The following is a 56,727-nucleotide window of genomic DNA, read 5'->3' as shown; positions in this document are numbered from 1 at the left end:
GTGCCGATCCAGTCGACGAGTGCGGCCGCAAGCAGCCAAGGAAGGAACGCACCGGCGCGTGGCGGAGCCGTCATCGGCTGAGCCCTACCTGTACACGGTGACGTGGTCGACTGTGATGCCGCGTTCGGCGAGAAGTTCCTCGACATCCCGGTACGACAGGGCGAACCGGAGGTACCAGCGGACTCCGAGCACGATCACCTCCGGTGGGACCGGAAGCCGGTGAACTCCGAGGTCGGCACCACAGGACGGACACGGTCTCGCCGCATCATCCGATCATGCCCGACACCCGACCTTCGTCATATGCGACAGTGCCCCATGTCCAGCCCTGGGCCGGCGATGTAGCCATCCAGCGAGATGGCCAGGGCATGAACCCGCAGCTATCGAGGGGTGGCGGCCGACCGTGAACGAGGAGGCAGCGGCGCACGGTGAGCTGGTGGACGACGTCCGGCTTGGCGTTCCGCTGTTCACGACCGCCGACGTCGCCCGGCAGGTCCTGCTCGACCACACGGTCCTGGTGCACCACGCTCGACGCCTACGCAGGGCTCACCGGGCGGGCGGAAGAGTCGGCCACGGCCCGGTCCGGCCGGGGCTCGTCACCACGCTGCCTGTACAGTTGCCCGCCGATCCCTCGGTTCCGTTCGTGGGCCTGGTCGAGGCGCTGGTCCTCGCCGCGTTCTGCCAGGCTCCGATGCCCCGGCAGCAGATCGAGTTCACCCTGCTCGTGCTGCGCGGTGGCGCGCCCGTCGCGGCGGTGCTGAGCCGGTACCGCGCCGGCGAATCCGTGGCTGATCTCGCCCACGACTTCGATGTCCCAGCCGCCGAGATCAGCGACGCGGCAGTCGTCGACGCCCACAGGGCATCCTGATCATCGCAGCTACACTGGATCTATGTCAATTTTGCCGGAACTGCACGGCTCATTGCTGATACGCACGGATTTTTCTGATGACGACGTCTGGGAAGCGGTCTGCGCGGCGAGCGTCACGACCTCGCCCGAGGGGTTCGAGGCACACCTGCTCTTCATCAGTGACCCGGCGTTCGCGGATCTGACCGTCGAGCAGGTCATGGCACTACCGGGCGCACGACACTACAACGCTCTATTCATCGTCGATCACGTCACGATTTCTGATCGGGAGACGCCGATCCTAGCAGTTGATCTGAATCGCGAACCTGGGCGCACCCTTCGAGTGATACCGGCCAAGATGCAGAGTGTAGAGAACAACCTCTGGGTAACCAACATGGATTTCTCTGAGTTTGTCGACGCAGCTGACCCGGATGGAGTCTTTCGCGGCTTCGCTGGCACCCGTTGACGGCCACGCACCGCGCTGCACAGAACTACAGCAACAGTGAGCTTCGATAGTGTCAACTCGGGATCGCGCATGGCTGCGCGGCGCGGACGCGCCGCCGGCGGATGATCGCACTCCGTACACCATGTTCAACACCTACGGTCCCGGAGACGGAGACGGTACTGAACTAGCCCTGACCGAGTCGCCTAGTTGACGGTCGGGGTTGCAGTCGGGCTCGCGTTGGGATCCTGGTCGGGCTCGCCGATAGGTTTGGGCGGTCCTTCATGGCGCGATTTGGCCGGCGCTACGTCGCCGACCACCCCGCGATCTGATGGCCTTCCTCGCGGACGCTCACCGCAACAGAGGCGTGCTTCCCCGGTCCGCCGCCGCCTACCTGATCGGCCACCTCAAGCTTCAACACCTCGCCGTCCGGCGGAAGAGTTCCCGCATTATCGCAACGGCGTCCTCGATGGCGGCCAATGCTTCCTCACGCCGACCAAGATTGGAAAGTTGGGTGGACAGGTTGTTCAGAGACCTAGCGAGGTCGGGGCGGAACGCCTCGGACCGACCCGCCGCCAGATCACGGTAGACCGCTGCGACGCTGACCCGGCCGCAGTTGCGTCGACTGCTGGCCAAGGCCGGCCGGCAACGCAACATCGACACCTGGGTCGTGCGGCTGCACGCGCTGTTCCGGGTCGAGCAGCTGCGCCAGCCGCCGCAGGTGGAAGCCGCCTTCGGCGAGCAGGCCCGGGCGCTGCTCCTGCAACTCGACGCCGCCTGCCGCGCCATCGAGCAGCTGGCCGAGGCGACCGCGACAGCGTTCGCCCAACATCAGGACGCGAAGATTCTGACCGGCTTTCCCGGCGTCGGTGGGCTCACCGCCGCACGCGTCCTGGCCGAGATCGGGGCGCCACAGTTGACAGTCCTCTGACGAAACTTCACGGGGATCTGCCGGGGGCACGCTTGAGGCGGCGGCGCGGAGACGAGCAAGCTTGTCCTGACCATCCTGGGGCGGCAAAGGAGCCGGCAGAGGCATGAGATTTCTCTTCGTCACCGCTGGCAGTCCAGCGACCGTGTTTGCTCTCACTCCCTTGGCGACGGCGGCGCGCAACGCCGGGCACGAGGTCTTCATGGCCGCCAGCGAGGAGCTGGTGCCTGCGATAGCCGGAAACGGGATTCCTCCGGTCAGCATCACGCCCGCGTCGATTCGGGACTTCATCTTCACGGACGCCGCCGGCGGGGCGGTCGCGGTACCGGACGATTCCCGGTCGGTCATGCTGCACGTGGGGCGCTCATTCGCGCGGATGGCCGAGGCCGGCCTGGAGGCGCTGTTCACGTTGGTCCGTGATTGGCGGCCGGATCTGGTGGTCGGCGGATCAGCGGCGTACGGCGCCGGCCTGGTCGCCGCGCATCTTGGCGTCCCATACATCCGGCACGCCTGGGACACCGTGGACACCACCCTCATGGACGAAGGCGCGGCCGAGATCCTTACGCCGCGGCTGTCGAAGCTGGGGCTGGACGATCTGCCGTCCCCGGATCTGCTCGTCGACATCTGCCCACCCGGCCTGCGGGCCGAACATGCACCGGCGACGCAGCCGATGCGCTGGATCCCCGGTAATCAGCAAAGGCGCCTCGAACCGTGGATGTACACCCGGGACGCCTCCGTCCGTAGGGCGCTCGTCACGGGTGGCACCCGGTCGTTCATGCCGGATAAGATGGCTTTCCTCCGTCGCCTGAGCGAGGCGCTTTCCACGCTGAACGTCGAGGTACTGATAGCGGCACCCGATGGGGTCGCGCAAGGGCTGCGCGCCGCGCTCGGCAACGTCCGCGTCGGCTGGATTCCTCTGGACGTCGCGGCGCCGACCTGCGACGTGATAATCCACCACGGTGGCGGAGTCACCTCCATGACCGCCATCAATGCGGGGATACGCCAGCTCATCGCACCAAGCGACGCCTATCTGCGGGCGGTGGCCCAGCCCATCGCCGACTTCGGCGCCGGTATCGTGCTCGAACCTGGCCAGGATTCAGCCGAGCATGTCGTGCAGGCATGCCGAGAGCTGCTCGCCGACTCGGCGTACGAACGTCGCTCGCGGATTCTCGCCACGGAGATCGCCTCGTTGCCGGCGCCCGCCGAGGTGGTCGGGCGGCTCGAGCAGTTGGAGCGGGAGCCCACCCGCTGAGCGTTCGGCGTTCCCCGCGGTCCGTCCGCCGCGCCGCGGCGTAGCGAGTCAGCTGGCTGGACAACGAGGAGGTTTTCCATGAAGACGTGCCCGTGCCAGCACCATGTCGCCCGCCGGGAGGCGGGATGACACAAAACCGCCGGCGCGAGTTTCATCGGTCTGCTGAACCTCCGTATGCTCGTCAACCACGGACGGTCACGGGCCGGCCTGGGCACCCCACTCCGCCGGTCCGACCGCGCCTCGTGACAGAGCGTGTGCCACGGGGCGTCAACCCGTTCGTGCGGACCGAGAGGCTCGATGCCTTTCGGAAGGGGCGCGCATGACCCGGCGCGTCATGGTCCTAGGTGGCACCGGGTTCCTAGGCTGGCATGTCTGTTCCACGTTCCGCGCCGCCGGCTACGGCGTTGTCTGCGTCTCCAGACGAGGAGGGTGGCCCGGGCCCGCCGACAGCGGCCTGTCGGCCCTGCGCCTCGATCTCGACACGGCGGGGGACGAGTTCGACCGGCTGCTCGCCGCCACGGCGCCCGATGTGGTGGTGAACGCGGCGGGCGTGGTGTGGCGGAGCACGCGCGCCGCCGAGAACCGGATGTGGGCCCTGCACGCTCACTTCGTAGACCAGCTGGTCAGCGCGGTCGCCGCGCTGCCCGGCACCACCCGCCTCATCCAACTGGGCAGCGCTCATGAATACGGGCCGAGCACGCCCGGCACGAGTACCACCGAGGACGAGTCGCCTTCCCCGCGCTCGGTGTACGGAAGCACCAAGCTCGCCGGGACGAGAGCCGTGCTGCGGGCCGCTCGCGCCAGGGAGATTCAGGCCATGGTGCTGCGGGTCGCCAACGTGATCGGGCCCGGCGCCCCCCGGGCGAGCCTGGTCGGCGCCGTCGCGCACCGGCTCACCGGTCCCTCGGAGGCACCGGAGCGCGAAGGCGAGCCCGTCGAGCTGTCACTCGCCCCGCTGCGGGACTGGCGTGACTTCGTCGATGTCCGGGATGTCTCTGCCGCCGTGGTCGCGGCGGCCGATCCGGCGCGCGACGTCACCGGGCACATCATCAACATCGCTCGGGGCGAGGCGGTGCCCGTACGCCGGCTGGTCGAGACTCTGATCTCTCTCTCGGAGCGGCCCGTACGGCTCGTCGAACAGCAGTCGCCGGGACCGGACCGGACCGGCCGTGCCGATCTTGGGTGGCAGCAGCTGGACGTGTCGCGTGCGCAGCGGCTCCTCGCCTGGCGGCCCGCCGTGAGCCTGGAGGCATCGTTGGCGGACCTGCTCGAGTCCACGCGCGAGGGAGTTCCCGCGGGCAGTCCCAGGGGGGTGAACCGGCGGACGTCGTACTTCCCGCCAGGCCGAGCATGACGGTGACCACCCCCGAGCCACGAGCATGACCGACCCCCGACAGGCAGGTCCCACCATGCGCGTCCTGATGATGACCACACCCGTTCCCACCCATTTCACGTCACTGGTGCCGCTGGCCTGGGGGCTGCGGGCCGCCGGCCACGAGGTGATCGTCGCCGCGCAGCCTGACGTCGTGCCGACGGCGCGTTCCGCCGGTCTGGTCGCCGCGAGCGTGGGCGAGAAATTCGACATCATCGCCTACCTGCGCTCCAAGCTGCCGGATGACAAGCGACCGCTGGAGGCGTGGCCCAGGCCCGCCGCGGACCAGATGGGGTTCTTCGGCCGGGTGTGGATGAACCACGCACGGAGGATGCTTCCCGATTACCTGGACCTGGCACGTGACCTGCGACCTGACCTGATCATCGCGGAGCAGCTGGAGTACGCGTCGCTGCTCCTGGGCGGCATCCTCGGCAGGCCGGTCATCCACCACCGCTGGGGCGTCGACGGCATCTCGGACCTGGCCTTGCGTGACGCCCGTCTCGAACTCGCCGACCTGGCAGCCGAGTCGGGCCTGCCGGCCCTTCCCAGCCCGGTCCACAAGCTCGATCCCTGCCCACCGTCACTCCAGACGCCCACCGCCGCGGCGGGAACGCCCATCCGCTACGTCCCGTTCAACGGCACCGCGGTCCTGCCGGACTGGGTCCGACGTGGCCGTCTCCGCGACGCCGGCCGACGGGTGGTCATCTCGCTCGGCAGTCTCACTTTCTTCCTCAACGGCGCCGCCTTTGTGCGCAGGCTGCTGTGGGCACTCGACGAAATTCCGGCGATCGAAATGATCATCACCGTCGACCCCGCGTTCCGAGATGCCCTTCACCCGCTGCCGTCGCGGGTCCAGGTCGTCGACCCGACGCCGCTGCATCTCTTCCTGGACACCTGTGACGCGGTCGTCCACCACGGGGGCGCGGGCACGAGCATGACCGCTACCGCCGCCGGCCTGCCTCAGCTCGTCCTCCCTCAGATCGCTGACGCCTTCGACGCGGGGCAACGGCTACAGGACGTCGGGGCCGGCCTTGTCCTCGACCAGGTCGCCACACAAGACGACCCCGGCACGCTCCGCGATGCCGTGGAGGCGCTTCTGTCGAAGCCTGCGTATCGTGAGGCGGCGCTGGAACTGCGCCGGGAGATGGCTGGGATGCCGGACCCGCAGCAGGTCGCGGCCGAGCTCATGAGGGCCGACGTGGGAGCCACGGTGCGCGGCTGAATGCCAACAGGGCATCAAGCCGCCGCTGAATGACAGGATGGACGCATGCGCTGGAAAGTCCATAAAGAGGAGCCGATCTTTACCGATCCTCCGTATCTGGACATCCGGATGGCGGATGTGGAGATCACTGGCGGGCGCCACCTCCAGCATCGGCTGATTCGCACGCCGCCGGGCGCGAGCGCGGTGGTGATGGACGACAGTCAGCGCGTCCTGCTGATCTGGCGGCATCGTTTCATCACGGATCAATGGGGTTGGGAGATCCCGGGAGGCAGGATCGAGAGCGGTGAGACCCCGTTGGAGGCCGCCGCTCGCGAGGTCCTCGAGGAGACCGGGTGGCGGCCCGGCCCCATGCGTCCGTTCCTCTACTCGCAGCCCAGCAACGGGATCAGCGACTCCGAGCTCCATACCGGCATCGCGGTAGGCGCCACCTACGTCGGCGCGCCGGCTGACGAGTGGGAAGCGGAGAAGGTCGAGTGGATGCCGCTCACGCGCATTCCCGACCTGATAGCCAGACGGGAGCTCGTGAGCGGGACAAGCATCGCCGGCCTGCTCTACGCGCTGGTCAGATATCACACCAGCGGGCCTGGCTTCATGTATGAAACCGTCGGAGGCGGCCTCCTCGCCGACGAGGCCGAGTAGACAGCCGCGACGGCTGGCCTGAGGTCTGCCGATCACCGCGCGAACACCCCGGTCCTGCCGCCACCGGTGCATGGCCGTGCTGTGGTCGGTGTCGAGCCTGCCCAGCGTCAGGCCAGCGGAGCACGCAGCTGGTGATCGTCGGCGGCAATCAGCGTGGCACCGCCTCGCGGCGGTCACGGCCCGCGGCGAACGGACCACCATCATCCGGATACCTATGCCCCGGGCGTGGACGCGCCGCTCCCGGACAGCACGCGGCCGTGCCTCCCGCGATCAGACGGACTCAGACTCCGACCGTACGAGGCCTACAGCTCGGGCGGTCGATGACCAGCCGGCATCGACGTTGCCCAGGCCCGGGGCCGAGACAGCCTGGGCAGCGCCTCGGCGACCAGAGCGGACACCCACGCGGCTTGGCGCCAGAGTCGCCGCGGCGGGTCCGGTGTTCGAGCCGGAGCCGCGGGCAGGCTGCCGCCACGCCATGCGCGTGATCGCGGGACCACCGACGAGAAACCATGGTCGACAGGTCGCCCGGCGGAATGTCGACTCGTCCGGCACCCTCGCGATCCCGAGCGGCCCGGCGACCGTCTCGCCGGCGTCCGCGGCCCACTCGCCGATCGCCGTGAACGACCGCGCCCCGGCCAGCACCGCGCACGTCGCCAGCGTCAGCACCGCGGCCAGCCGATGGCGCACCCCCCGGCGTTTCCGCGGGTCAGGGACCCGGGCGGACACCGCCAGCAGTCCCGGCGGCGCGGGAGGGGCTCCGCCTGCGGTCGTGGCGGCAGCCAGCTGATCCAGTACGTGGGCAGGCGACGATAATGGTGCTGCGGGCATGGCACCTCAGGACGATCATGATGGCGTAGGAACCTCCATGATCACCCAGGTGTTGTGCCCGCTTTCACGAGGTCCCGACCCGGCCGGCACAACCCCCGACCAGCCCCACCGGACATCCTCGGCGCTTCCAACGAACCGCTCACCAGCAAACTTGCCGGGACCCCGCGGGCTCTCGGTTCTAAAAATCCGTGATCTTGCGCCGGATGCGGTCGCGACCTGGGATGACGTCCCTATTCCGAAACGGAAGTGAGATGGGCCGCCACCCCGCACAGGAACCATCCTGTGGTCCACATCACGCTTGAGCCGTCCAGACGCCCCCGTGTTAGCCTATATACACTTAGATGCCGAGCAACTACAGCGCAGCCTGCACTACGCACCCGCACCCCGCGCAGCACTCGTTCTAGTTCTACACGCAACTATCTCTCGCGCAGTGGTCGATCTCGGTGTGACCTCGTGGCCGAACCACCTCGCCTGGAGGGAATGTGATAGAACCGATCACGGGTTTTCGCGTAGCGATTCTACGGAAATCCGCTCCGGCCGGTCACGGTCTCCCTTTTCGCCGAAGCGAGGGCGGGCCACGGCGTCCCATTGATTCGAAGGTCCACAAGAGACCGGAACAGGCACTCCGGCGGGCCGTCCCGAGTCGCCGAATCCGACCTTCTCCTCTTTTTGAACTGGAGGCCGATTTTCAGTAGACGCGAGCTCGGATGGAGACCGCTAATGGCCAGGAACCAGGTACATATCAATTTTCTGGGGCCGCTTGAGGTGAGCCTTTTCCTCAGCTCGATGGACGGCGAGGCCGCGCTCATAATAACAGCGACCAAACTCCAGCAGGTCTTGGCGATGCTGGCGGCCAACGCCAACTCGATGGTGAGTATCGAGCAGCTGATCGACGAACTCTGGCCCTACGGGCCACCGAGCACCGTGAAAACCATCGTACAGACGTACGTCTATCAGTTGCGCAAGCTCTTCTCCAACAGCCTCAAGCCCTCACAGGGTGCCGAGCTTCTGGCGACCCGGCCGGGTGGCTACATCCTGGAGATACCCCGGGAGAACGTGGACGTCTTCCGGTTCCAGGACCTCGTGCGGCGCGGTAGGGATGCGCTGCACAGCGGCCAGTCCGCCCGCGCCTCCGACCTGTTGCGCGAGTCGTTGGACCTGTGGCGCGGGCCCGTGCCCGTGGATATCTCCACCGGGCCGTATCTGCATGGACTGTCCGTCTACCTGGACGAGCAGCGGCTAGAGGCGGTGTCGCTGCGCATCGACGCCGACCTGGCGAACAACCGGCACCGTGAGGTCGTAGCCGAACTTCGCTCGTTGGTGGCCACGCACTACCTGCACGAGCTCTTCTACATCCGACTGATGCAGGCTCTGCAACGCTCGGGACGCAGGGGTGACGCGCTCGCCGTGTACCGCAAGCTCTGCCGCATCCTGGACGACGAACTGGGGCTGGAACCGTCGTCGGAGGCGAAGCGGCTCCAGCACGAGATCCTCGCCAGTCACTGAGGCGTATAGCGACCACGGCTCGGACCGGGCGAGCTCCGACACCGATGTGCTGTCGGTCAAAACTGTGATCACAAAACTATGATCAGCTGCCATCGGCCGGCGGCGCACGACGGGTGACGTACTCGGTACGGCCCGTCACGTGACCGCTCGTGCCAGCGGACCGCGCGACCAGCCATCGAGCTGATTTACCGGTCCTTGAGTCAGCCATGAGACCGTGGCCTGAGTGGCCTACGGACCTGTCTCACGCGAATATCGACATGACATGCGAGCTCAGCGACCGACAAGGGAACATGGATGGTATCGCCTAAGTTCAGCGTACTCGTCGTGGAGAACGCTTCGGACGGCACGGTGCCGCTGACTCAACGGCTTCGCCGACAAGGATACGACGTCGAAGCGGTCGACACCGGGAGCGCGGCTATCGCCTCCCATGTTGACACGGACATCATTCTGCTGGATCTCGAGCTTCCCGACCTGGACGGCCTGGAGGTGTGCCGGGCGATTCGGAGCGAGAGCGACGTCCCCCTGATCGCCGTTAGTTCCCGGACCGGAGAGCTTGACCATATCCTCGGCCTGCAGGCCGGGGCGGACGACTATGTCGTGAAGCCCTACGGCTTTCACGAGCTGTTGGCCCGCATGGATGCCGTCATGCGACGGGCACGGCCGCCGGGACCCAGCGCGAAGACTGTATCCCATGGGTCACTGCGAATTGACGCGAACCTGCGCGAGGTGAGTGTCGACGGCCGGCCCATCGAGGTCACCCGGAAGGAGTTCGACCTCCTCTGGCTACTCGCCTCGCATTCCGGCACGGTCGTCCCGAGGAGAAGGCTCATGCGCCAGGTCTGGGGGGACACCTGGTCCCGCCGCACCGTGGACACCCATGTGAACAGTCTCCGGAATAAGCTCGGCGCCAACACATGGATCGTCACGGTGCGCGGGGTGGGCTTCCGCCTCGGCGAGGGCGACTCCTTCGACCAGCGGGCTTCGGGCTGACGTAGGAGACGCTCGTCGACGAATTCCCGGTCCCAAGGCCGTGGTGGTTCCGGGGGCGTCGGGATTCCCGCCGGACAGCCGCGGAGCCACCGGCCGGCCAAAGCAGACATCGATGCGCGGCGGGGCACCCGACCGCGCCCAGAGTGAGGGGATCACGTCGATGGCCACGTTGCTGGTGACCGGAGGGGCCGGCTTCATCGGCTCGAACTTCGTTCGCTACTGGGTCCAAATTCACCCGGACGACTCGGTCGTCGCGCTGGACGCGCTGACCTACGCCGGCCGGCGGGAGAACCTCGCTGACGTCGCCAGGGAAATCGCCTTCGTGCACGCCGACATCCGTGACCAGGCCGCGGTCGTCGATGCGCTGCGGGAACACAGCGTGGACGTCGTGGTCAACTTCGCCGCCGAATCGCACAACAGCCTCGCCATCATCCGTCCGGGCGAGTTCTTCGCCACCAATGTCATGGGCACCCAGGCGCTCCTGGAGGCCGTCCGGACAGTCGGCGTCGCACGCTTCCATCAGATCTCCACCTGTGAGGTCTACGGCGACATGGACCTGGAGGACCCCGGTGCGTTCACCGAGGACTCCCCCTATCTGCCACGCACGCCCTACAACGCGGCGAAGGCCGGTGGCGACCACGTCGTGCGCTCCTACGGTCACACCTACGGCGTACCGGTCACCATCACCAACTGCTCCAACAACTACGGTCCGTACCAGTTTCCCGAGAAGGTCATCCCCCTGTTCATCTCCCGAGCCCTGCGCGGCGAGGTCCTGCCGCTCTACGCCTCCACCCGCAACCGGCGGGAATGGCTCCACGTCCTCGACCATTGCCGGGCCGTCGACGCCGTCCTCACCCGGGGCCGCCTCGGCGAGACCTACCATGTCGGTAGCGGGGTCGAGGCTGACATCGAGACCATCGCCGACACGATCCTGACCGAGCTCGGCCTGCCGTCGGCGCTGAAGACGATCGTCCCCGACCGGCCCTCGCACGACCGCCGGTACCTGCTCGACTCCTCCAAACTGCGCCGCGAGCTCGGTTGGGAACCCCGGATCTCCTTCGCCGACGGGATGCGCTCGACCATCGGCTGGTACCGCGACAACGAATCCTGGTGGGCTCCGCTCATCGGTGCCTCCCCCGTCATCGAGTCCGCCTGGGCGACCACCGGACAGTAGCCGTGCCGCCGGGACGGAGCAGGCGGGCACGTGGCCGCCGGCCCACACCGGCGTCGTCGACGGCGCGGGCCGGCCAGGCGCGCCGGGCCCGCCGGCGGCGGGCCCGGCCGGCGAGGCCATGTCGTCCGGCGCGCTACTTCTCCCACTCGAAGTAGATGACGGGCGGCTCCCGCCCGGGAATCTGCTGGAGCCGGCCGTGGTCGAGCCCGATGAGCTCACGAATCGCGATCGTCTCCCCTGGCCACTTGGGGTGCGCCAGTTCGTCGAAGGCGACGATGCTCCCAGTGGTGAGATAGGGACGGATCGCCTGGAACGTGGCCAGGGTCGGCGAGTACAGGTCGCAGTCGAAGTACGCCAGCGCGATGACCGTCTCCGGGTTCTCCTCGAGATACCGCGGCACCGTCTCCAGCATGTCGCCCTGGACGACGAAGCTGCGCCGGGTCGAGCCGTAGGGCTCGGACGCCTCGTGCGCCGCCAGGACGTCACGCAGATGGCCGACCTCATCCGTCGGCATGGCGAACCGGCCGACCGCCGCGCTCGGGCTCACCCGGTCCACGTCGGCTATGTCGGGAAAACCGGTGAAGGTATCGAACCCGATCACGCGACGCAACGAGTTGTACGGCTCGTAGATGCTTCGCAGCGTCGTGAACGTTGCCAGATGACGCCCGTGCAGAACCCCGAATTCCATGATCACTCCCGGGACCCTGAGCAGGAGGCGATAGAGAGCGTCCATCGACAGCAGGTCGCTCAGCTGGTGGCGGCGCAGGTAGACCGCCAGGTTGTCGATCAGGTATTCGGGTGGGATGGGCGTCTCCGCCAACAGCTTCGTCAGCCGCTCCCGGGAGTCGCGTTCCTGCTCTGGCTCGTGCGGAACGATCAGGTGGTCCTTGTACTTGGGTTCGGTCACAGGCAGGCATCTCCTTCATCGGAATTCGGAGCGGCGGGCGGGTGTCGCATGACCAGCATTCAGGTGGACCTCGCGCGACCCAGTTGCCCGGCGTGGGCCCATGGCCAACCGCTCGGGCCCAAGCCCACGGTGCGACGGATTCACGGGCACCGGAATACACCCCTGACCGATGCCCCATCACCTTCCAGAAGCTTGCTCGCCGTCCCGCCGGGCCTCAACCGTCCTTGTGGCGGATACCGGTGAATTTTCGTCAGAGAACGGTCAACTCCCGCCGGCGCGTCCCGGCCGCCCGGGCGAGCTCGCTCCCGGCGGTCCGGCCGCGGCCCTGAACGGCGGCGGCCCTGGACGGCGGCGGCCCTGGACGGCGGCGGCCCTGGACGGCGGCAGGCCGCCGGTTCACGCCCGCTCCAAGGTCCCGGTCAGTCCCAGCCACCGCTGGCTGCGGTCCGGGTGACGTAGTCCTCGAAGGGTGTCGGCGGCCGGTCGAGGGCTCGCTCGACGCCGTCGGCGAGAGCGGAGTCGTGGCCGTCGCGGATGGCGGTCAGAACGCTGGTCAGCATGCGTGCGACGTCCGGTGGGACGCCGACGGCGATCTGGCCTTCGATGTAGGCCTCGGGTTCGACGTCCGTGTGCTGGATGGCGCGGCCGGTTGCCTTCGCGATGAGGTCGGTAGCCTCTCCGAAGCTGATCGCGCGAGGGCCCGTGAGCAGGTAGGTCTGCCCGTGGTGACGGTCCTGGGTGAGGGCCTCGGCGGCGATTTCGGCGATGTCCTCGGCGTCGATGAACGGGGTGCGTCCGTCTCCCGTGGGCAGGACGAGGCTCCCGCTGAGGATGCCAGGTCGCCAGGAGTCCTCACTGAAGTTCTGCGCGAACCAGGTTGGCCGTAGGATCGTCCAGCCCACGCCGGAGCCACGCACGGCCGTTTCGGCGGGCTTGAGCGGATGACCGTCGTAGTCCGCGCCACCGGCGGTCAGGAGGACCAGCCGCCGCGCGCCCGCGGCGGTCGCCGCGGTCACGAAGGCGGGGATACGCCGCGAGCCGTCCACACTCGCCGCTCCCAGATCTGGCTCGACGAGATAGACGGCGCTGGCACCGTCGAGCGCGGGCGCCCAGGTCTCGGGCTTCGCCAGGTCGAAGGTGACGTCCGCGCGCGCACGGGCCGCGGTCCGGACCGGCCGGCCGGCGGCTCGCAGCCGCTCCGCGACGCGCCGGCCGGTCTTGCCAGTACCACCGAGGATCAGGTTGTCGTCCATGGCATCCAGGCAACAGCACCGTCCCTGAGCGGATCCATGGGAGAGTGTCGATAAAGCATTTGTCATCGTCTACGCTGGGCGCCGTGGACGTGCTCAGTGATCTGTTACACCGAGCCCGTGTCGGCAACGCACTGGTCCGGCAGTTGATCCAGCGACCGCCCTGGTCGATGACCTACGCCGATCCTGCTCCCCTCACGGTCGTGGCCACCCTCGGCGGCCACGCGTCCATCCGACTCGACGATGTCGCCTGCGCGCCGGTCCAGCTTGCCGCCGGCGACATCGCCCTCATCAGCGGCGGCGGCCGGCACACGATCGCCGACAGCGCCTCGACCCCACCCCAATTCGTGATCCGCCAGGGCAGGAAGTTCCACGCCGACACCGGCGAGGAAACCTCCGCCCACACGAGCCTGGGCCCTCGCACCTACGGCGACGGGCTGCCAGGAGCCACGACCATGCTCCGTGGGGTCTACCTGCTGCGCGCCGGCGCTGGCGACCGGCTTCTCGAGATGCTCCCCCCACTGGCCATCGTTCCCGCGGGCCCGCGTACACGGGCGGCACTGGACCTGCTCACCAACGAGGCCGCCCGCGACGAACCCGGGCAGGACGCCGTCCTCGGCCGGCTGCTGGATCTCGTGCTCGTGATGGCGTTGCGCGCGTGGTGCTCCCGGCCGGGCGCGACACCGCCCGCCTGGTACCGGGCACTGGGCGATCCCGCCATCGGCGGCGCGCTGAACCTCCTGCACACGGACCCCGCCCACCGCTGGACGGTCGCCGAGATAGCCACCAGAAGCGGCATGTCCCGGGCCGCCTTCGCCGCGCGCTTCACCGACCATGTCGGCCAGGCTCCGCTGACCTACCTGACAGCCTGGCGCATGACGCTCGCGGCGGATCTGCTCCATAACACGGACGACACCATCGCGACCATCGCCCGCAACGTCGGCTACCACGACGCGTTCGCCTTCAGCGTGGCGTTCAAACGCGCCCACAGCATCAGTCCCTCAGCCTGGCGTCGCCAGATCTCCTGAGATGCTCAGACCTCGCCGGGGCTGGCCCCGGGAGGGGCATGCACCCGCGGGTCGGAGCTCCTCATGGGCACCGTCACCGAGGTGTCGCGGCTTCGGGACTCGCCTGCCGCCAGGACGGGGTCCGGCACCCGGTAGAGCGCGGATTGAGCGCGGATTGAGAGCGCGAGAATAGCGTTCGCACCGACGCGGCTGTAGCGCAATACGTCGCCTCATGCGCGAGGAATACCGATCTCCAGTGACCGGTGGGCGGCCCGCGGGCGGCGGGCACCCGGGCGAGTGACCTGGCGAACTGCGCCCTGAGCCATCTGTCGATGGCCGTCCACTAGGTGCGATTTTAAGGAGAACCATGCACGGGAACGGCGTCGGCGAGTCTGGCGGCGGTTCGTGAGCCGTCGAGTCGTGATTACCGGAATGGGGGTACGAGCCCCCCAGGCATTGAACACGGCCGCTTTCTGGGATCTGTTGTCCGCCGGCCGGACGGCGACCCGGAGAACCTCCTTCTTCGATCCCTCACCGTACCGGTCGCAGGTCGCCGCGGAAGCGGATTTCGACGCCGTGGCAGAGGGCCTGAGCCCCCGCCAGATCCGGCGGATGGACCGGGCGACCCAGTTCGCGGTGGCCTGTGCCCGCGACGCGGTGGCCGACAGCGGGATCAGTCTCGACACCATGCCGCCGGACCGGATCGGGGTGAGCCTGGGCAGCGCAGTGGCGGCCGCCACCAGTCTCGAGCAGGAGTACCTGGTCCTGTCCGACTCGGGCCGCCGCTGGGTGATGTCGCCGGACCATCTCTCGCCGCACATGTTCGACTACCTGGTCCCGAGCATCATGCCGGCGGAGGTCGCCTGGACTGTCGGGGCGGAGGGGCCGGTCGCGATGGTGTCGGACGGGTGCACGTCCGGTCTCGACTCCGTCGCGCACGCTGCCGCGCTGATATGTGAGGGCAGCGCGGATGTCATGATCGCGGGGGCCTCGGACACTCCGATCACCCCGATCGTGGTTGCCTGCTTCGACGCGATCAAGGCGACCACCAGCCATAACGACGACCCAGCCCGGGCTTCCCGCCCGTTCGACGGCACTCGCGACGGTTTCGTGCTCGCCGAGGGCGCGGCCATGTTCGTGCTGGAGGAGCTGACGGCCGCCCAGCGCCGGGGCGCGCGCGCCTACGCTGAGATCGGCGGCTTCGCCAGCCGGTGCAACGCCTTCCACATGACCGGGCTCAAGGCCGACGGCCGAGAGATGGCCGAGGCGATCCGGGCGGCTCTCGACCAGGCCAGGCTGGACCCGACCGAGGTGGATTATGTCAACGCCCACGGATCGGGCACCCGGCAGAACGATCGACACGAGACCGCGGCGTTCAAACGGAGCCTTGGCGAGCACGCGTACCGGATACCGGTCAGTTCGATCAAGTCGATGGTCGGTCACTCTCTGGGCGCGATCGGCTCGGTCGAGATAGCCGCGTCCTTGCTCGCGATCGAGAACCAGGTCGTGCCACCGACGGCCAATCTGGACGTCGCGGACCCGGAGTGCGACCTCGACTACGTTCCGAAGGACGCGCGCGACCACCGCACCGACACCGTGCTGACCGTTGGCAGCGGCTTTGGCGGCTTTCAGAGCGCGATGGTCCTGACCCGACCGAGGCCGGTGGCCGTATGAGCGTCATCACCGGGCTGGGCGTGGTGGCGCCGAACGGGGTCGACACCAAGGAGTTCTGGGCCGCCACGCTGTCTGGCCGCAGCGGTATCACCGAGCTGGACAGGTTCGACACGTCCGGCTATCCCGCGCGGTTGGCCGGGCTGGTGAACGACATCGACCCGGCCCAGCACGTGCCCGCCAGGCTCAAGCCCCAGACGGACGTGTCCACCCAGCTCGCGCTGATCGCCGCCCAGAGCGCCCTCGAGGATGCCGATGTGGACACCGCCGCGATGACCGATTATCAGATGAGCGTCGTCACCGCGAACGCCTCCGGTGGCTTCGAGTTCACGCACCGGGAGTTCAGGAAGCTGTGGTCCCAGGGCCCGGAGCGAGTGAGCGTGTACGAGTCCTTCGCCTGGTTCTACGCCGTGAACACCGGTCAGATCTCCATCAGGCATGGCATGCGCGGCCCGTCGTGCGCTTTCGTCGCTGAGCAGGCCGGCGGTCTGGACGCGTTGGGACACGCGCGGCGGACCATCCGCGATGGTGTGGCGTTGGTGGTCAGCGGCGGCGTCGACTCCGCGCTGGACCCATGGGGATGGATCTCTCATCTGTCCAGCGGCCGGGTCAGCCTCGATCCCGACCCGACGACCGCCTATCGACCTTTCGACACGCGTGCCACCGGGTATCTGCCCGGTGAAGGCGGCGCCATCTGTGTGTTGGAGGACGCCGCCGCGGCGCGCGCGCGAGGTGCCCGGGTGTACGGCGAGCTTGCCGGCTACGCGGCCACCTTTGACCCGGCGCCCGACGCCGGGCGCCCACCCGCGCTCCGGCGAGCGGCGGAACGGGCGCTCGCCGACGCCGGGATCGGGCCGGCCGAGGTGGACGTGGTGTTCGCCGACGCGGCGGGCGTGCCGGAGCTGGACCGTTCCGAGGCGGAGATGCTGCGGGGCATGTTCGGTGTACGCGGGGTTCCGGTCACCGCGCCCAAGGCGCTGACCGGCCGGCTGTTCTCCGGGGGCGGGGCTCTCGACGTCGTCGCGGCCCTGCTGAGCATTCAGGAGGGCGTGATACCCCCGACCTTCGGGACTGGCTCGGTTCCGGACGAGTACGGAATCGACCTGGTGCTCGGAAAGCCCCGCCGGACCAGCGTACAGAACGCCCTCGTGCTGGCCAGGGGGCGAGGGGGATTCAACGCGGCCATCGTCATCCGCGCCTTCCGATCCTAACCGAAAGCGAGCAGTCATGGGCAGCACGATGAGCATCGACGACCTCCGTGCCATTCTCCTGGCGTGCGCCGGGGATGACGAGTCCGCCGCCGGCCGTGGCGATTTCTCGGACGCCTCCTTCGAAGAGCTCGGATACGACTCGCTCGTCCTTATCGAGATGGCGGCCACCCTCAAGCGGGACCACGGCGTCTCCATCCCGGACGATCGGCTCGTCGTGGCACTCACGCCGCACGAGATGCTCGATCTGATCAACAACCGGATCGAGGCCTAGCGATGGCCACCAGGACAACTCACAGCCGGCTGGTGGCCGCGCCGGCAGACGAGGTCTACCGCCTGGTCGCCGACGTCACGATCTGGCCGGTGATGTTCTCGCCGACCGTGTCCGTCCGACATCTTCACCGGACCGAATGCGAGGAGCGGTTCCAGCTCTGGGCGCTGGTCGCGGGCGGCGTCCAGACCTGGGTCTCCCGCAGGAGCCTCGACCCGGTGGCCCGCCGCGTCACCTTCCAGCAGGAGCGCAGCCATCCGCCGATCAGCGGCATGGCCGGGACGTGGTCGTTCACCCCGGCCTCGGACGGAATGACCGAGGTCGTGCTGGACCACGCGTTCTCGGTCACAGACGACGACGCGCTCCAGCCGATGATCTCGGCGGTGGACCGCAACAGCACCGAGGAGCTGGCCGCGCTCGGCCGAATCGCCGAGCTCGGCCATCCGGTCGACGAGCTGGTCGACACGTTCTCCGACACGGTGGTCGTGGACGGCCCGCTCCCGGACGTCTATGACTTCGTCTACCGCGGTGATCTGTGGCCTGAGCGGCTGCCACACGTCGCCCGGGTCGACCTATCGGAAGACGAGGCAGGCGTCCAGCGCATGGAGATGGAGACGGTGACCGCGGACGGCGCGGCCCACGTCACCAGTTCGATCCGGGTGTGCTCCACGAACTCCAGCATCGTCTACAAGCAGCTCCTGCCGCCGAGGATGCTGCTGGGCCACAGCGGTCAGTGGTCCTTCAGCCGGCGGGAGGACGGCGTCGAGGTGACGGCCACGCACATGGTCGCGATCGATCCCGACGCGGCCCGGTCGGTGATCGGGTCAAACGGCACTCTCGACGATGCCCGGGAGTACGTCCGTGCAGTGCTGGGCGGCAATTCTCGGGCCACGCTGGCCCGCGCGCGCAGCTACGTCGCGGGCCGCGGCTGAGGCGCGGGCCCGCGTTGGCCACGACCGGTCACCCGACGACCCGTACCTGGTCCGTGCCTGTAGCTGGTCCGTGCCTGTAGCTGGTCCGTGCCTGTAGCTGGTCCGTGCCTGTAGCTGGTCCATGCCTGTAGCTGGTCCGTGCCTGTGGACCGCTGGCGCCTGGACCGCCGACGCCCGCCGGCTGGATGCCGGCGGGCGTCAGAACCCGCAAAACCCCACCGTCAGCACGACCCAGGTGGATCCGGGTCCTGGTTCCGCCCAGCGCGGCGCCAGCGCAGGACGAAATACCGTGGCGTCTCGTCGAGGCGTTCCCGCAGGATCAGTTCGTCGTCGTCCAGGTGGGCTTCTCGGACCTGGGTCGTGTCGACGATGTGGGGATGGGAACTGATCTCCACTTCATGGACCAACATTCCGCCGGCCAGCCGCCAGCGCCCGGAGTATCCCATGTAGAACGCGGCCGGACCGGCGGCCTGATGCGGACCGCCGACGGTCCGCATCAGGCCAACCGAGATGTACCCGTCCGCGTCGTAGACCAGCAGGCCGGCGGCTCCAGCGCCGAGTGGTCCCTCGCTGGTGGATCCCTCCGCGCCGAGAAAGTAGTGGGAGGTAAGCCGCCAGGCTCCGGTGAGGTCCGCTACCGACAACATTCACCCTCCCGGGTCGTCCCATGCGGCACATGCGGCAGAGCATCCAGGCGGCAGAGCATCCAGCTGGCAACGGCCGGGAAACGCTCCGCCGGCGACGTTCGCGGTACTTCTACGAGGTCTCGAGATGCTCTGCCACCCAGTCCGCCGCTAGCAGGCTCCAGATACTGATCATGTTTGGGCAGGTATGCCGTTCGCCCTCGTATACGATCAGCTCGTGATCGGTACCCCATATCCGGTCGAGATCAACGAGGTCCGCGACCGGGAAGATGTCGTCGAGCGTTCCGTGGACAGTGAGAACCGGAGCACCGGCCGGGACCGTGACGTCCAGCTCGATCACGTCGAACAACGCCTGCATGTTCACGGGCTCGCCGCAGGCGAACGCGCATCGAAAATCGTCCCGCAGGCGGCGGGGAAGGCCGTCGAAGGGAGCCACGCGCGGGCCTCCGGAGATGTTCACGACGCACCTGAACAGTGAGCCGATCCGCTGGGACATCCGGAGGGCAAGATAGCCGCCGAAACTGATACCAAAGAAGGCGAGGCGGTCGTGGGCAATGCCCGGCTGGAGCCGCAGCCAGGCGACAAGCACCTCCACGACCGTTTCCATCTCGATATGGAGCGGAACCTGGCCGACGTGGATTCCCTGACCTGGCCCGTCGAACAGCAGGGCGGCGATGCCACGCTCGAGATAGGTCTCCGCCAGGGCAAGGACCTCGACCTCGGTCATCGAGTCCAGCCCGTTGGACATGATGATGCAGGGCGCCGGGCCCGACGGCCTACGATGCGCGGGCGGCAGGAACAACCAGTAATGGATCTTGCACGAGCCCGTCTCAGCCAGAGTCAGCTCACCCCGGCGACATTCCAGATGACTGTCCTCCAGGCTGCGCAGGAAACAGTCACGTACCCGTGAGCGCAGGCCGAGTTTGCGGTCCCGATCGCCGAAGTCCATGAACTCGGCCCAGTGATAGCACGCCGCGGCACCGCGCAACGCCCGGCCTCGCCCGGCGGCCGTACGCGCCTCGCGCGAGACGCTCTGGTAGCGGTCCCCCTGAGCGCACCATCGAATCCGCCATTCATCCCAGAACGCCGCCGACCGCAGGTCGATGAGATCGGCGGGAAAATCTCGGGCCACCGCGAACAGGTCACCCCAGTGGGTTTCGGCCGCATACCGCGAGTGCAGGAACATCAGTCGTGGAAGGTAGTAGGAGATCGCCGACAGGACCGAATCACTCGTCGCGGACGGCGCTCCCGCGTCCGTCGTTGGCCACTGTCGGGGCGCCGTTTTCTCGGCCATGTCACGATTGCCTTCCCGGGAACCTGTCAGTTTTGTCGACACCAGATCTGACGGGCGGCCGGCGACCTCCCGGCTGTGCCTCTGCCGGCCGCGCCCGCGGTGACCGGGCGTGGCGGCCCGGCGCCGCCATCAGTCGTACGTGACCTGGCGCACGCGAGTCAGGAGCTCGCCGTCCACCGCCCTGAGCACGTCGTGCATGACGCAGCTCACGAAGGACACGTCCTGCCCGGGCCGGACCTTCAGCACCAGGCAGTAGGCGGTCGAACTAACGTCACCGTCGCCGAGCGGCCCCAGCCTGATCATGTTGACCATGTGCCGGCGCTGCATCGGGTCGTCCTCGAACTTCCGATGGAAGTCCGTCAGGTCCGCGACAATACCCGGCCGGGTGCGGGCGGCCGGGCGGCCGGGCGTGTGCGCGAACTCGGCGTCCTCGGTGAACGTGTCGGCATAACCCGCGATGTCGCGCGCGTCGAGCCGCTGCATCTGGGCCGCGTAGAACTGCTGCACGCGCGGGTAGAGGGTCTCCAGATCGAGCCGGGCGGGCATGGTTGTCATGACACTTCTCCGGGTCCGGTGGGCGTCAGTAGTTCCCAAGGCCGCCGCAGACATTGAGCGCCTGCGCCGTCACCGCGGCAGCGAGAGGGGAGATCAGGTACTGGACCATGGCGGCCACCTCGGCGGGCTCGACGTAACGGCCGATCGGCACGCGCCCGGTAATGCGAGAATGTGTTTCGTCCACGTCGACGCCCCAGATGGCGGAATAATGCTCCCGCACTCGTTCGGCCATCGGCGTCTCGACGAATCCGGGACACACCGCGTTGACCGTGATACCGATCTTCGCGAGTTCCAGGCCGAGTGCCTTGGTGAAACCGACCACGCCGTGCTTGGACGCGGAGTAGGGGGCCGCGTGGACGACCCCCTGCTTTCCGCCGGTCGAGGCGATGTTGATGATCCGGCCGCGCTTCCGCTCAAGCATTCCGCCTGACGTAAGGACTTCCTTGGTCACGCGGAAGACGCTGGTCAGATTGGTGTCGAGGACGTCGAGCCACAGCTCGTCGGAGATGTCCGAGGTTTCGCCGCCGCCGGGGCGCCCGGCATTGTTGACGAGGACGTCGACCGGGCCGAACCGGTCCACCGCTCGGCGCACCAGGTCGCGGATCTGCTCGGGCGACCGGACGTCGCAGTCGCACCCGTCGACCGTGTGTCCCTGGCTTCGGAGATCCTTGGCGATCGCCGCCACCGCCTCGGGTGTGCGCGAGCACAGGAAAACCGCCGTGTCGTTCCTGGCCAGCGTGGCCGCGATCTCCAGACCGATACCGCTGGTGGCGCCCGTGACCAGGGCCACCCGCTGGGTGCTCTCAACCATGGTTGTCCGTGTCCCATCCGCCGTCGTCGACGGGCCAGTTAGTCGGGATGGTGCCTACCAGATAGCTTTCGGGCCGCGCGAGCGGCCGGGCGCGGGTAACAGTCAGCTGTGGACCTGAGCCCCGGGACCCGCGGCGTCAGAGCCGGACGGCTCCGGCGGTGAGGCAGGCCAGCAGGGTGCGAGCCTGCACGTTGACGTAGTGACCGTGCCGGACAAGCGCGCCGAGCTGAGCCGGCGTCACCCACTGATAGCCTGGAAGCGGCTCAGCCGGTACTCCCGCCTTGTTCGCGTCGACGAACAGGTACCGGCTCACCGCGTTCAGGAACCGGCCACCCTCCTCGGAGTGCCTGGCCTCGTACACGATCCCCGACGGCTTAGCCGCCAGCACGAGATCCAGATAGGCCGGCCGCTCGGTCCGTGGCTTTCCGGCGTAGTTCTCCGGAGTGCACTGGACCGTGGGGCCGAGCTCCACCGTGTCCAGGAAGCCGGCCTCGACCCGAGCGTGCGCCAGCAGGTGCGGAACGCCCGAGAAGCGTCGGGTGACGAACGCCGCGATTGAGGTCCGGCACGGCTCGAACAGCGGCTGGTCCCAACCTGCCACCTCCCTGTTCCCCGCCTCGACGTCGACGGCCACGACGCGGAAGTAACGTCGCAGGTGGTGCTCGATGGCATCGGGGCCGTGGCGCCAGCCGTCCACCTCGGCCAGCGGTATCAGCTCGGCTCGGACCTCGTGGCGGGCCCGTTCTCCGGTGAACCACGACAAAAGCTCTGTACCGGTGAGTAGGGATCCCGGCGAGTCCTCGTTCACCGGCGCGCACGCGAGCACCGTGCGGGCATCCATGTTGACCACAAGGTCCCGACGCAGCAGAGCACCGATCTCGCCGAGCGTCAGCCAGCGGAAATCCTCGTGTGGCTCGACGTCCTCCCGCGTCTCCACGATCATGTTCCGGTTCTGCTTCTGATAGAACCACGAGCCGTGTTCCGACTGGAGCACGTCGGCGAGGACCTGCCCCCGCCGCGGATCGACGAAGTATTCCAGGTACCTGACCGGCGCGCCCTTGTGCACGGCGGTGTAGTTGCTGCGAGTGGCCTGAATGGTCGGCGACAGCTGGATCAGGTTGGGGTTGCCGGGCTCCATCTTGGACTGCATCAGGAAGCGCAGTGCGCCGTCGCGTTCCTGGGCCAGCAGACCCAGGATGCCCGTCTCCGGCTGCCTGATGATCGGCTGCTGCCAGCGCGGGACCATGCCGTCCGACACCGACACGTCGAGACCTTCGACGGTGAAGAAGCGGCCGCTGCGGTGTCCGAGGTTCCCGCTGTCTGGATCGAAGGACCACTGGCCCAGCCGCTGGAATGGGATCGGCGTCACCCGGAAGGAGTTTGCCTGGTGACGCGCGAGCAGCCAGCGGACGACATCGGCGGCCCGTTCCTCAGCGGCCGCGCCTGGCTCGGCGGCCGACCGGGCCAACCGGGCGGGTAGCTCCGGGTCCTCACGGCCGAGGGCGGGCAGGCCCGCCAGCGCCCCGGAGGGGGGTGCCGAGGTGGGCATCGCGCTCACTCTCCTTTGAGATCTCTGTGGGTTCCCTGTCCTGGTGGCCCATGTCGGGGATTCCCGCAAGGGCTGAGCAGTGGGTCGTCGATCCGTTTCCCGCGAGTTGCGCCCGGGTCCGCAGCTCATCGAGCAGAGACGCCGCGCGAAGCGATGCCGGATCGGGAGGGGCCGCTCGCGCGGCGGCCTGCGCGAAGGCGCCGACCGCGAGGCGGACCTGGTCAGCCGCCGTCAGCACGACGGTCTCCCGATGGACCGACCGTTCGAGGTGGATGTGCGGCACGTGCTCGGCAGCCGGGGTGAAGGCGGGCTCGACCACGATGAGCCCGTCGCTGCCGCACAGCTCATAGCGGGACCGGTAGACGTGGTCGAGGCCGAAGCTGAGATGCGCGCTTACTCCGCCCGGAGTGAGCAGCAGCGCGGCGCCACCCAGGTCGACGTCCGTCCACGGCGCATGGGTGAGGGTCGACCCCGCGACCGCCAGTTCGTCGCCGAGGAAGTAGAGGGCCGCTCGGAGCGGATAGACGGCCGCATCCCACAGCGCTCCCCCACCCAGCTCGGCCGAATAGCGGATGTCACCCTCCGGCCGCCGTGGCACCGAAAAGGCCGCATGGAATGAGCGCAGCTCGCCGATGGCGCCGTCACGCACCAGCCTCGCGACCGCCGCGTGCTGAGGGTGATGCACGAACATGACGTTCTCTACCAGTGCTCGCCCGAGGGTTCGGGCGACTGCGAGAAGGCGCTCGGTATCCGCCTGGCAGGTCGTCAACGGCTTCTCGGCCAGGACGTGTTTGCCGGCCCTGAGCGCCGCCTCGACCCAGTAGGCGTGCAGCGAGACGGGCAGCGGAACGTAGACCGCGTCCACGTCTGGACGCCCCAGCAGCGCGGCGTAGCCGTGCACGGGCTCGGCCCCGAACCGTCCTGCCGCATCGCGGGCCCGTGCCGAGTCACGGCTCGCGACCGCGGTGACCTGGACCTTGGGAGAGGCCGACATGGCGGGCAGCAACCGACGCAGGGCGATGCCGGCGCAGCCCATCACACCGACGCGCAGGGGGCTCATCGTCAGGTCAGCTCCTTCGCGTACCTGCGACACGCCTCGTACGAGGGAAGGATTCCCCTCTCTTCGGCTTCTTTCAGGGATGGAGCGTGCGTGTCTTTCTGGGAAAGAACTATCGGATGGTTCTTCGGCCACTCGATGCCGATCTCCGGGTCGACAGGCGACACAGCCCGTTCCCGGGCGGCTACATACGGCTGCGAGCACAGATAAACGACAGTGGTGTCATCGTCGAGCGCCATGAACGCGTGCCCCACTCCTTCCGGCAGATAAAGCACCTGCCGCCGGTGGGGATCGATACGGGTCGCGGTCCAGCGGCCGAAGGTCGGCGAGCCCAGCCGCACGTCCACGGCCACATCGAGCGCGGCACCGCGGACGCAGCACACCCATTTCGCCTGCCCAGGGGGCACATCGGCGAAATGGATACCCCGAACCACGCCGGCCCGGGACACCGAGAGATTGGCCTGCCCGAGCGCCAGTCGGTGCCCGACGTGAAATCCGAATGGATCCGGCCGGAACCACTCTGTGAACTCCCCCCGGTCGTCTTTCAGCACCTCAGGGAGGAACCGCCAGACGCCCTCCACATCGAGCTGCTCCATCCTGCCTCCACCGGCCGGAACGTCCGGGCCGCCGTGATCCCATGTCCGGCTGTCGCCCTGATGCGTCACGACGCGTCCTTCGGGCAGACCCGCGGCGTGGTGACCCGGCCACAGCTCCCGCCGGTGACCCGTGTGTTCATCGCTACTCCTCGCCGTGCCGCTCTGGATGGTCGCCTGTTCGTCGCGCCAAGCTTTTCGCTCACCGTCTGACCCGGCCGATCAGATCGGCGGCGGCCAGCGCAGGGGCCGGCATCGACTCCATCTCGTGGCGCAGCTTCTCCGCCGCCCGCCGATGGCCGGAATCGTCCAGCAAGGCCCCCACGGCCGCGGAAAGAGCGCCAGGGTCGCTCTGTTCCTCCGCGCCATCGATCGTGATGCCCGCACCGAGTGCCTGCAGCCGCTCCCCGGTCGCGAACGAGCTGGGAAACTGAGGGAGCACAAGCTGCGGCAGACCGAGGAGTGTCGCGGTGAGCGACGAGCCCGCGCCGCCGTGGTGCACCAGCACGTCGCATTCCCCGAGAATCAGCTCCAGCGGGGTCGGCTCGATGATGCGCACGGTCTGGGGAGCCTCGACGACGGATCGAAATTCCTGATCCACGGTCGCGATCACCGTGACGTCCGGAAGAGCGGCAAAGGTCCGCAGCATCAGATTCAGGTGCGGGACTCCGTTGAGGGCCAGCGTGTTTCTGCCGAGCGAGATGACGACCGTCCGGCCGTCCGGCCCGGTCGCCCGCCGCGCGCGGGCCCACGCCGGCAGTTCTCCCGGGCCGTTGAACGGCACGTACCGGATCGGGGTCCCCGGTGTCGCCGACGGGACCTGGAGCGTGGGCGGGCAGGGGTCCAGCGTCACAGTGGGCCCGGGGAACTCGTCCAGACCCGCTTCGGTGGCCAGCGGGGCGAGCGCCGTCCGCATGCGGCGCAGGTATGGGTCGGACAGCGGGTCGACGCTCCACCGGTGGTGAACGGAGGGAACGCCAAGCGCTTCCGCGACGATGAGGGTCCCGTATTCGACCTGGTCGGCGACGATCAGATCCGGGCGGAATTCCCGGGCGAACTCGAGATACCGGGCCATCGTGTTCCTGGCGTGCGTCGCCCATACCTCGCCGATGTTCTCCGACCGTCCGGGCACACCGGGCCGGGGCATCGTCTCGACCGGTCTTCTGTCTCCCGTGACACCGCGCATCCAGCTCGCGTAGCCGAACGGCTCGCCGATGCTCACGCCGATGAGGCCGGCGGAGCGCACGGCCGTCATCACGTCAGGTTGTCCGGCGACCAGGACGTCATGTCCAGACGCCCGGAACGCCCAGGCGAGCGGGACCATCGGCGTGAAGTGGCTGGGAACGGGGGACGATATCATGAGAATGCGCATCACGACTCCTGCGCCCTAACTCGTCGGTGCGGCTCCGTAAAAGTATTCAGAAGTATTCCGCGGTCGGGCTGTGAGCCCGTACCGCTAGACTTTCTGCGACGATCCTGGTGACCGGCGTTGAAGCGGCGCTCAAAGCTGGCTATAGATCACGGCCGTCCGAACCACCCGGCGGCAAGGGTGGGTCGTCAGGGCCATGCGCGCGTCCTCACCGGCGCGGCGACAGCCTCAGCGGCAGTTCGGCCAGCCCGCGAAGCGCATTGTTCGGGCGCCACCGCGCCCGGCCGGCCAGCTCTAGGGAGGCGGCGTGGCGAACCAGAGCTGTGAGCACCGCCTCGGCCTGCATATAGGCGATGGCGCGACCGACACAGGCATGGATACCAGCCCCGAACCCGAGGTGTCCGCCGGCGGCGCGGCCGAGGTCGAACCGATCCGGGTCGTCCCAACGCCGGGGGTCGCGGTTGGCCGCGCCGAAGAGCAGGAGAATCCGGTCGTCCGTGCACAGGCGGACTTCCGCCAGATCCACATCCCGCGACACGCACCGGAAGAAGAGCTGTATCGGCGACTCGAGGCGCACGGACTCGTCGAACGCGGCCCGCGCCAGGCTCGGGCTGGCACTCAGCCGGGCGTACTGCTCCGGGTGGGCGGCCAGGAACCAGAGCGTGGCGCCGAGTCCCTTCACGGTCGTATCCATCCCGGCGACCAGGAGCGATCGCACCAGGGCGGTCGCCTCGTCGCGACTGAAGCCGTCCTGCTGGGCTGCCCGGTGGATCTGGGCGCCCCACCCGTCCGGGCTCAGGTTCTCTGGGAGGCAGTGTTCGACGATCCATGGGGCGGCCGTCAGGCCACCGCTCCTGGACCGTACCGCCAGCTCGTTGGGCGGTCCGAACGCGTTGAACGCCATCTCGACGAAGGGCGGCACGTTCTCCGTCCGGCCCTCCCTCGGAAGACCGACCGCGTCCGCGAACACCCGCAGTGGCAGCGCCTGCGCAAGCTGTCGAATTCCATCGATCTCACCGATGCCGACCAGCCCACCGACCAGCTCGTCCGCCGCCACGGCCCACGTCTCGCGCAACGCACGCAGAGCGGCCGGCGCGAGGACGGAGCCGACGACATGCCGTGCCCGGGTGTGCTCGGGAGGGTCGGACTGCTGCAGCAGGCTGCGTGAGCGCGGTGTCGGATCGCCGTCGGAGCCCGGCGCGCCGGGGCCCGGTGACAGGCGCAGGTCAGCGAGTCCGGTGCCTGCTGACGAGATGAACGTCTCGTGGTCGAGCAGAGCCGCCCGAACGACACTGTCGCGCGCGGTGGCCCAGACGCCATACCGCTCCAGCCAGACCACCGGACCGGCCTCGCGCAGCCGCTTGTACGTCGGGTACGGATTCGACAGGACCTCCGGCGCGAAAGGATCAAGATCGCTGACCTGCGCGGTCATCCGCATGGCAAGTTCAACCTAATCTCTTCGACAGTGTGCAGTCAGAAAGGCCGTGGCCTCGTCGTCTTACTGACAGTGAAGAAACACGGGGCGTCAGTCTCCCGCACCCTGGCCAGGCCGGACACCGGTGGCGCGCGCGGCCGATGGCGGCTCAGTTCAACCGCCAGCCCTCCACCGCCTTGGCCATGCCGGAGACGAGGAGAATGAAGTCCTGACGGGCCTTCCGCTCCTCCTTGGGGTCAATCAGCGACTGGGCCCGCTCGAAGTAGTCCTGGACGGCCCGGCTCTTGTCGTAGAAGTACCGTACGAAGGAGACGACCACATCAAGGACGGAGTGGTACTCCTGTTCGTAGTCCTTCCGTAGCCTGGCCTCGGAATCCGGCTCGTCGAGAATTCTTTCGACCGCGGCCGCGGCCAGTGAGCCGCCCTTCATAGCCAGCATGACACCGGTGGAGAACAGAGGGTCGATGAACGCCGCGGCGTCGCCGGTCTGTAGGAAGCCGGGTCCACTCAGCCTGCTGCAGGTGTAGGACCAGTCCTTGGCCGTGCGAGGCTGGGCCACCTGCACCGCGCCTGTGAGCAGCTTTTTGACCGCCGCCGACTCGTCGATGCGCTGGGCCATGATCGCCGGTGGCGACAGCGCCGGGTCGACAAACTCACTGCTCGCCGCGACGAACCCGACGCCGCAGGTGTCGTCACTGAAGGGAATCATCCACAGCCAGCCATTCGGGTGGGCCTCCACCGTGATGTTGCCGGCTTCCTCGCCCTCGTAGCGGGTGCCTCCCTGGAAATATGTCCAGACCGCGAGGTTCTTGAGGTCCGCGTGCCACTCGACCGTGTCGAGGCTCCGGCCCATGAGCTTCGACTGTCCCGAGGCGTCGATGACGAACGGCGCGTGCACCTCGGCGGTCTGGCCCGAGTTGTTGGGGCTGTAACGCACACCGGTGCAGCGACCGTCTGTGAAGATCGCCTCCCGCGCGGTCGTCTCCTCGATGACCGTCACGCCGAGCCGGCGGGCATGAGTCAGCAACATGTTGTCGAACTCGGCCCGCTTCACCTCGTAGGCGTGCGGCCTTTCAGCCAGCTCATTCGCCGGATGGTCCGAGGGAATCTCGTCGAAGCGGATGTTCCACGGCTCCCGGGTCTGGCCGCCCCAGATCAGTGTGATGCCGTACTTCTTGATCGCGCCCAGGTCCGCCATAGCCCCCGTCGCGCCGAGTTCCCTGACGACCGGCATGACCCCCGGTATCAGGGACTCGCCAATGTGGTACCGGGGAAATTTCTCCTTCTCCAGCAGGAGCACACGTCGACCACGCTTGGACAGCAGCCCGGCGGCGGTGGCGCCGGCTGGCCCTCCGCCCACGACGACGACGTCATACTGATCGCGCACCGATTGACCTCCTGTTTTCAACTCGAGATGACGGGCCAGAGCCCAGTTGTTCTCACACCGGGTGTCTCGCCGAGAGACGGCCTTTGGTCCCGGCGGTTCCTCACCGAGCGGTCCGGGCCCACAGCTCTGCGGTGAACTGGTGGTAGTACCCGCTTTGCAGAACGACCATCAGCTCCAGCAGCTTCGCCTTGTCCCCGGTGACGGCGAACTGACCAGTGACGAAAGCAGTGGCCGCGTGCAGCTCGCCTGCCTGAAAATCGACCAGATCACGGTAGGCCGCAGTGATCGTCAGGTCGCAGTTGTCAAGGAGTCCACGACCCGCCCCGGTGATGACCCCCTGTTCGATCAGGAAATGGTAGTCAACGACGCCCTCGGGAGTCCCGATCGCGCGGAACTGGGTCCGGACGTTCACGTGCGGTATCACCGGCTGGCTGACCGGCGCCAGCTCCTCGAGGGCCGTCAGGTACTCCTTGGACAGGAAGGCCACGCCCGCTCCAGTGGTCACGACGCCCCGTCCCCGCGGTTGCCAACCCGGATGTGAAGCGCTTCGACCTGGGGCAGGGTGACCCTCGGCCGAGGCAGCGGCGGCCGCGCTACCTCTATCTGGGAGAATCTGCGGAGAACGGTCGAGAAGACGACTTCCCCCTGCATCTTGGCGAGCCTCGAGCCCGCGCACGAATGTATGCCCGCACCGAACGAGACCGACGGGTGACCGGTTCGGGTGACGTCAAATCTGTCTGGATCCGCGAAGCGGGTCGGGTCGCGGTTCGCCGCGGCGATCAGCATCATCAGCCGAGAGCCCGCCGGAATTGTCACACCGGCGATATCCAGCGGTTCGCTCGTCGTCCGGGGCAGCATGTGCACGGGCGGGTCGAAGCGGAGAACCTCCTCGACCGCCTGATTCAGCAGGTTCGGGTCGGCGCGCACCAGGTCCGCCTGGTCGGGGTGCTCGGCGAAGAGGCGTATTCCGTTGTTGAGGAAGAAGGTCGTCGTCTCGGACCCGGCAGCAATGATCATGTTGCACATCTGCGCCAGTTCGGAACGAGTCAACCGGTCGCCCCCGTCCGCCGGGTCGATCAGCGCCGAGAGCAGGTCGTCGCCCGGCTGGCGGCGCGTCCGGTCCACCAGGTCTCCGAAATAACCGTCGAGGAACTCGGCCGCCTGGTCGGCCTTGTGCAGCTCAGACGCGGTCATGCCCAGCTCGAACGTCCGCTGGAAGTCCCTGATGGGCTCCCGAAGCAACGGAGCCTCTTCGTCCGGGATGCCTATGAGCGCGGCCACGACACTGAGCGGGAGTGGGTAGCAGAAATCATTGCAGATGTCGCCGCCGCCCGCCTGGGCGATCGGCTCGAGCAGTTCGTCGACCTTGCGCTCGATGAATCCGCGGTACGCCATGACCCGCTTCACCGTAAGCGCGTGACCGAGGGCCTGGCGCAACCGCGTGTGTTCTGGCGGGTTCGCCCACAGCATCGTGGAAGCGAGTTTGCGCAGGGCTGGATGCTGTTCCCAGCCACCGCTGAATCGGCCGGCCATGAACGTGCGTACGTCCTTGCCGATCTGCTTGCTTCGCAGCGTTTCGTTGACGTCGTCATATCGAGTGACCAGCCAGATCCCCAAGGTACTGTGGTGGACCGGGACGGCCTCTCTCAGCCGGTGGAACCGTGAATACGGGTCCAGCCTCCCCTCCGGGGAGAACAGGATCTCCGCAAGCGCCTCGTTGGCGGCATGCCTGGCCGCGGCTCTCGGGTCGGCCGTGTAGGTGGCCATCGTGGACTCCTCAGTTCTTCGATCAGCGTGACGGCGCACCCGCACCCGCGGCCGCCTGACGGGCCATCCACACGACCGGAGCCGGGTCGGATCGGGCGATCCAGGGGCTGTCGGCGGGCACCTCGACATGCCGCCGGCGCGGGCGGCGGAGCCATCAGCCGGGCACGGTCGTTTCGATCACGTGCAGGAGTTGTCCGGCGGGGCTGACGCCGTCAAGCCTCAGGCCCGCTTTTTCCACGAGCCTGGTGACCCCGGTCCTCGTGTGCCGCTTCCCGTTCGTGTTGAGCAGGAAGAGCAGGTCGATACCGGTTGCGTACCTGATTTCAGGACTGTCATCGATGAGATTCGTCACGACGAGTACGCGACTTCCGGGCCGACCCGCTCGGGCAGCGTTACGGAGGGCGGTCACCGTCTTCTCGTCGTCCCATTCGAGAATGCTCTTGAAGAGGTACACATCTGCCTCGACCGGGACTTCCTGGAGGCAGTCCCCCTCCATTACCCGGGATCGCGACGCCAGGGTGCCGTCTGGGTGCAGCCGCGGATCCGGATGCATGACCGCGGCAGGAAGATCGACAAGCGTCCCGTGCAGGTGCGGATTGGCTTCCAGCAGGGTCGCGAGAGTGTATCCGCGGCCGCCTCCGACATCGGCGAAGGTCTTGATCTCGCTGAGATCCAACGTCGCGGCGAGGGCCGCGGATGTCAGCCGGCTCAGCTCCGTCTGCGACTGGTTGAAGATCTCGGTCGATTCGGGCCACTCTTTGTGAAGGTGCGTGAAGAAGTCCCTGCCGTACGTGTCCTCGAACGCTCCACGCCCCGATCGCACCGCCTGCTCCAGATCGGGCCACAACTGCCACGCCCATGGTTCGGTGACCCACAGCACCCACGATCTGAGGCTCGTGGCGGCGTCGCTCCGCAGCAGCCGGGAGACAGGGGTGTGCACGATGCCGCCCTCGGTCTCGGCGAAGACCCCGTAGCACCGCAGATTGCGCAACAGGCGGACGAGCACGGCCGCGTTGACCTTGAGGGCCGCGGCGAGCCGTTCGACGCCCACCGGCGCATCCGCGATCTCGTCGGCGACTCCGATCTGGATGGCGGCCCGCAGCGCTGCCGGCGCGGCGGACGCGAGTGAGAGATCTCGCAGCATCGTCACGGGAGACGGGCCGCTCACTCCGTCAGGGATGGATGAGCTGCTCCTGATCAACGTCATCTGCATTTCCTCCCGGGCTGCCGAAAATGTTCGTATGGTCGTCCGTCGACGCGGACAGCGTGCGGACTGGGACGAGGACGTCGGACATCTCTCGGTGCCGGACAACGCGTTGCTACTGGTTGTCCAAACCCTGGTAGCTCGTTGTGTAGCGCCGCTAGAGTCTGACTAAAAAGCAAGCGGTGCGGCTGGGCCTCCCGCCGGAGACGTCGTCGGCGCCGCGCGGCTCAGGTGCACGGATTCCGGACCAGGAAAGGGGTGACAGCGCAAAAGGTGTTCGGCCTCAGGCATGGCATGTGGGAAGGCGTCCGTGAAGTTCCACCATCTCGGTGAACAGCTGATCGACTGCCGCGAACGACCCGGGGCCGCCGCCGCGCAGCTCGTCGTACGCCCGGTGCAGGTTCGGCGCCAGCCGCTCGGGGTCGAGCAGCTCGGCGAACTCGCCGAGCTTGGCCTCCCGGGCAGCTCGCAGGGGGGTCAGCCCCTGGTCGAGACCAGATCGGGCAAGCCCGGTCAGCCAGTCCAGATAGCGCTCGGTGGCGTCCAGGAGTTCCGGCCCGCCCACCGGTCCATGCCCGGGAACAATGGTGACCGCACCGAGCTCCCGCAGCCCCGCCACCGCCGATCGCAGCCCCGCGACCGATCCTGTCAGGACGAACGGCGTAACCCCGGACATGACCAGATCGCCGGCGAACAGCACACGCTGACGTGGTAGCCAGACGACCGTGTCACAGGCGCTGTGTGCTGGCCCAAAGGAGCGCAGCTCAATCTCGAGCCCGTCCCGGTAGATGGTCATTCGTTCGCTGAAGGTAACGTCGGGCAGCACCACTTCAACGGCGCCCCAACCGACCTCGGGCCACAGCCGGGTGAGGTGGAGCCCGGCCTCGGCAGCCTCCCGCCTGGTGCGATCGTTTCCCACCAAACTGGCTTCGGGAAACATGAAGTTCCCGAAGGTATGGTCGCCGTGCGAATGCGTGTTGACAAGCATCGTGGGCGGGGTGCCCGCCGCCTCCACCGCGAACGCGCGAAGAAGCCGGGCGCGCGCCTCGGTGGCCGCGGTGTCGATGAGAAGGCTGCCACCTGGAGTGAGCAGCAGGCCGGCGTTGTTCAGGCACCAGCCGCCGTCCGGCTGCACGAACGCCTGAATTCCGTCGGCTATCTCCTCGAGTCTGGGCTCGCCGGTCAGGATGGGCACGCCGACACGTTCGCGGCAGGCGCTCAAATGTCACTCGAGGGACGACCAACCATCGTCCGGCGCGCCGTGACCCGGCCACGGGATCCCGGCGATGACAGCCACGAACTCGCGACGGCAGGTGGCGGAGGCCGGCTGGCCTCGCGGCCCGCCGGCCGGCTGGACACTTGAGCGTGATTTGAGCCGCGGGCGCCAGGCTGCACCCGCGACAAGTTGGCCGGCCGGAACCGGGGTTCTTCGCCTTGCCGACGATTCGCCACCCGCCTCCCGTCCGATGGGCGGCGGCGACCCTTCCTGGAGAATGCATGCCCGTCGCGTCCGCCACGATCGTCGCGTCGATTCCGGGCCACCGGCTGCTTGTCTTCCTGCTCCAGATCAGCCTGCTGGTGCTCGTGGCCCGTCTGCTCGGCGCCGCTGCGGCCCGGGTCAAGATGCCCGCGGTGGTCGGCGAGCTCCTGGCCGGGATCGCGCTCGGCCCGTCGCTGCTGGGCGCGGCCACGCCGAGCCTGTCCGGCTGGCTGTTCCCCCGCGTCGCCGTCCAGGCCAACCTGATCGACGCCGTCGCCCAGGTCGGCCTGGTGCTGCTGGTCGGGCTGACGGGCATCGAAATCGACACACGGTTCCTGCGCGGCAAGGTCGCTGCGACCGTTCCCGTGAGTCTCGGCGGCCTGGTCATCCCGCTGGGCCTGGGCATCGGCGCCGGCCTCCTCCTGCCCTCGCGGCTCGTTCCCGCCGGGGTTGACCGGACGACCTTCGCGTTGTTCCTGGGCGTCGCCCTGGCCGTGAGCGCGATTCCGATCATCGCCAAGATTCTCCTCGACCTGAGAATGATCCACCGCGAGATCGGGCAGCTCACGCTGGCCGCGGCCACCGTCGACGACGTGTGTGGCTGGCTGCTCCTCGGGGTCGTCTCGGCGCAAGCGACGACCGGCGCGCACGCCGGTGACATCGCGAAGACGATTGGCTGGGTGGCCGTGACGGTGGTCGGCGCGGTCGTTCTCGGTCGGGTGGTGGGCAACGCGCCGCTCAGGTGGGCCCGCCATCACGGCGGGACGAACGGCCCGCTCGCCGTCGTCTTCGTGACGATCTTCGCGGCGGCAGCCGCCACCCAGGCGATGGGTCTGGAGGCCATCCTGGGCGCCTTCGCGGTCGGGACGGTGCTCGGCGCCGGACGGGAGCTTCGCCCAGCCGAGCTCGCGCCGCTGCGGACCGTGGTGCTAGGTGTGCTTGCGCCGCTGTTCTTCGCGACCGCCGGCTTCCGTACCGACCTGCGTGCGCTGCTGCACCCGAGCACCGCCTTGGTCGCGGTCGTCGTGCTCCTCCTGGCTGTCGTCGGCAAGTTCGTCGGGGCCTACGCTGGAGCCCGCGCCGGAGGCCTCGACCACTGGACCGGGCTCGCGCTCGGCGCGGGCCTCAACGCGCGCGGGGTCGTGCAGATCGTGGTCGCCACCGTCGGAGTTCAACTGGGGGTCCTGACGACGGCCATGTACACGACCATCGTGCTGGTCGCCATCGTCACGTCGATCATGGCCGGGCCTACGCTGCGCTGGGCGATACGCCGCCGCGACGAGGTCGTCGAGGAGGCTCCTCGCCAACCGTTGGCCTGGGGAGACAGCGTGCCGGCTGGTAGTTCCGCGTCGACTGCTGGCTAGAGGGCCAAAGGGTGTGCGAAAATGATCTTCCTTCGCACACCCGGCGGCCGTTGTCCCCAGGATCACTAAGCAGTACGACGCCAGGCTTGACCGAACCGCGCACATCGAAAGGTCGCGTGCCCGATCTATCGGCTACCTCGGAGGGTCTGTGTCCGTGGTCGCGGCCCAGCCAGGCGCTCACCTGGGGGTTAACGCGGTGAGTCCGCCATGGACTTGATGGTCGGGATCGTGGCAGAGGGCCTGCAAGACGGAGTCGATCCAGCGGGGATAGTGGCGTCCACGCGGGTGATCCCGACGTCGGCGACCAGCTTCCGCCGCCGCGCCTCGGCGTGCTCCCGGCTATGCGCGTAGGAAGCGTAGGACGGCGAGTACGCGTCTGTGTTCGCGATCGCCTGGCGCCAGGTCGAGTTTCGTGAAGATCGAGGTTACGTGGGCTTCGACGGTCTTCACGGCGAGGTAGAGGTCGGTGGCGATGGCGGTGTTGGAGTGTCCGCGTGCCATCAGGGCCAGCACTGCCCGTTCGCGGTCCGTGAGTCTGGCCAGTGGGTCGTCCTCGCGGCGGCGGGTGACGAGCCGGACGACCAGCTCGGGATCGATCGCCGTGCCTCCGGCGGCGACGTTGCGCAGCTCGGCGCCGAAGACGTCCAGGTTGGAGACGCGATCCTTGAGCAGGTAGCCGACCCCGCCGTCGAACTCGGTCATCAGTCGAAGGGCGTGGTGCACTTCCACGTACTGCGACAGCAGCATCAGCCCGACCGATGGTGCGGCGGCTCGGATGGCCCGCGCGGCCTCGATGCCCTCGTCGGCGAAGCCCGGTGGCATCCGTAGGTCCAACACCGCCACGTCGGGTGGGTTGCCGCGTGCCATGGCGACCAGCGTGTCTCCGTCGGCGTACTGGCCGGTGACGTCGAAGCCCATCTCGGTCAGGATGCGGGCCAGCCCCTCCCGGAACAGGACGGCGTCGTCCGCCAGCATCACCCGCACGGGATCACCGTCCGCAGCCGCGTTCCCGCGGGCCCGCTGTCGACGATCAGCCGGGCGTCGAGGGCGGCGAGGCGGTCGGTGAGTCCTTCCAGGCCGGATCCTGGACGCGCCTGCGCCCCGCCCACGCCGTCGTCGCGGACCTCCAGCAGCAGCCCGTGCGCGGTCAGCTCCGCGGTGACGGTCGTGATCCGGGCATTGGCGTGCTTGGCCGCGTTCGTGAGGCCCTCGCTGACGACGAAATACGCCGTCGCCTCCACCGTGGGCGCCAGCCGGCGGTCCACGGCGACGCGCAGGCGCACCGGAACGGCGGACCGGTCGGCGAGATAGCCGAGCGCGGCCTCCAACCCGTCCTGGGTGAGCACGGCCGGGTGCAGCCCGCGCGCGGTCTCGCGCAGCTCGGCGGTGGCTTGCAGCAGCTGTTGGCGGGCCGACTCGGCCCGTTCGGCGAACGCGGCGGCGCCGTCGGCGGCCTGGGCGAGCGCGCCGAGCTCCATCGCGACGGTGACCAGCCGCTGCTGGGCCCCGTCGTGCAGGTCGCGCTCCAGCCGGCGCCGGGCCTCGTCGCCCGCGGCGACCAGGCGCTGGGCGCTGGCGCGCAGCTCCAGGGCGAGACCCGCCTGGGCGGCCAGGTCGGCGAGCAGACCGCGTTCCTGGGAGGTCAACGAGCCACGCGCTCCCGCCGTCACGGCGAGCGCGCCGACGGTCCGGCCACCGTGTGCCACCGGCACCGCGCGCCCGCCGAGCGCCAGCTCGTCGAAGGTGCGCACCTCGCCCGGACACCCCGCCGGCCACGCCGACACCGCGCGCAGCTCGTCGGCGGGTCCCGTCCACAGCACAACCCGCCGCGCACCCGTGCCTTCGGCGACCGTGGCGCACAGCCCGTCGAGCAGTCCGCTCGACGGGCCCGTCAGCTGGGCGGACAGCCGTGACAGGGCCTCGTACGGGGTGGCGCGACGGCCGTAGACGATCCGGTCCGCCGCACGCTGGGCGCGGCGGCGCAGCGGCTCGAACGCCACGGCGACCAGCGCGGTGGCCGGCAGCGCGAGCAGCGTGCCCGAACCACCGATCAGGCTGCCGACGGCGACGACGATGACGGCGTACCCGAGGGTGACCACCGCCGCCATCGCGCCCCAGACGAGCGTCGCGTTGATCACCGGGTCGACGTCGTAGAGGCGGTACTTCAGGATGGCCGCCCCCGCCGCCACGGGAACCAGCGGCACGGCCAGCAGCCCGGGCTCGGGTGTGCCCCACCCGATCAGCCCCACGGCCATCACCGCCCCCGTCGCCGCCACGGCGAAGACGAACCAGCGCAACTGCCGGGACTCATCACCCTGCGCGTGTGCCAGCCGCGCGATCGCGCACACCACCCAGACGAGCTGGAACGCCGGGTAGCCAATCGCTGCCGCCCAGGGGTGGATGGCGGCCGCGGCCGCGGCGCCCGGGATGTGCAGCGGGTGCGGCGCGGCCAGCGGCACCCGCTCGTACTCGACCGGCCACAGCGCCGACATCGCCGCGAGCGCGACGCCCAGCACGGTCAGCGTCCCGACAACCGCCCGCCACGCGGGCGAGGGCAGCCGCCCGGTCGGGAAGCTCATGAGAGTGACCGCGGTCAGCACGAACACCAGCGGGAGCGGCCACACACCGAGCCAGCCGATCCAGGAGGCGGCGGGCAGCGCGGGGGTGCGCAGGCCGTACTGGCGGGCCGCGAACATCGCCGCCTGTGCCACCCCGGTGGCGACGAAAAGCCAGGCCTCACGGTTGGCCGCCCGCTGCCACACCACGTAAAGCCCCACGGTGGTGAAGGCGACGCCGAGCAGGCCGTTGTGCAGATTGTCGAGCCGGACCCCGAGGGCGAAACCGCCCGCCACCAGCGCCGTGACGGCGACGCCGCTCGCCGGTCCCGACACGCGCGGCGGGATCCGAAGCACAGCCACATGGTGCACCGGGGCGCTTGCCGCGCGGTACCGGGATAACCCTGCAACCCCGCCGGGTCTGCTCGGATGTGTCGCCGCGGTCGCGCCGCGACGGTGGTCGGGTCCGATCCAGACCGACCCACAAGGAGCTTCCCGTGAATGCCGTCCCCGGCTCACAAGCCGATCGGCTGCTGAGCGCGTCACTCGTCGTCGCGCCCGTCCTCTACCTGGTCGCCACCGTCCTCTACGCCCTGCGCGGCTGGGAGTCCGACTCCGCGGGCGGGGTCTTCCACGTCCTCGGCGCCGTCGCCTACACGCTCGTACTGATCCGTGTCGCGACCTGGACGTCCGGCGCGTTCGGGGCCGCGCTGCTGGTCGTGGGCGCGATCGGGATCGCAGGCAACGTCGCCTACGGCTTCGACGCGATCCACGTCGCCCTCGGAGACGTCTCCCTGGTGGACCGGGGCGGCGCGGCCGTCCTGATCAAACCCCTCGGGCTGGGCTTCCCGCTGATGCTCCTGATGTGCGCGATCGCACTGCGCGGTGTCGCGCCGCGGTGGACGGTGATCCTGATCGGGCTCGCCGCGCTGGCGTTCCCGATCGCGAACATCGGCAACATCCCCGCTCTCGGCGTCGCGGTCAGCATCGCCGCGGTCGTCGGTTTCGGTGCACTGGCCGTGCGGCGAGAGCCCGCACCGCCAGCAGACGCTGATCCCACCGTCGGCGGACGAACGACGGCGGGGATAGCGTCATGAGAAGACAAGGTCGGATCCGCCGGATCGGACTGCTGTGTGTTGTGGCCGTGGCCGCCGCTGCTCTGTCGAGCGGTCCGGGCGGGGGCCGCGCGGACGAGCGCGGTGATCGCAGCGCGGGCACCGGGTATTCCGACGACGGTGAGACCGGCAACCGTGACAGCGGCGCGGGTCTACAGCCAGCCGTTGCGTTTGAAAGCGCGGTGCAGCGCCACACAGACGATGGCAATGAATGCCAGGGCGGCGGGGTAGCCCCAGGCCTGGTGCAGTTCGGGCATGTGGTCGAAGTTCATGCCGTAGATGCCTGCGGTCGCGGTAGGGACGGCGGCGATGGCAACCCAGGCGCTGATCTTGCGCATGTCTTCGTTCTGGGCGACGGAGACCTGGGCGAGTGTCGCCTGCAGGAGGGAGCCGAGCACGTCATCGAACCCGGCGATGCGTTCGGTGACCCGGTTCAGGTGGTCCTCGACGTCACGGAAGTAGCTGCGGACCTCACGGGGAACCATGCCGACGCTGCTGTCGGGGTCGGCGAGAGCCCACAGCGGGGCGGCTAACGGCAGGACGGCGTGCTTGAACTCCACCACCTCCCGTTTGAGCTGGTAGACGGCGCCCGCGTCGGGGAAGCGGATCCGGTGGTCGAACACCGCGTTCTCGATGGAGTCGATGTCGGTCTCCACACGGTCGGCGACCTTCAGGTAGTCATCGACGATGTGGTCGGCGATGGCGTGCAGCACCGTGGCGGGGCCGCGGGCGAGCAGGCGCGGACGGGCTTCCAGCCGGGCACGCAGGGTCTGCAGCTCGCCGTACGCGCCATGGCGGACGGTGACCACGAAGTCGGAGCCGAGGAAGACCATGATCTGCCCAGTTTCGACGATCTCGGAACTCGCGGAGATCTCGTCGTGCTCGACGTAGCGGATGGTCTTCAGCACGACGAACAGGGTGTCGTCGTAGCGTTCCAGCTTGGGGCGCTGATGGTTGTAGCTGGCGTCCTCCACCGCGAGGGGGTGCAGCCCGAAGGTGGCTGCCACCGCCGACAGGTCGTGCTCGGACGGCTCGTACAGGCCGAGCCAGACAAAACCGTTGTGTCCGGCACGTACGGCGCGCAGCGCCGCGTCGAACCCGCACGGGTGGGCGTCGCGTTCGCCATTGCGGTACACCGCACAGGCCACGATCGAGTCGCGGTCACCCAACGTCCCGCCCTCCATGCCGGACGGGTGCCGCCGAGGATGGACTAGCGACACTCGCCTGCGCAGGGCACCACCAAGCCGACTGGCGCCATCCCTGATGGTGAAGGCCGGGCTGGGCGCGGGACGACGTGGCCTCGGCACACGGTCACGCTCCCCGACCATGGGAGAAGCCTACGGCGGTCGGTCGGTCGGCCGACCGTCTGCTGGCCGGACAGGCATCCGGCGGCCGGCAGACCGGAGCTACACCACCAGACGACCACAACAGCGGCCTGTGGTCAGTAGTCGGCGGGCGTGCTCGGGTGCCGGCGCGACGTGCCCGTGCGGGATCATGTGAGGCGGGATCGCTGCCGTTCGCGGTCGGGGTCGTGCATCAGAGCCAGCCACGGCCAGATCCCTGGTGCGCCATCCGTCCGTCCCGGTCGCTGGTCACAGCCACCGCCGCTGGCGGAAGATCACGTACAGCAGGGCGGAGACCACGCCCATCAGTCCGAGGGCGAAGGGATAGCCGAATGCCCAGCCCAGTTCCGGCATGCGATCGAAGTTCATCCCGTACACCGTGCCGATGAGGGTAGGGGCGAACAGGATAGCCGCCCAGGCGGAGATCTTCTTGACCTCTTCGTTCTGTGCCAGGCTGGCCTCGGTCAGGGTCTTCATCTCCTCGTTCTGACGTTGCCCGACCAGCGCCGTGTTGACCGTCAGGATGTTCTGCAGCAGTTGGCGTAGGCCGTCGATGCGTTCCACCACACCCACCACATGGTCGGAGACGTCGCGCAGGTACTGCTGCAGCTCGGTGTCGACGCCGTACTTCGCGAAACCGGCCGCCAGCCCGTCCAACATGCCCGTCAGCGGCTTGGCCGCCCGTTGGAACTCGATGACCTCCCGGGACAGTTCATAGATACGCCGGCTGACCTCGGGGGCACCGCGGAACACCTCGGTCTCGATCTCGTCGATGTCGTTTTCCAGCCCGGCGACGACCGGGGCGTAGTCGTCGACGACCCGGTCGAGGATCGCGTACAACACCGCCTCGGGGCCGTGGGTCAGCAGGTCGGGGTCGGATTCCATCCGTCGCCGCACCCGGGGCAGGTCCGGCGCGTCGCCGTGCCGGACGGTGATGACGAAGTCGTCGCCGATGAACACGTGCAGCTCGGAGAAGTCGACCTCTTCCCGGGCGTCGTCGTAGCGGGCCGCGCGCAGGACCACGAACAGGGTCTTGCCGTACCGTTCCAGCTTGGGCCGCTGGTGCGCCTGCACGGCGTCCTCGATCGCGAGCTCGTGCAGGTCGAACTCGGTGGCGATCGAGGCGATCTCCTGCTCGTCCGGACGGACCAGGCCGATCCACGCCAGATCCTGTTTGTTCCCGTCGCGGTGGTCCCGGAGCAGCTGGTAGGTGTCCGCCAGCGTGTCCGGCTGCGCCAGCCGCCGCCCCTCGCTGTAGAACGCGTTCTCGACAACGGTCATCACATCAACTCCCCGGGCCGCGAACGGTCTCCGCCTCGATCCGCGCGGATGGCGGTGCCGGCCGGAGCCACACGAGTTCCGCACCCGCCGCGGGACGACCGTCCACGGCGTGCCCGGTCGGCCTCCGCGACCGCCGCACACCCGACCCCAGTAGACCCGTCGCCAGGTCGAACAGTCAAACATTTGCGCAAGTATCGAGGGGTGGTGACGCTGACGGTGGCACCCGAGTAGCGCAGACCGCCCGGAAGGACGACCCGTGCCCCACGACCGTTCCGCCCAGCCGCCATCGGACGCGTTGCCGCTCGACCTGCTGCAGGACACCGCGGCCACGTTCGGCCTGCTCTCGGCCACCGTCCGCCTGCACATCGTGTGGCTGCTGGCGGCGGGCGAACGCGACGTCGGCACCCTGGCCGACGAAGTGGGCCAGAGCGTGGCCACGGTCAGCCATCACCTGGCCAAACTCAGACTCGCCGGCCTCGTGCGCGCCCGCCGCGAAGGCAAACGGCAGGTGTATCTGGTCGACGACCCGCACGTCGTCGAGATCGTCCAACGCGCCGTCCGCCACCACGACGACCTGCGCGACAGCCCGGCACGCCGGCGACGAGCCCATGGCGCATGATCTACGTGCATGGCTGGCAAGCTGGCGCGCAGGTCAGCGAGTTGGGCGGCGTGGTCCAGACCAAGGACCTTCGGCGTGCCGCAGCAGCAGCCCCGGCAGACGGTGACAGTGCAACGCACCCCTCCCGCCTGCGCCGTAGCGGGCGGCGGTCTCGCGGCTGCAGCGGCTCACTGGCCGTTCCGGCTGCGGGCGCGGTGCCAGGCGGCGTCGGCCAGCAGGCGCAGGCCGTTGAGTCCGACGATGACGGTGGAGCCCTCGTGGCCGGCGACACCGAGGGGCAACGGGAGGGTGCCGGCCAGGTCCCAGATCACCAGGCCGGTGATGAAGAGCGAGGCGATGACCAGGTTCTGCACCACCAACTTGCGGGCCCGGCGGGAGAGCGCCACGACCGTGGGGATGGTGGCCAGTTCGTCGCGCACGACGACGGCGTCGGCGGTCTCCAGGGCGAGGTCGGATCCGGCCCGGCCCAGGGCGATGCCGGTGTGGGCGGTGGCCAGCGCCGGGGCGTCGTTGACACCGTCGCCGACCACCAGAACCTTGTGCCCGGCCTGCTCCAGTTCCTGGACGGCGCTGACCTTGTCCTGCGGCAGGAGCCCGGCGCGGACATCGGTGATGCCGACCTCGTCGGCGAGGCGGGCCGCGGCGCGCGGGTTGTCGCCGGTGATCAGGACCGGAGAGGTGCCGGTCAGGCTGGTCAGCGCGGAGACGGTCGCGGCGGCGTCCTCGCGCAGCCGGTCGGCGATGCCCAGCACCCCGACCGGGGTGTCGTCCACCTCGACCAGCACGGCGGTGCGGCCCTCGCTCTCCAGCTGCCAGGCGACCGCGGCGGCAGGGTGGTCGGTGCGGCCGTTCAGCAGCCGGGCGGGGCTGCCGACCGCCACGCCGCGGCCGTCGACGGTGGCGGTGACCCCGGTGCCGGGGGCGGAGTTGAAGTCCTCCACCAGCGGAATGTCGAGGTCCCGGGTGCGGGCGGCGTCCACGATGGCGCGGGCCAGCGGGTGCTCGCTGGGGTGCTCGGCCGCCGCCGCGAGCCGCAGCAGCGCGTCTTCGGTCAGGCCGGAAGAGACCAGCGGACGGACGTCGGTGACCCGGGGGGTGCCTTCGGTCAGGGTGCCGGTCTTGTCCAGCGCCACGGCGTCGATCTGCCCGAGCTGCTCCATGACCACGGCCGACTTGACCAACACGCCGTGGCGTCCGGCGTTGGCGATCGCGGACAGCAGCGGCGGCATGGTGGCCAGCACCACCGCGCACGGCGAGGCGACGATCATGAAGGTCATCGCCCGCAGCAGTGTCGGCTGCAGTGCGGCGCCGAACAGCAGCGGGACGGCGAACAGTGCGATGGTGGCCGCGACCATGCCGAGGCTGTAGCGCTGTTCGACCTTCTCGATGAACAGCTGGGTGGGCGCCTTGGTCTCGGAGGCTTCCTCGACCATGGCCACGATCCGGGCGATCACCGAGTCCGACGGGTCGCGTTCGACCTTCACCCGCAGGGCGCCGGTGCCATTCAGGGTGCCGGCAAACACCTCCTCCCCCGCGTCCTTCGCCACCGGCAGCGGCTCCCCGGTGATGGTGGCCTGGTCGACCTCGCTCGCCCCGTCCAGGACACGGCCGTCGGCGCCGACCCGCTCACCGGGTCGCACCAGGATGGTGTCACCGACCGCGAGCTGCCCGGTGGCCACCGTCTCCTCGCCGCCGTCGTCGGCGATCCGGGTGGCGGTCGTCGGGGCGAGGTCCAGCAGGCCGCGCACCGAGTCCGCGGTGCGGGCGGTGGCAATGGCCTCCAGGGAACCGGAGGTGGCGAAGATGACGACCAGCAGGGCGCCGTCGAGGACCTGCCCGATCGCCGCCGCACCGATCGCGGCGACCACCATCAGCAGGTCCACATCCAGGGTCTTCTCACGCAGTGCCTGAAGGCCCGCCCAGCCCGGCTCCCAGCCGCCGATCGCATAGGTCAGCGCGTACAGCGGCACCCAGGCCCACGCCGGAGCTCCGAGCAGCTGCAGCGGCAGCGCGATCAGGAACAGCACCAAGGCGGCCGCGGCCCAGCGGGCCTCGGGCACCGCGAAGATCCGGGTGCGGCGCCTGGGCACCACCGCGTCACGGACGGCGCCGCCGGCCGGAGCCGGACGGGTCAGAGTGGAAGGCATGCGGCGGTGACCCTTCACGCGGGAACTCGGCGCCCCACCACGATACAGGAACACATGAACATTTCTTCATTTGTTCCTGGGTGGCCGGTATCATCGGCCCCATGGGCCATGGAGCCGTCACCGCCGCCGAGAACGCCGTCCCGCGCACCCGCCTGGACGCGACCAACGCCGCCAAGGTCGCCACCACGCTCCAGGCGCTGGCGACTCCCTCACGGCTGCTGATCCTTGCCCGGCTCCGCGAGGGACCACTCGCGGCCACCGACCTGGCTGCCGAGGTCGGCATGGAACAGTCCGCCTGCTCCCACCAGCTACGGCTCCTGCGCAATCTCGGCTTGGTGGTCGGCACCCGCAAGGGCCGCTCGGTGATCTACGCCCTGTACGACAACCACGTGGCCGAGCTGCTCGACCAGGCGATCCACCACGTCGAGCACCTGCGGCTTGGTATGACCGACACCCCCGCCGAAGCGGTGGAGCCGCTCTCCACGATGGCAGCGGCCCCGGCGGACGCCTTGTAGTCCCGGTGACCGACGAAGGGGAGCAGCCGGAAGCCCTCCCCGCGCAAGGCCCGGTCAGGCGCCGGATACTGTGGTGGCTGAGCATCGTGTGCGGGTCCCTGCCGTGCGTGGCGTGGTCGTCGTCGTGACCGTTGCCGGCCTCGCCGTCGCCGGATGCTCGGTGCCAGGCCCGCGGGTACCCCGATGCGGCGCCCGGCCCTGCGCGTCGTGTTGGTGGCGGCGCCGCCATGCTCATCACCGCTCTGGTGGGCCGGATCGCGCATGTGGCCGGCATCTGACCGACGCGGACCGCGGGCCTTCCCGCAGTGGTCGGCCTGCCGGCGTCGCCGTTGTGCTACAGCAAGGTTCGCGGTCAGCAGCCGCCGGGGGGTTGCACCGGTCGGGGCGCGTGCGGCGGAGCCTGGCCATCGCTCGCGCGGGACCAGATCAGACGCGCCGCGACCGCCGGCGCGGCGCGCGTGTATCGGACAGGCCGGGTTTGCTCGCGGTGCGGGCGTCGGATAGCCACGGAGAGGTGAGATTTCACCGCGACCAGGACCATTCACATCTTCCCAACGCGCCGTTCGCTCATGTGACCGCGTCCGAGATCAGCGCCAGGGAGTTGGCCAGCACGCCGATCACGACCTCGGCGGCCATGAAGGTGGCGATCAGTGCGAGCGCGATGGTCAGCCAACGCCGGTCGGCGTCGGCTGACACCCCGTGGGAATCCCCTGCGTGCCCGCTGCCCGGCTCGTGCCCGCCGTCGTCGCGGTCGCGGTCGTGGTCGTGCGTGCTCATACGGTGTGCCCTCCCCGGGCCGGTGGGGCCGTAGGCGTCAGTGGAGCGCGGATCGGCCGAAAGTCCGAAGGCTGCGCGGGTTGCCGTCGTCGTCGCCGGTCCGCCCGCCACCGAATCCACCGGCGGGAGGCACGGGGGCGGTGGTTAGGCGGCCTGGTGGTGGGCCAGTGCGGCGTGCGGGTCTTCCCCGCCGGTGCGGGTGGGGTCGGGGTGGATCAGAGCGGCGGTCAGCCGGGGAACGGCGTGCAGTAGGGCGTGTTCGGCGTCGACGGCGACCTGGTGTGCGGACCACAGGCTGAGGGAGCCGTCGACGACGACGGTGGCCTCGGCCCGCAGCTGGTGGCCGATCCACCGCATCCGTACCTCGCCCACCCCGACCACGCCGGGCACCTGGCGCAGGGCGGTCTCCGCGGTGTCGACCAGGGCGGGGTCGACGGCGTCCATCAGGCGGCGGAAGACCTCCTTGGCCGCTTCCTTGAGGACCGCCAGGATCGCGACGGTGATCAGCAGGCCGACTATCGGGTCCGCCAGCCGCCAGCCGAGCGCGGCCCCGCCGGCGCCGAGCAGGACGGCCAGGGAGGTGAAGCCGTCGGTGCGGGCGTGCAGCCCGTCGGCGACCAGCGCCGCCGAACCGATCCGCCTGCCGGTGCGGATGCGGTAGCGGGCAACCCACTCGTTGCCGACGAAGCCGGTCACCGCGGCGGCCGCGACCGCGGGCAGGTAGCCGACGTCGCGCGGGTCCAGCAGCCGGTCGATCGCGGTGTAGGCCGCGAGCGCGGAGGAGGCGGTGATGGTGAGCACGATGGCGATCCCGGCGAGGTCCTCGGCGCGGCCGAGGCCATAGGTGAACCGGCGGGTCGCGGCTCGGCGGCCGAGGACGAGCGCGATGCCCAGCGGTACGGCGGTTAGGGCGTCGGCGCCGTTGTGGATGGTGTCGCCCAGCAGGGCCACCGACCCGGACAGGACCACGACCAGGGCCTGCAGCACGGTGGTGACGCCCAGGACGGCGAGCGAGATCCACAGCGTGCGCATGCCGTCCGCGGAGGCTTCCATCGCCGGGTCGACCTTGTCGGATGCCTCGTGGCTGTGCGGGGTGACCACGTGCGCGGCCCGGTGCCGCAACCGCGCCCACCGGCCCGGTCCGGGCTCCTGGTCATGGCCGTGCCCGTGCCTGTGCTCGCCGTGGTCGTGCCCGTGCTCGCCGTGGCCTGCGTGCTCGTGCCGGTGGCCACCGCCCCGCCCGTGGCCGTGGTTGTGGCCGGGCGGCTCGCGGGTCGTAGTCGGGTCGCTCACGGCAGCTCACGCCTTCCGGTTCGGGGGTCGACATGGCAGGTCGACATGGCAGGCCGGTTGGACACCGGCGATCCACCGCCCCATCATGTGCATATGAGTGCACGCATGCAACTATCAGGTGCGCACAGGCCGCAACAGCCAGACGATGGCGAGCGTCTGGCCGTGGCGGCGGAGGTCCTGGGGCTGCTGGCCGACCGCACCCGCCTGGCCCTCCTGCAACGCCTGTCCGAGGGCGAGGCGGACGTGACCACCCTCACCGAGGCGTGCGGCGCGGCCCGGCCCTCCGTCAGCCAGCACCTGAGCCGGCTCCGCCTGGCCGGACTCGTCACCACCCGCAAGGAGGGCCGCCGGGTGGTCTACGCCCTGCGGCACGGCCACCTCCGCCGCTTGGTCGCCGAAGCCCTGGGCGTCGCCGACCACCAACTCGGCCGTCTCCCGCCCCACGACTGACAGCGCGGCCCTCACGTGCCCGGTGGGATGATGGTCAGAGCCAGTGTCTACGTTTGAAGAACGTGTAGAGGCTGGTGCAGACGACGACAGCAAAGGGGACCCGGACGAGATCCTGCCACTGTGCACCCGCGTCCGGGATGCCGGCGGCGTGGCCACGCTTAATTACGAATAGATAATTATGATCTAGCAACGATGCTGCACGCATAACTATGCCTTGGCAAGGGTCTAGTCTGTGTGGCGTGACCAACGACCAGCGGCGGCCGGTGCAGGAGACAGCCGGACCCGCCGTGGACCCCCGGTGGGAGGAGCTCGCCGACCTGGCGTTGATCATCAGCCGGGAGATCCAGTTCCGTGGCTACATCGACGAGCGGGCCGTCACCCTCACACAGTCGGAAGGCATGGTGATGCGCTACCTGCAGCGCGAGCCGACCGCGACCCCCAGCCGGATCGCCGACGCGACCGGACTCCAGCGCACCAACCTGTCCGCCGTCCTGCGAGGACTGGAAGGTAAAGGGCTCGTCGAACGGCGGGCCCAGCCGGACGACCGCCGCGGCGTGATCGTTCGCGCCACCGAACGCGGACGCAGCAACTACGCGCTGGTACGGAACGAGTGGGCTGCGGCGGTCTCCGCCGCGGCTGGCAACGACACCAGCCACCTCGACTCCGCGCTCAGGTTGCTGCGCACAGTCACAGCCGGCCTGGTGGAGATGCGCCCGCGCAGCCCGTCCTCCACACCCGCGGCGTGACCAGCTTCGAACCACGCCGCGCGGGCCGGTCTACTCCAACGCGAAGCGGCCACTCTCGCGGGGCATTTCACCCTCCGAGGCAGAACGCGGAGCCCCATCGGGCGCCCACGCCTTTGGTAGCAGCCGTCAGCCGTGGTCGTCGGTGATCTCGACACTGAGCGCGCCGAGGCCGGTGATCTGCCCTTCGAGGCGGTCGCCCACCTTCAGCCAGGTGCCCGTTGCCAGGCCAACGCCGGCCGGCGTGCAGGTCATGACGACGTCGCCCGGCTCGAGAGTCACGTGTTCGCTGACGCGGGCGACCTGCTCGCCGACGTCCCAGATCATGTCGGCCGTGTTCGCGTCCTGGCGTAGCTCGCCGTTGACCCAGAACCGCAGGTCCAGGTGGCCCGGGTCGACGAAGCGTGCTGGCACGACCGCCGGGCCGAGCGGGCAGCTGTCGTTGAACGCCTTGCCGCCGAACAGGTCGAACTTCACCAGGTGCTTGGGGTGGCGCTGCCAGTCGCGCGCGGACAGGTCGATGCCAATGGTGTAGCCGGCGATGTGGTTCCTGGCCTCGGCGACGCTGATGTGCCGGCCGCGCTTGCCGATGACGAAGGCCAGCTCGAGTTCGTAGTCGAACTTCGCCGACTGCACCGGGTAGCGCACCGAACGACCCGACCCCACGAGGGTGGTCGTCGGCGGCTTGAGGAAGAACACCGGGATGTTGTCCTCCTTGCTGAACCCCGTATGGCCGCCATCCCTGGTGACGTGGTCGTAGTAGTTCGAACCGGTGCAGATGACCTTGTGGGGGTACTGCAGAGGCGTGAGCCAGTCCTCCAGCCGGGCTGGCGCCGACAGCGACGGCGATGCGTCGGGTTCTGCGGTCAGGCGGCCGGCGGCGGCGACCAGGGCCGGCTCCGCCCCTGCCCAGCGCTCGAACACGGTCATCAGCCCGCCACGCCCTGACACGGCCAGCTCGGGGGCGACGTCTGGGATGCGGTAGTACCGGTCGCCGACGACGAGTGTCGGCGTCGGTGAACCGTCCACGTTGATGGTGGCCAGGGAGAAGCTGGTCATGTGATCACTTTCCCCGGGTTGGCGAGCATCGACCAGCGCTCGAGGACGAGCTCGAGATCGGACAGTGGGTCGGCGAGCAGCCGCCGGCTGATCGCGCGCACGAGGACGCGCCCCGGCTCGTCGAGGTACTCCACCGGCGAGCTGCCATCCACCCGGGCCAGCGCGAGCGCGGGCAGGAGCGTCGCGGCCCGAGCTGTGAGCGCGGGCACCGGTTCCCAGATGACACGGGCGGTGTAGGCGTCCGTGAGCGCGCGGGCCGCGGCCTGGAGCTCGGCGGCCAGGCACGGGAGCCTGACCGACTTGAGCAGCAGATGGTTGAGGCAGAACGCGAGGTCGAAGGCCGGGTCGCCGAACCAGGCGCACTCGGCGTCCAGCAGCACCGGGCCGTGCGGGCTGAGCAGGATGTTCTTCGGGCTCACGTCCCCGCGGACCACGGCCAGGTGGGTGTTCGCGGTCCGCTCGGCCAGCAGCGCGAACCTCGGCCGCAGGTCCGGGTGGGCTCGGGCGGTGGCGCGCAGGTAGGGCTCGATCCGCAGCGCGTCGAAATTCTCGTCCGTCGCGAAGCGGGTCGCGTTCGCCGGGTCGGCGGCGCTCGCCGCGTGCAGGTCACCGATCAGGTCGCCGACGGCCCGGGCGGCACTGACGTCGACCTCGCCAGCGAACAGCAGCGTCTTCCACACCGGATAGCGCTCGGGCGGGAGGTACTCCATCGCGAACAAGCCCGCCTCAGGGTCATGGGCGAGCACCCGCGGCACCTGACCGGGACGGAGCGGCCGCGCGAACCGCAGCCAGGCGTACTCGACCGCGTTGCGGGAAACCGGCGCGAGCCAGGTGTCGGCCACCTTCAGCTGCGGCAACGACCCCTTGACGCACAGCGACCGACCGGCCACGTCCACGCGCCACAGGTCGGAGGACACGCCGCCGGGCAACGGTGTGAGTAAGGGCTCGGCAGTGGGCGCGACGAGATGGTTGCGCCGCAGGAACTCAATCACTACCAGGCGCTGCTCAGCGCCGGACCGGCTCACGCGCTCAGCCTCGCCGTCGCCTGGTGGTTGCGCGAGGCATCCGGTGCGGCTGGGTATCCGCGGTACGACAGCGTGGGGTCCTCGGCGATGCGCAGCAGCTGGTTGTACTTGGCCAGCCGCTCGGAGGAGCGCACCGAGCCGACCTTGATCTGCCCGGCGCCGGTGCCCACCGCCAGATCGGCCAGGAAGTCGTCCTCGGTCTCCCCGGACCGGGCCGACACCACCGGGGCGTACCCCGCGGCGCGGGCCTCGGCCAGGACCTCGAGAGTGCCGGACAGGGTGCCGTTCTGGTTCACCTTCACCAGCACACCGGTCGCGCAGCCCCGGGCGATGCCGAGCCGCAGGCGGGTCAGGTTCGTGGTGAACAGGTCGTCGCCGATCAGGTGCACCCGCGCGCCGAGGCGGTGGGTGATCTCCCGCCAGCCCTCCCAGTCCTCCTCGTCGAGCGGGTCCTCCACCGACAGGACGGGGAAATCCTCGACCCAGGAGGCGACGAGGCCGAGCACGGTCCAGCCGGCGGCGGCCAGCAGGCGCAGTACACCGCGAACGGGCGCGGGGAGTGACCGAGGTGCGCGGGGTCGCGCCATGAGCGGCTCTTCGGGCGGTCATGAGTGTGCTCCTGTGCGAGCGAGATTCTCGCCGTCTGGGGGTTCGGAGAGCGGGCGCCCGGTGTCGAGCTTGCCGCCGAAGACCCGGTGGGCGAACACGTTGTAGGCCACCACCAGGGGCATGTTGAGGCCGATGCCGACGAGGATGAACACCATCGTGTTGTGGGGACCGACCGCGCCCTCGACGGTCAGGTCCGGCGGCACGAGGACCGGATAACGGGCGACGGCGAGCGCGAGAATCACTGACACCGTCGCGACGACGAGGCCGCCGATAGGCAGCGTGTCGGCGGCGCTAGACCGTTGGCTCCACAAGAACGTGACCATGGCGGTCGTTGCCCCCGCCGCGGCGAACAGCAGCAGACCGCCGAAGGCGAACGCCCGTCCTGGGCTGCTGAGGTCCAGCCGCGCGGCGGTGTCGTTGATCGCGAAAAGGGCGGCGACCAGCAACGCGGCCGTGAGCGCCGTGCACGCCAGCCCGCGGCGCCCGGCGGTCTCGCGCAGGCTCCCGGACGACTTCTGCTTGGTGTAGGCGTAGCCGAGGGCGGTGTACCCCGCGGTGACGGTGACCCCAGCCAGCGCCGAGAACCAGCCGAAGGCGCCGAACGCCGAGCCTGCGTAGGCCCCGTTGCTCACGCGCAGCGCCGATGTCAGCGTGCCCAGCGCGAAACCCTGGCCGAACGAGGCCAGCAGGGATGCGATTCCGAAGGCGGTCGTCCAGCGGCGGCCGGGCGGGGCCTGGGACGCCATCTCGATGCTCACGCCGCGCACGATCAGCGAGACACGATCAGCGAGAACAGCACAACGGTCATCGGGAGGTAGGCGTGCGGGAGGACCGTGCCGAACGCCAGCGGGAACCCGGACCACAGCGCGACGCCGAGCAGGATGAGCCAGGTCTCGTTGCCATCCCAGGCGACCGCGACGGACTCGAGCATGCGCCGCCGGTGCTCGCCGTCGCGCTCGAGCAGACTCGCCACGCCGACCCCGAGGTCGTAGCCGTCCAGCACGATGTAGGCAAGAAAGCAGACGAGCACCACCGCGAGCCACAGCGAAGTGATCATCGCGTCGCCACCTCCGGGGAACTGAGCAGCGCGCGACGTTCAGCTGGTATCGGAACGTCCGCGGATTCGAGCAGAGTCAGATCCGGCGGCTCCGGTGACGGTTGGCGCCGTGGATCGTCCCGTTCGGGACCGATACGCATCGTGCGCACGACATAGGCGATGTACGCCGCGAGCATGCCGAGGTAGAGCGCCGAGAAGCCGATCACCGAGAACAGCACCTCGCCGGAGGCCAGCCTGGAGACCGCCTCGGACGTGCGGAGCTGACCGAAGACGACCCACGGCTGGCGTCCCGCCTCGGCGGTCACCCAGCCGCCGAGGATGCCGAGGACGCCGGCCGGTGTCGTCCAGAGAACGAATGCGTGGAATCGTCGCGCGGCCCACAGCCGGTTCCGCATGCGCAGGACCGTGGCGGCGAACGCCGTTCCGAACATCAGCAGTGCCGCGAGGTAATGGCGAACTGCCATCGGGACAATTCGAGCAGACTCATCACTGCTCCACGGGTATGTCCGCGGCGTGGGCTGTGAAGCGCGGCAGGAAGCGGCTGCCGACGACCAGTAGCACGACGATGCCGAGCTGGACGCCGACCGCACTGCCGAAGGCCTCCGGAATGCTGTGCGGTTCCAGCGCCAGGTACAGCGTGCCGAGAGTCGCGACGCCGAGCGCCAGCCCGGACTGCTGCAGGGTGATGAGAACGCCGCCGCCAACGCCGGCGAGGTGGGCGGGGACGTCGCTGAGCACGGCGCGGAACAGCCCGGCGAACAGCATCGACTGTCCGGCGCCGACCAGGAGCAGGGGTCCACCCAGTTCGGCGAGGCTCACGTGCGGCCAGCCGGTGGCGAGGATGACGATCAGCAGCGCCAGTCCGGTCCCCTGCACCAATCCGCCCACGGCGAGTACACCGCGGCCGAACCGGTTGATGAGCTTGGGACTGACGATCGAACCGAGGAGGAAGAGGACGGCCATCGGCAAGATCGCCAGCCCGGCCTTGAGTGGGCTGGCATGCAAGCCGCCCTGGACGGTGAGCGCGAAGACGAACATGAAGGAGCCGAATCCGAGGCTGAACGCCGCGATCATGGCCAGCCCGCGGGACATGGACGGCAGCTTGAGCAGTGACGGCGGCAGCAGGGGCACCTCGCCGCGTGTCTCCGCGCGTCGTTCCACGACGACCGTGACGGCGGCCAGCGCGACGGCGACGGCGAGCAGCACCCACGTCCAGGCCGGCCAGCCCAGCGTGTGGCCCTCGGTCAGCGGCACGAGGAGGGCGGTGAGCGTCGCCGCGAAGAGGACCGTGCCCGGGACGTCGATGCTGGCCGGGTGCGGGGACCGGTTGGCGGGGACGACTATGCGCGAGGAAACGAACACCGCGATGCCCAGGGGTACGTTGATCAGGAAGATGGGCCGCCAGGACGTGCCGGCGATGTCGGCGCTGATCAGCAGCCCGCTGGCCACCTGGCCGACCACCGCGGCGATACCCGAGGTCGCGCCGTAGAGCGCCAGCGCCCGCGTCTTACGTTCACCTTCCAAGGTTGCATGGCAGGTCGCGAGCACCTGGGGTACCAGCATGGCGGCCGCCGCCCCCTGCACCAGCCGGGCCGCGATGAGTATGCCGATGGAGGGCGCCAGCCCGCAGGCCAGTGACGCCAGGATGAAGCCGACCAGCCCCACCTGGAACAGGTTGTGGCGGCCGAAGCGGTCACCCAGCCGGCCCCCCAGGACGAGGACGGCGGCGTACGCGACACCGTAGACGGCCACCACCAGTTCCAGCGCGGCGGCGGACGCGTGCAGCGAGGCGTCGATCGTCGGCAGCGCGACGTTGACGATGAAGAAGTCGGCGATCGGCAGGAACGCGCCCGCCAGCAGGACGAGTACGCCGACCGGATGCAGGCCGCCGGCGCGCGCCACGGCACCCGGCGAGTCGGGTCGGACCGGTGCGGGTCGGGTGTCGAGAGAGGTCGTCACATGATCCTCCAGTTGTTATGACTACATCACTATATACCGATAATCATGATTGCGTCATAATTACCTGGGGTGTGGGCCTGATCCGCGACGGGGACCGACCAACGCGGGCAGGAGCTGCGGCTCGGCCGAGCGACGATCAGGGGTGGGCGGGGCTTGCCGACCTCGTGCTCGCCATCGCCAGGGAGATTCAGTTCCGCGGCTACATCGACGAGCGGGCCGTGCGCCCGCCACAGTCCGAGGGCATGGTCATGTCCGCCGACGTCTGCTCACGTCCACTGGTGTAGGTCACGGGCCGACTGACGTCCGCCGGGGTCCATGAACGTCCGCTGTCGTTCGCCGGCCAGCCCTATGCGGGCTCCCACCGGTGATCACCCGCCTGCGGTCCGCCCTTCGCCAAGACTCGACCGTTCGCCAACTCTGTGGGCAAGCCCAGGTGGTCAGGTCATGAGGCAAGAGCCGCGTCCAGAAACTCCCACCGCACGTGTCACTGGGAACCCGCGCCCAGGCTGTCGACAGCCAAATGCCCGAAAGCGTCGCTCCAGGCCGCATACCACTGGCGGAACCACGGATGGGACTGCGCGAGCGGGACGACAGAGCGCACCGTCTCCTGGTAGTACGAACGACGTTTCTCCGGCCGAGGATGTGTGTCCAGCCGCTGCACGTTGCTCAGCCGGTCCGCCAGCTTCACCAACAGTGCATCATCCGGGGCGCTAAGCAACCGTGTCAGATATGCCACCCGCACCTCCTCACGTGTCTGGCCCTCCGACGCTGCGGGCTTGGTCACCCAGTCGACCAAGCCCGCGACGCGGTCACCGAAGCGCTCGCGCACATCCTCCAGCGAGCACTCCGTGTCCTCGACCACATCGTGGAGCACGGCCGCGCGCAACACGTCGATGTCAGTCGTTCCGATCGCCTCCACCAACACACACACGACCTCAAGCAGATGCTCGGCATAAGGCTCACCCGCCGGCCGAGTCTGGTCCCCGTGCCACCGAACAGCGAAGGCGACCGCATCATCCAGCGAGGCTAGATCCTGTTCCGCAATGCGCCTGGCCAATCGCTCACGCACGGACGGCCAACCGGCCGCCGCCTCGAACACCTGCAACATGCCCCGAGCTCCCTTCACGTGCCACAGCGACCGACGGGGGCGCGCCTGGGCCATCGCGGACGGATCAGGCATCCCAGTCGGCATGCTGCAGCACGAAAGCAGGCTTGTGGGAACGCGGCGGGACGACTTCACGCCAGCGACCTACCAGGGCGCCTGGTGTCGGCGGGCCGCCAGGATCGTGATCCACTCCAATAGCCATAGGGATGGTTATAGGGATGCGCAACCTGGGCGCACAACCACCCCCCGGCACTACGCAAGGCCGCCGACGCCTACGACACCGCGCTCGGCGGCGCGCCGCGTCCGCCTCGCCCACCGGGCGGCCGGGACGCCTACGCCGACAGGGACAGGTGGGTGAGGACGGCCAGGACACGGCGGTGGGCGTCGGCGTGCTCGGGGACGTCGAGCTTGGTCAGGATACGGCGGACGTGTGCCTCGACGGTGCGCTCGGACAGCACGAGGCGGCGCGCGATGCCGGCGTTCGTGAGGCCCTCGGCCATGAGCCGCAGGACCTCGCGCTCCCGGTCGGTCAGCCCGGCGAGCGGGTCGTCGGCCCGCTGGGAGGCGAGCAGGCTCGCGACCACCTTCGGGTCGAGCGCCGAGCCGCCGCGGGCGACCCGCTCGGCCGCGGCGAGGAACTCTCCGACGTCGAGGACCCTGTCCTTGAGCAGGTAGCCGAACCCGCCGAGAGTGACGAGCCGGACGGCGTGCGTCGTCTCGACGTGTTGGGAGAGCACGAGCACCCCGGCCGCCGGGTGGCGCCGTTTGATCTCGCCGGCCGCTCGGGTGCCCTCGTCGGTGAACGTCGGTGGCATCCGGACGTCGACGTCGACGACGGCGAGGTCGGGGCGGTGCCGGTCCACGGCCTCGAGCAGTCCCTCCGGGTCGCCGACTGACGCGACGATCTCGTGCCCGGCATCCTCGAACAGCCGACCGAGGCCCTCGCGCAGCAGCACCTGATCCTCGGCGATCACCACTCGCATGGGTGCGCCACGCTCCCAGCCTCAGTCCAGTCCCGGTCGGTGGGGCGGTGGTCCGCGCGGCCCCTGGCCACGGCGCGCGAGGCCGCGGACCGGGTGGCCGTGGCGCGCCCGGCGGCGGGGCCGCGGACGCGGGCAGCGCGGCTCACGAGCCGCATGGCAGCTCGGCGGTGAGCACGGTGCCGGTGCCGGGACCGCTCGCGATCCGCAGCGTCCCGCCGAGGGTGGCGACCCGGTCGGCGAGCCCGCGCAGCCCGCTCCCGCGCGCCGGGGTGGCACCGCCGACGCCGTCGTCCGCCACCGCGACGACGAGCCGGCCGTCGCGGACCTCCACGGTCAGCTCGATCCGGCGGGCGTTCGCGTGTTTCACGGCGTTCGTCACCCCCTCGCTGCCGACGAAGTACGCGGCGACCTCGAGCCGGCGGTCCAGCCGCCCGCCGCCCGCCTGCTCGCGTCCGCCCGTGCTGGCGGAGCCGATGACCGCGTCGTCGGTCCCGGTGCCCGCGGCCACGTCCGTCGCCACGCCGGCCGTCGCGCCGCCGCGGATCGCGGCCGCCGTGCCCCCGGCCAGCGGCGCGGCGTCGGGGGCCGCGGCCGCGGTGGCCGCCGGTGACGTCGGCGCTGGGAGCGACCCGGTGGACGTGAACGTCGCCGCCACGGCGGGCGGCAGGTGCACGCGCACCTCGACCGGTACCGGGGACTGGCGGGCGACCTCGGCGAACGCGAGGGCGAGGCCGCCGCCCAGCTGCGCCGGCGGTAGGCCGCGGGCGAGCTCACGTAGCTCGTCGATCGCGGTGCCCAGCTGCGCGACCGCGCCGTCGAGGGTGCGGCTCACCCGTTCCGGCCCGGCGGCGCCGGCGCCGAGCTGGTGCTGCGCGTGCCGCAGCGCCAGCCCGATCGAGACGAGCCGCTGCTGCGCGCCGTCGTGCAGGTCCCGCTCGATCCGGCGGCGTTCCTCGTTGGCCGCTGCGACGATCCGCGCCCGCGAGTCGCGCACCTCGGCGAGCTGGCGGCGTAGCTCGACCCGCAGCCGGGCGATCTCGATCGCCAACCCGCCCGCCTGGACGACGTCCCGGGGCAGCGGGTCGGGCCGCGGGCGGTGCAGCACCAGCGCGACCGGCTCGTCGCGGCGGCTGATCGGCAGCC

The 56,727-nt window shown here is 69.4% G+C and carries 56 protein-coding genes and 1 pseudogene (1 of these 57 only partly in view); 21 read left to right on the top strand and 36 right to left on the bottom strand.

The features are described from left to right. Together BCD48_RS03545 and BCD48_RS53120 are read right to left on the bottom strand one after the other, a co-directional pair. Positions 1-74, bottom strand: the 5' end (the start) of a protein-coding gene (locus BCD48_RS03545) for an MFS transporter (RefSeq protein WP_071046774.1). 1,168 nt of this gene lie to the left of the window's left edge; the window shows 74 of its 1,242 coding nt (coding positions 1-74); it begins with the start codon at positions 72-74; the stop codon falls past the left edge of the window. A gap of 13 nt (positions 75-87) precedes the next feature. After that, a pseudogene (locus tag BCD48_RS53120) lies at positions 88-198 on the bottom strand (IS6 family transposase); the annotation flags it as partial. 202 nt (positions 199-400) lie between these two features. On the opposite strand from BCD48_RS53120, the gene BCD48_RS03540 reads away from it, so the two are divergent. The 7 genes from BCD48_RS03540 (at position 401) to BCD48_RS03510 (ending at position 6,696) form a co-directional block, all read left to right on the top strand. After that, positions 401-865, top strand: coding sequence for a hypothetical protein (locus BCD48_RS03540; protein ID WP_071046773.1), 465 nt, complete (start codon positions 401-403; stop codon positions 863-865). A 22-nt stretch (positions 866-887) separates the two neighbouring features. Then, positions 888-1,307, top strand: coding sequence for a DUF6924 domain-containing protein (locus tag BCD48_RS03535; protein ID WP_083418115.1), 420 nt, complete (start codon positions 888-890; stop codon positions 1,305-1,307). A 592-nt stretch (positions 1,308-1,899) separates the two neighbouring features. Beyond that, entirely contained in the window at positions 1,900-2,214 is a 315-nt protein-coding gene (locus tag BCD48_RS03530; RefSeq protein WP_071046772.1) for a hypothetical protein, read from the top strand. Positions 2,215-2,317: 103 nt separating this feature from the next. Further along, positions 2,318-3,463 carry a nucleotide disphospho-sugar-binding domain-containing protein gene (locus tag BCD48_RS03525; protein ID WP_071046771.1) on the top strand — a complete coding sequence of 382 codons (1,146 nt, stop codon included), beginning with the start codon at positions 2,318-2,320 and terminating at the stop codon, positions 3,461-3,463. Positions 3,464-3,782: 319 nt separating this feature from the next. Beyond that, positions 3,783-4,817, top strand: coding sequence for an NAD-dependent epimerase/dehydratase family protein (locus BCD48_RS03520; protein WP_071046770.1), 1,035 nt, complete (start codon positions 3,783-3,785; stop codon positions 4,815-4,817). 25 nt (positions 4,818-4,842) lie between these two features. Beyond that, positions 4,843-6,057, top strand: a complete 1,215-nt coding sequence (locus tag BCD48_RS03515; RefSeq protein WP_206745001.1) for a nucleotide disphospho-sugar-binding domain-containing protein — start codon at positions 4,843-4,845, stop codon at positions 6,055-6,057. Positions 6,058-6,102: 45 nt separating this feature from the next. Further along, positions 6,103-6,696, top strand: a complete 594-nt coding sequence (locus tag BCD48_RS03510) for an NUDIX hydrolase (protein ID WP_071046768.1) — start codon at positions 6,103-6,105, stop codon at positions 6,694-6,696. A gap of 270 nt (positions 6,697-6,966) precedes the next feature. Here BCD48_RS03510 and BCD48_RS53115 read toward each other — a convergent pair whose 3' ends face one another. Then, entirely contained in the window at positions 6,967-7,524 is a 558-nt protein-coding gene (locus BCD48_RS53115) for a transposase family protein (RefSeq protein ID WP_241841483.1), read from the bottom strand. 720 nt (positions 7,525-8,244) lie between these two features. Between BCD48_RS53115 and BCD48_RS03500 the strand changes: the two genes are divergently transcribed. From BCD48_RS03500 to rfbB, 3 genes are all read left to right on the top strand, one after another. Next, the gene (locus tag BCD48_RS03500; RefSeq protein ID WP_083418112.1) at positions 8,245-9,030 is read left to right on the top strand and encodes an AfsR/SARP family transcriptional regulator; all 786 of its coding nucleotides are present in this window, start codon (positions 8,245-8,247) and stop codon (positions 9,028-9,030) included. Positions 9,031-9,324: 294 nt separating this feature from the next. Then, a complete protein-coding gene (locus BCD48_RS03495; RefSeq protein ID WP_071046766.1) occupies positions 9,325-10,020 on the top strand; it encodes a response regulator transcription factor in 696 nt (231 codons plus the stop codon). A gap of 160 nt (positions 10,021-10,180) precedes the next feature. After that, the gene (rfbB, locus tag BCD48_RS03490) at positions 10,181-11,194 is read left to right on the top strand and encodes a dTDP-glucose 4,6-dehydratase (RefSeq protein ID WP_071046786.1); all 1,014 of its coding nucleotides are present in this window, start codon (positions 10,181-10,183) and stop codon (positions 11,192-11,194) included. Between the two features lie 133 nt (positions 11,195-11,327). Here rfbB and BCD48_RS03485 read toward each other — a convergent pair whose 3' ends face one another. Then, entirely contained in the window at positions 11,328-12,101 is a 774-nt protein-coding gene (locus BCD48_RS03485) for a dTDP-6-deoxy-L-hexose 3-O-methyltransferase (protein WP_071046765.1), read from the bottom strand. 419 nt (positions 12,102-12,520) lie between these two features. After that, positions 12,521-13,354 carry an NAD(P)H-binding protein gene (locus tag BCD48_RS03480; protein WP_071046764.1) on the bottom strand — a complete coding sequence of 278 codons (834 nt, stop codon included), beginning with the start codon at positions 13,352-13,354 and terminating at the stop codon, positions 12,521-12,523. An 83-nt stretch (positions 13,355-13,437) separates the two neighbouring features. Here BCD48_RS03480 and BCD48_RS03475 point away from each other — a divergent pair, with 83 nt between their 5' ends. The 5 genes from BCD48_RS03475 (at position 13,438) to BCD48_RS03455 (ending at position 18,440) form a co-directional block, all read left to right on the top strand. Further along, complete coding sequence (locus BCD48_RS03475) at positions 13,438-14,379, top strand: AraC family transcriptional regulator (RefSeq protein WP_071046763.1); 942 nt, start codon at positions 13,438-13,440, stop codon at positions 14,377-14,379. A 384-nt stretch (positions 14,380-14,763) separates the two neighbouring features. Continuing rightward, entirely contained in the window at positions 14,764-16,032 is a 1,269-nt protein-coding gene (locus tag BCD48_RS03470; RefSeq protein ID WP_083418111.1) for a beta-ketoacyl-[acyl-carrier-protein] synthase family protein, read from the top strand. Further along, positions 16,029-17,240 (top strand): ketosynthase chain-length factor, encoded by a 1,212-nt coding sequence (locus tag BCD48_RS03465; protein ID WP_071046761.1) that lies wholly within the window; start codon positions 16,029-16,031, stop codon positions 17,238-17,240. Before BCD48_RS03470 ends, BCD48_RS03465 begins: the two co-directional genes overlap by 4 nt. A gap of 16 nt (positions 17,241-17,256) precedes the next feature. Then, a complete protein-coding gene (locus BCD48_RS03460) occupies positions 17,257-17,511 on the top strand; it encodes an acyl carrier protein (RefSeq protein WP_071046760.1) in 255 nt (84 codons plus the stop codon). Between the two features lie 2 nt (positions 17,512-17,513). After that, positions 17,514-18,440 carry an aromatase/cyclase gene (locus tag BCD48_RS03455; protein ID WP_071046759.1) on the top strand — a complete coding sequence of 309 codons (927 nt, stop codon included), beginning with the start codon at positions 17,514-17,516 and terminating at the stop codon, positions 18,438-18,440. Positions 18,441-18,661: 221 nt separating this feature from the next. Here the strand turns inward: BCD48_RS03455 and BCD48_RS03450 are convergent, their stop codons facing one another. The 14 genes from BCD48_RS03450 to BCD48_RS03385 form a co-directional block, all read right to left on the bottom strand. Next, positions 18,662-19,087 (bottom strand): lipocalin-like domain-containing protein, encoded by a 426-nt coding sequence (locus BCD48_RS03450; protein ID WP_071046758.1) that lies wholly within the window; start codon positions 19,085-19,087, stop codon positions 18,662-18,664. Positions 19,088-19,196: 109 nt separating this feature from the next. Then, positions 19,197-20,378 (bottom strand): alpha/beta hydrolase family protein, encoded by a 1,182-nt coding sequence (locus BCD48_RS03445; RefSeq protein ID WP_071046757.1) that lies wholly within the window; start codon positions 20,376-20,378, stop codon positions 19,197-19,199. 129 nt (positions 20,379-20,507) lie between these two features. Continuing rightward, entirely contained in the window at positions 20,508-20,933 is a 426-nt protein-coding gene (locus BCD48_RS03440) for a nuclear transport factor 2 family protein (RefSeq protein ID WP_071046756.1), read from the bottom strand. 25 nt (positions 20,934-20,958) lie between these two features. Then, positions 20,959-21,744: a 3-oxoacyl-ACP reductase FabG gene (gene fabG, locus BCD48_RS03435; RefSeq protein WP_071046755.1), complete on the bottom strand. Its 786-nt coding sequence runs from the start codon at positions 21,742-21,744 to the stop codon at positions 20,959-20,961. Between the two features lie 136 nt (positions 21,745-21,880). Continuing rightward, positions 21,881-23,293, bottom strand: coding sequence for an NDP-hexose 2,3-dehydratase family protein (locus BCD48_RS03430; RefSeq protein WP_083418110.1), 1,413 nt, complete (start codon positions 23,291-23,293; stop codon positions 21,881-21,883). Continuing rightward, positions 23,235-24,353 carry a Gfo/Idh/MocA family protein gene (locus BCD48_RS03425; protein ID WP_071046754.1) on the bottom strand — a complete coding sequence of 373 codons (1,119 nt, stop codon included), beginning with the start codon at positions 24,351-24,353 and terminating at the stop codon, positions 23,235-23,237. The genes BCD48_RS03430 and BCD48_RS03425 overlap by 59 nt, the downstream gene beginning before the upstream one ends. A 2-nt stretch (positions 24,354-24,355) precedes the next feature. Next, positions 24,356-24,946 (bottom strand): dTDP-4-dehydrorhamnose 3,5-epimerase family protein, encoded by a 591-nt coding sequence (locus tag BCD48_RS03420; RefSeq protein ID WP_071046753.1) that lies wholly within the window; start codon positions 24,944-24,946, stop codon positions 24,356-24,358. 199 nt (positions 24,947-25,145) lie between these two features. After that, on the bottom strand, positions 25,146-26,315 hold the full coding sequence (locus BCD48_RS03415) for a glycosyltransferase (RefSeq protein ID WP_071046752.1): 1,170 nt from the start codon (positions 26,313-26,315) through the stop codon (positions 25,146-25,148). 205 nt (positions 26,316-26,520) lie between these two features. Beyond that, positions 26,521-27,750, bottom strand: coding sequence for a cytochrome P450 (locus BCD48_RS03410; protein ID WP_083418109.1), 1,230 nt, complete (start codon positions 27,748-27,750; stop codon positions 26,521-26,523). A 145-nt stretch (positions 27,751-27,895) separates the two neighbouring features. Continuing rightward, entirely contained in the window at positions 27,896-29,134 is a 1,239-nt protein-coding gene (locus BCD48_RS03405) for an NAD(P)/FAD-dependent oxidoreductase (protein WP_071046751.1), read from the bottom strand. A gap of 100 nt (positions 29,135-29,234) precedes the next feature. Next, positions 29,235-29,621, bottom strand: a complete 387-nt coding sequence (locus tag BCD48_RS03400; protein ID WP_071046750.1) for an SCP2 sterol-binding domain-containing protein — start codon at positions 29,619-29,621, stop codon at positions 29,235-29,237. A gap of 14 nt (positions 29,622-29,635) precedes the next feature. After that, positions 29,636-30,901: a cytochrome P450 gene (locus BCD48_RS03395; RefSeq protein WP_071046749.1), complete on the bottom strand. Its 1,266-nt coding sequence runs from the start codon at positions 30,899-30,901 to the stop codon at positions 29,636-29,638. Between the two features lie 154 nt (positions 30,902-31,055). Next, a complete protein-coding gene (locus BCD48_RS03390; protein WP_198543059.1) occupies positions 31,056-32,108 on the bottom strand; it encodes a methyltransferase in 1,053 nt (350 codons plus the stop codon). A 280-nt stretch (positions 32,109-32,388) separates the two neighbouring features. After that, a complete protein-coding gene (locus BCD48_RS03385; RefSeq protein WP_116271407.1) occupies positions 32,389-33,300 on the bottom strand; it encodes an MBL fold metallo-hydrolase in 912 nt (303 codons plus the stop codon). A gap of 302 nt (positions 33,301-33,602) precedes the next feature. On the opposite strand from BCD48_RS03385, the gene BCD48_RS03380 reads away from it, so the two are divergent. Next, complete coding sequence (locus tag BCD48_RS03380; RefSeq protein WP_071046748.1) at positions 33,603-34,949, top strand: cation:proton antiporter; 1,347 nt, start codon at positions 33,603-33,605, stop codon at positions 34,947-34,949. Positions 34,950-35,288: 339 nt separating this feature from the next. Here BCD48_RS03380 and BCD48_RS03375 read toward each other — a convergent pair whose 3' ends face one another. After that, positions 35,289-35,924, bottom strand: a complete 636-nt coding sequence (locus BCD48_RS03375; protein ID WP_312625436.1) for a response regulator transcription factor — start codon at positions 35,922-35,924, stop codon at positions 35,289-35,291. After that, entirely contained in the window at positions 35,924-37,867 is a 1,944-nt protein-coding gene (locus BCD48_RS03370) for a sensor histidine kinase (RefSeq protein ID WP_131803751.1), read from the bottom strand. Before BCD48_RS03370 ends, BCD48_RS03375 begins: the two co-directional genes overlap by 1 nt. 134 nt (positions 37,868-38,001) lie before the next feature. On the opposite strand from BCD48_RS03370, the gene BCD48_RS03365 reads away from it, so the two are divergent. Continuing rightward, positions 38,002-38,601: a hypothetical protein gene (locus tag BCD48_RS03365; protein WP_071046745.1), complete on the top strand. Its 600-nt coding sequence runs from the start codon at positions 38,002-38,004 to the stop codon at positions 38,599-38,601. 170 nt (positions 38,602-38,771) lie between these two features. Here BCD48_RS03365 and BCD48_RS03360 read toward each other — a convergent pair whose 3' ends face one another. Next, a complete protein-coding gene (locus BCD48_RS03360) occupies positions 38,772-39,788 on the bottom strand; it encodes a magnesium and cobalt transport protein CorA (protein WP_241841481.1) in 1,017 nt (338 codons plus the stop codon). 423 nt (positions 39,789-40,211) lie between these two features. Then, positions 40,212-41,243, bottom strand: a complete 1,032-nt coding sequence (corA, locus tag BCD48_RS03355; RefSeq protein ID WP_071046744.1) for a magnesium/cobalt transporter CorA — start codon at positions 41,241-41,243, stop codon at positions 40,212-40,214. Between the two features lie 256 nt (positions 41,244-41,499). On the opposite strand from corA, the gene BCD48_RS03350 reads away from it, so the two are divergent. Continuing rightward, positions 41,500-41,862 (top strand): ArsR/SmtB family transcription factor, encoded by a 363-nt coding sequence (locus BCD48_RS03350; protein WP_071046743.1) that lies wholly within the window; start codon positions 41,500-41,502, stop codon positions 41,860-41,862. Positions 41,863-42,029: 167 nt separating this feature from the next. Here the strand turns inward: BCD48_RS03350 and BCD48_RS03345 are convergent, their stop codons facing one another. Then, positions 42,030-44,009, bottom strand: coding sequence for a heavy metal translocating P-type ATPase (locus tag BCD48_RS03345; protein WP_071046742.1), 1,980 nt, complete (start codon positions 44,007-44,009; stop codon positions 42,030-42,032). A gap of 101 nt (positions 44,010-44,110) precedes the next feature. Between BCD48_RS03345 and BCD48_RS03340 the strand changes: the two genes are divergently transcribed. Further along, positions 44,111-44,524, top strand: a complete 414-nt coding sequence (locus tag BCD48_RS03340; protein WP_071046780.1) for an ArsR/SmtB family transcription factor — start codon at positions 44,111-44,113, stop codon at positions 44,522-44,524. 567 nt (positions 44,525-45,091) lie between these two features. Here BCD48_RS03340 and BCD48_RS03335 read toward each other — a convergent pair. Together BCD48_RS03335 and BCD48_RS03330 are read right to left on the bottom strand one after the other, a co-directional pair. Then, a complete protein-coding gene (locus BCD48_RS03335) occupies positions 45,092-45,301 on the bottom strand; it encodes a hypothetical protein (RefSeq protein ID WP_071046741.1) in 210 nt (69 codons plus the stop codon). Between the two features lie 144 nt (positions 45,302-45,445). Next, positions 45,446-46,594: a cation diffusion facilitator family transporter gene (locus BCD48_RS03330; protein ID WP_071046740.1), complete on the bottom strand. Its 1,149-nt coding sequence runs from the start codon at positions 46,592-46,594 to the stop codon at positions 45,446-45,448. 162 nt (positions 46,595-46,756) lie between these two features. On the opposite strand from BCD48_RS03330, the gene BCD48_RS03325 reads away from it, so the two are divergent. After that, complete coding sequence (locus tag BCD48_RS03325) at positions 46,757-47,044, top strand: ArsR/SmtB family transcription factor (RefSeq protein ID WP_241841480.1); 288 nt, start codon at positions 46,757-46,759, stop codon at positions 47,042-47,044. 239 nt (positions 47,045-47,283) lie between these two features. Then, a complete protein-coding gene (locus tag BCD48_RS03320; RefSeq protein WP_198543057.1) occupies positions 47,284-47,790 on the top strand; it encodes a MarR family winged helix-turn-helix transcriptional regulator in 507 nt (168 codons plus the stop codon). 126 nt (positions 47,791-47,916) lie between these two features. Here BCD48_RS03320 and BCD48_RS03315 read toward each other — a convergent pair whose 3' ends face one another. The 10 genes from BCD48_RS03315 to BCD48_RS51925 form a co-directional block, all read right to left on the bottom strand. Next, positions 47,917-48,846 carry a fumarylacetoacetate hydrolase family protein gene (locus BCD48_RS03315; RefSeq protein ID WP_071046738.1) on the bottom strand — a complete coding sequence of 310 codons (930 nt, stop codon included), beginning with the start codon at positions 48,844-48,846 and terminating at the stop codon, positions 47,917-47,919. Further along, positions 48,843-49,871 (bottom strand): phosphotransferase family protein, encoded by a 1,029-nt coding sequence (locus BCD48_RS03310; protein ID WP_071046737.1) that lies wholly within the window; start codon positions 49,869-49,871, stop codon positions 48,843-48,845. Before BCD48_RS03310 ends, BCD48_RS03315 begins: the two co-directional genes overlap by 4 nt. After that, complete coding sequence (locus tag BCD48_RS03305; protein WP_083418104.1) at positions 49,868-50,458, bottom strand: phosphopyruvate hydratase family protein; 591 nt, start codon at positions 50,456-50,458, stop codon at positions 49,868-49,870. Before BCD48_RS03305 ends, BCD48_RS03310 begins: the two co-directional genes overlap by 4 nt. Before the next feature lie 18 nt (positions 50,459-50,476). Next, positions 50,477-51,238, bottom strand: coding sequence for a cytochrome d ubiquinol oxidase subunit II (locus tag BCD48_RS03300; RefSeq protein WP_131803748.1), 762 nt, complete (start codon positions 51,236-51,238; stop codon positions 50,477-50,479). A gap of 11 nt (positions 51,239-51,249) precedes the next feature. Next, the gene (locus tag BCD48_RS54750; protein WP_071046735.1) at positions 51,250-51,537 is read right to left on the bottom strand and encodes a cytochrome d ubiquinol oxidase subunit II; all 288 of its coding nucleotides are present in this window, start codon (positions 51,535-51,537) and stop codon (positions 51,250-51,252) included. Beyond that, positions 51,534-52,001 (bottom strand): cytochrome ubiquinol oxidase subunit I, encoded by a 468-nt coding sequence (locus BCD48_RS03290; RefSeq protein ID WP_071046734.1) that lies wholly within the window; start codon positions 51,999-52,001, stop codon positions 51,534-51,536. The genes BCD48_RS54750 and BCD48_RS03290 overlap by 4 nt, the downstream gene beginning before the upstream one ends. A 22-nt stretch (positions 52,002-52,023) precedes the next feature. Continuing rightward, complete coding sequence (locus BCD48_RS03285) at positions 52,024-53,496, bottom strand: MFS transporter (protein WP_198543056.1); 1,473 nt, start codon at positions 53,494-53,496, stop codon at positions 52,024-52,026. 484 nt (positions 53,497-53,980) lie between these two features. After that, a complete protein-coding gene (locus BCD48_RS03280) occupies positions 53,981-54,604 on the bottom strand; it encodes an HD domain-containing protein (protein WP_071046733.1) in 624 nt (207 codons plus the stop codon). A gap of 329 nt (positions 54,605-54,933) precedes the next feature. Beyond that, positions 54,934-55,584 (bottom strand): response regulator transcription factor, encoded by a 651-nt coding sequence (locus BCD48_RS03275; protein ID WP_071046732.1) that lies wholly within the window; start codon positions 55,582-55,584, stop codon positions 54,934-54,936. A gap of 142 nt (positions 55,585-55,726) precedes the next feature. After that, positions 55,727-56,727, bottom strand: a 1,001-nt coding sequence (locus BCD48_RS51925; RefSeq protein ID WP_241841479.1) for a sensor histidine kinase, incomplete at its 5' end; no start/stop codon positions are given.

Origin of the sequence: Pseudofrankia coriaricola (assembly GCF_001854805.1) — a bacterium.
Taxonomy (GTDB): domain Bacteria; phylum Actinomycetota; class Actinomycetes; order Frankiales; family Frankiaceae; genus Pseudofrankia.
The sequence above is the reverse complement of the archived record's forward strand: the minus strand, read 5'-3'. Positions and strand labels throughout refer to the sequence as shown.

What these genes read in the sequence shown, in the direction of transcription:
- BCD48_RS03535 (WP_083418115.1), top strand. Translation starts at nt 888, where the DNA reads ATGTCAATTTTGCCGGAACTGCACGGCTCATTGCTGATACGCACGGAT.
- BCD48_RS03525 (WP_071046771.1), top strand. Translation starts at nt 2,318, where the DNA reads ATGAGATTTCTCTTCGTCACCGCTGGCAGTCCAGCGACCGTGTTTGCT.
- BCD48_RS03520 (WP_071046770.1), top strand. Translation starts at nt 3,783, where the DNA reads ATGACCCGGCGCGTCATGGTCCTAGGTGGCACCGGGTTCCTAGGCTGG.
- BCD48_RS03515 (WP_206745001.1), top strand. Translation starts at nt 4,843, where the DNA reads ATGACCGACCCCCGACAGGCAGGTCCCACCATGCGCGTCCTGATGATG.
- BCD48_RS03510 (WP_071046768.1), top strand. Translation starts at nt 6,103, where the DNA reads ATGCGCTGGAAAGTCCATAAAGAGGAGCCGATCTTTACCGATCCTCCG.
- BCD48_RS53115 (WP_241841483.1), bottom strand. Translation starts at nt 7,524, where the DNA reads ATGCCCGCAGCACCATTATCGTCGCCTGCCCACGTACTGGATCAGCTG.
- BCD48_RS03500 (WP_083418112.1), top strand. Translation starts at nt 8,245, where the DNA reads ATGGCCAGGAACCAGGTACATATCAATTTTCTGGGGCCGCTTGAGGTG.
- BCD48_RS03495 (WP_071046766.1), top strand. Translation starts at nt 9,325, where the DNA reads ATGGTATCGCCTAAGTTCAGCGTACTCGTCGTGGAGAACGCTTCGGAC.
- rfbB (WP_071046786.1), top strand. Translation starts at nt 10,181, where the DNA reads ATGGCCACGTTGCTGGTGACCGGAGGGGCCGGCTTCATCGGCTCGAAC.
- BCD48_RS03480 (WP_071046764.1), bottom strand. Translation starts at nt 13,354, where the DNA reads ATGGACGACAACCTGATCCTCGGTGGTACTGGCAAGACCGGCCGGCGC.
- BCD48_RS03465 (WP_071046761.1), top strand. Translation starts at nt 16,029, where the DNA reads ATGAGCGTCATCACCGGGCTGGGCGTGGTGGCGCCGAACGGGGTCGAC.
- BCD48_RS03460 (WP_071046760.1), top strand. Translation starts at nt 17,257, where the DNA reads ATGGGCAGCACGATGAGCATCGACGACCTCCGTGCCATTCTCCTGGCG.
- BCD48_RS03455 (WP_071046759.1), top strand. Translation starts at nt 17,514, where the DNA reads ATGGCCACCAGGACAACTCACAGCCGGCTGGTGGCCGCGCCGGCAGAC.
- BCD48_RS03450 (WP_071046758.1), bottom strand. Translation starts at nt 19,087, where the DNA reads ATGTTGTCGGTAGCGGACCTCACCGGAGCCTGGCGGCTTACCTCCCAC.
- BCD48_RS03445 (WP_071046757.1), bottom strand. Translation starts at nt 20,378, where the DNA reads ATGGCCGAGAAAACGGCGCCCCGACAGTGGCCAACGACGGACGCGGGA.
- BCD48_RS03440 (WP_071046756.1), bottom strand. Translation starts at nt 20,933, where the DNA reads ATGACAACCATGCCCGCCCGGCTCGATCTGGAGACCCTCTACCCGCGC.
- fabG (WP_071046755.1), bottom strand. Translation starts at nt 21,744, where the DNA reads ATGGTTGAGAGCACCCAGCGGGTGGCCCTGGTCACGGGCGCCACCAGC.
- BCD48_RS03430 (WP_083418110.1), bottom strand. Translation starts at nt 23,293, where the DNA reads ATGCCCACCTCGGCACCCCCCTCCGGGGCGCTGGCGGGCCTGCCCGCC.
- BCD48_RS03425 (WP_071046754.1), bottom strand. Translation starts at nt 24,353, where the DNA reads ATGAGCCCCCTGCGCGTCGGTGTGATGGGCTGCGCCGGCATCGCCCTG.
- BCD48_RS03420 (WP_071046753.1), bottom strand. Translation starts at nt 24,946, where the DNA reads ATGGAGCAGCTCGATGTGGAGGGCGTCTGGCGGTTCCTCCCTGAGGTG.
- BCD48_RS03415 (WP_071046752.1), bottom strand. Translation starts at nt 26,315, where the DNA reads ATGCGCATTCTCATGATATCGTCCCCCGTTCCCAGCCACTTCACGCCG.
- BCD48_RS03410 (WP_083418109.1), bottom strand. Translation starts at nt 27,750, where the DNA reads ATGCGGATGACCGCGCAGGTCAGCGATCTTGATCCTTTCGCGCCGGAG.
- BCD48_RS03395 (WP_071046749.1), bottom strand. Translation starts at nt 30,901, where the DNA reads ATGGCCACCTACACGGCCGACCCGAGAGCCGCGGCCAGGCATGCCGCC.
- BCD48_RS03390 (WP_198543059.1), bottom strand. Translation starts at nt 32,108, where the DNA reads ATGACGTTGATCAGGAGCAGCTCATCCATCCCTGACGGAGTGAGCGGC.
- BCD48_RS03380 (WP_071046748.1), top strand. Translation starts at nt 33,603, where the DNA reads ATGCCCGTCGCGTCCGCCACGATCGTCGCGTCGATTCCGGGCCACCGG.
- BCD48_RS03375 (WP_312625436.1), bottom strand. Translation starts at nt 35,924, where the DNA reads ATGCTGGCGGACGACGCCGTCCTGTTCCGGGAGGGGCTGGCCCGCATC.
- corA (WP_071046744.1), bottom strand. Translation starts at nt 41,243, where the DNA reads ATGACCGTTGTCGAGAACGCGTTCTACAGCGAGGGGCGGCGGCTGGCG.
- BCD48_RS03345 (WP_071046742.1), bottom strand. Translation starts at nt 44,009, where the DNA reads ATGCCTTCCACTCTGACCCGTCCGGCTCCGGCCGGCGGCGCCGTCCGT.
- BCD48_RS03340 (WP_071046780.1), top strand. Translation starts at nt 44,111, where the DNA reads ATGGGCCATGGAGCCGTCACCGCCGCCGAGAACGCCGTCCCGCGCACC.
- BCD48_RS03335 (WP_071046741.1), bottom strand. Translation starts at nt 45,301, where the DNA reads ATGAGCACGCACGACCACGACCGCGACCGCGACGACGGCGGGCACGAG.
- BCD48_RS03315 (WP_071046738.1), bottom strand. Translation starts at nt 48,846, where the DNA reads ATGACCAGCTTCTCCCTGGCCACCATCAACGTGGACGGTTCACCGACG.
- BCD48_RS03305 (WP_083418104.1), bottom strand. Translation starts at nt 50,458, where the DNA reads ATGGCGCGACCCCGCGCACCTCGGTCACTCCCCGCGCCCGTTCGCGGT.
- BCD48_RS54750 (WP_071046735.1), bottom strand. Translation starts at nt 51,537, where the DNA reads ATGATCACTTCGCTGTGGCTCGCGGTGGTGCTCGTCTGCTTTCTTGCC.
- BCD48_RS03290 (WP_071046734.1), bottom strand. Translation starts at nt 52,001, where the DNA reads ATGGCAGTTCGCCATTACCTCGCGGCACTGCTGATGTTCGGAACGGCG.
- BCD48_RS03280 (WP_071046733.1), bottom strand. Translation starts at nt 54,604, where the DNA reads ATGTTGCAGGTGTTCGAGGCGGCGGCCGGTTGGCCGTCCGTGCGTGAG.
- BCD48_RS03275 (WP_071046732.1), bottom strand. Translation starts at nt 55,584, where the DNA reads ATGCGAGTGGTGATCGCCGAGGATCAGGTGCTGCTGCGCGAGGGCCTC.